Source organism: Janthinobacterium sp. GW823-FHT06H09 (assembly GCF_058794735.1).
Genome location: NZ_JBXAHC010000002.1, coordinates 458748 through 515126 on the forward strand (window position 1 = coordinate 458748; position 56379 = coordinate 515126).

Sequence of the window (56379 nt, forward strand, 5' to 3'; positions counted from 1 at the left end):
TCAGCAAGTGCAAAAACAGTTCCGGCTTGCGTTTCTTGTCGCACACGATCACCGACTGCTTGACGGCTTTCACCGTGCTGTTGCGCGCGCTCACTTCCACCGACACGGGGTCTTTCAGCATGGTTTTCGCCATGGCGCGGATGGCGTCCGAGAACGTGGCAGAGAACAGCAGGGTCTGGCGCTGCTTGGGCATCGTCATCAGCAAAATATCGAGTTCGCGCTCGAAGCCCAGGTCCAGCATGCGGTCCGCCTCGTCCAGCACCAGCGTCTGCACCTGCTCGAACTTGACGGCGCCCTGCGTCTGCAAGTCCAGCAAACGGCCCGGCGTGGCCACCAGCACGTCGAGGCCCTTGCGCAGCTTGCTGATCTGCGGCTCGATGGGCACGCCGCCATAGGCGACAAAGCTGCGCAGCGGCAAGTTGCCGCCATAGCTGCGGAAGCTGGCATAGACTTGCTCGGCCAGCTCGCGCGTGGGCACCAGCACCAGCACGCGCACGCATTGCGGCGCCACCACGCCTTCCAGGGTCAGGCGCTGCAGCAGCGGCACGGCAAAGCCCGCCGTCTTGCCCGTGCCCGTCTGGGCGGCGGCCATCAGGTCGCGCCCGGCCAGCACGGCCGGGATTGCCTGTGCCTGCACGGGCGTGGGCTTGGCATAGCCGAGCTCATCGAGTTTGCGGGCCAGGGGATCGATCAGGCCGAGGGAGGAAAACGTCATGGGGAAAGCAATCTTGGCAAATGAAAAGGCGGCGCGCACGGGCTGGCCGCGCGCGCAATTGCCGAGATTATAGGCCAGCGGGGATGCCGGCCGGGGTTTCACCGTTAAAACAAACGCGTCAAAACTTCATTTCCAGGGTCGCGCGCGCCTGCGGCGAACTCGGCGAAATGCTGTTGCGCACGATCGTGCCGCTGGCATCCGTATAGATGGTGTCGCTTTCGAAGTCTTGCGCCAGCAGGTTAGACACGGCCAGGCGCAGCTGGTTCTTCGCATCGAATTTCCACAACGCATAAATGTCGAGGTCGCGCCGCGGCGACGTGTAGGCGCTCTGGCGCTCGGTGATGCGCACGGGGCCGCCATTGCGGAAGTTGAAGCTGCCGCCCGTGGTCAAGACGCCGTCCGGCGTCTTGTAGTCGAGACCGACATTGCCGCTGACGGGCGTTTGCTGGTCGAGCCGGTTGTTTGGCCCCGGCACCTGCTCCACTTGCGACCAGTTGCGGCTGACGCTGGCGCGCAGGTCGATGGCCGGCACGGGCGCGGCCAGCACGGCGCGCAGCGGGAACTTCGCTTCCAGTTCCAGTGTCTGCGTATTGGCGCGGCCATCGTTGACGGGCGTGGAGACCCAGCGCTCATTGATGAACAACAAACCCTGGCGCGTATAACCATCGATGCGGCGGGCCGAGGCGCGCGCGCTGAGCAAGGCACCTTCGGCCCAGTAGTGCTCGTAGGAAGCGTCGATGCCCAGCGCCAGTTCCGGTTTCAGGTAGGGATTGCCTTCGCGGTCAGGGTCCGTCTGGCTGTTGTTCGTCGAGGTATTGCGGCGCGGAATCAGGCTCGCCGTGGGCTGCGCCTTGTAGGTGCGCGTCAGGGCCAGGCGCACCTGGTCGCCCTTGGTATCGGGCAACTTCCACAGGGTTTGCAGCAGCGGGCTCCACACGCTGGTGCGCTGGTTCACTTCGTCGTAGGTATCGCCCGCGCTGCGCGTATCGATGCCTTCCCAGCGCACGCCCGCATACATGGACCAGCGCGGCGTGATTTCCCATTCATCCTGCACGTACAGGGCCAGGCGCTTGATGGTGGCGTCGAAACCCTCGTCGCTGTTGACGGGCGGACGCACGCCCAGGGCCGCTTCGCGCTGCCGGCGCGTTTCCTCGCGCTCCGTGTAGGCGCCATCCCAGCCCATCGACAGGGCATGGCCGGGCAGCAAGGGCGAGGAATACTTGCCGGTGGAACTGACGCCGTTTTCCGTCGCCTTCACGCCCACCTTGCGCTCGAGCGCCAGGCCGCTGCCGTCGATAAAGCCTTGCTGCAGGCTGTCGGACGTGTTGCGGGCGGCCGAGGCGCCGATCTTCAGCTCCAGTTTGGCGCCGCCGGCCAGCTTGTGCATCCACGTCAGGTCGCTGCGGCCGAAGGCGTTGTGGTTGCTGGAGCTGCCCGTATTCGTGTCGTAATCGGGGCGCACGCCCTGCTCCGTTTCCGCGCGGCTGAAATTGCGGTGATTCGAGCGTCCGCCGTTGAAAAAGAATTGCGCCGTCACGTTGTCGCCGTTGGCCAGCACCCAGTTCAGGCGCGGCGACAGATTGATGCCTTCCGGGCGGCCATCGCCCGTGCCGTTCGTGCGACGCAGCAGGTTTTGCCGGCCGTCGGGCGCGTAGCCCAGTTCCAGGCCGGGATTGTCGTAATGGTAGTCGTAGCGGTACAGCGAACCGGCCAGCGAGTATGAAAAATTGCCGTCGCGGTCGGACAGTTGCAGATTCACGCTGGGCGAAAAGCTCACGTCGCTGCCTTGCACACCCAGCTTGAGTTCGCGCTGCGCCGTCTTCACGGCTCTCTTGAGCACCACATTGATGGTGCCGGCGATCGACTGCGTGCTGTACTCGGCGCTGGCCGCGTGCAGGATCTCGATGCGCTCGATCACGTCGGGCGACAGGGTGTCGAGCGAAAAACCGGCCGGCGCCCGTTCGCCGTTGAGCAATATCTGCGTGTAGCCGCTGCCCAGGCCGCGCATGCGGATTTCGCCGCCCGAGCGCCCGGCCGCGCCGGACACGGTAATGCCGGGCAAGCGTTTGAGCACGTCGGTGACGTTCGTGTCGCCATACTTGAGGATTTCCTCGCTGCCCACGATCATCTTGCTGGCCGTATCGTCGCGGCGCGGATCGTAGCCGCTGCCCTTGACTTCGACGGTTTGCATGGGATTTTCAGCCTTTTCGGCCTTCAACGGCACGGCGGCGGTATCAACGGCCGGCGTTTCGGATTGCTGGGCATGGGCATTCCATGCAAGTAAAACGGCGGAACAAAGGACGGTGAGGCGGAGGCAACGGCGTGGCATCATGACCTGACTGAAAAAAGTTGGCTGAATAAAAATGGCTGAAAGCTAAAAAACAGGCCGCCGTATTGTGCTGTAATTTTTTCTGACTGGCACAGTTTCCTGAAAATATTTCCTATAGCAAATTAAATTCGGCGGCAGGCTGCGATACGCCCCCTTGCATACGGCGCATATCATTGCGCGCCACATCGCCGCTATAATGCGTTTTCACCATTGTTCCCATCACCCCGTCAAAGGCTTCCCATCGTGTCTGACCGTCTTGCCGTCCTGCCTCAATATCTGCTTCCAAAAGGAGCGTTGACCAACTTTGCCGGCCGGATCGCCGGCGCCAAAGGCGGCGCCATGACCACCCGTTTGATCCGCTGGTTCGTCGGCCGTTACAACGTCAACATGGATGAGGCGCTGGACCCGGACATCACGCACTACACGAGCTTCAACGACTTTTTCACGCGCGCGCTGCGCCCCGATGCCCGTCCGCTGGCCAAGGCCGACTACATCTGCCCCGTCGATGGCCGCATCAGCCAGTTCGGCAAGATCGACAAGGACCAGATCTTCCAGGCCAAGGGCCACAACTTCAGCACCACGGCCCTGGTGGGCGGCGACGCGGCCCTGGCGGCCCAGTTCGAACATGGCAGCTTCGCCAACCTGTACCTGAGCCCGCGCGACTACCACCGCATCCACATGCCGTGCGACGGCCGCTTGACGCGCATGATTTATGTGCCCGGTGAATTGTTCTCCGTCAACCCGACGACGGCGCGCGGCATTCCCGGCCTGTTCGCCCGCAACGAGCGCGTCGTCTGCGTGTTCGACACGGCCAACGGCCCCTTCGTCATGACCTTGGTGGGCGCCACCATCGTCGGCAGCATGGCCACCGTCTGGCACGGCGTCGTCAACCCGCCCCGCACGGGCGAGATCCGCGACTGGAGCTATGCGAACGACAATGTCGTGCTGAAACAGGGCGAAGAGCTGGGCCGCTTCCTGCTCGGTTCCACCGTCGTCATGCTGTTCCCGAAAGACACCGTGCAATTCAACGCCAACTGGCAACCGGCCGGCCCCGTGCAACTGGGCGAAGTCATGGGCAACGTGCCCAGCTAAGCCAACAGGATGCGCGCCTACACGGGCGCGTCCGTTTGATACATCTCTTCCATCAGATCGAGAAATGCCCGCGTCTTGGCCGGCATCAAACGCCGGCCGGGAAACACGGCCCAACCCGTGACGAGCGGAAAACTCCACTCCGGCAACACGCGCACCAATTCCCCCGTCGCCACATAGGCCTTGGCAAAGCGGTCCGTGCTGGCCGCGATGCCCACGCCCGTGCAGGCCATGCGCACCAGCAGTTCCGGCGAATTGGCCAGCAAGCGCACGGGCAGATCGCGCTCCCACGTCGTCTTGCCGCGGATCAAAGTCCAATGCACGAGGCCATGCACGGCGCGCGGCAAGCTCAGTAAATCGTGACCGTACAGATCGTCGGGATGCTCGGGCAAGCCGTGCACGCTCGTGTATTGCGGCGAGGCATACAAGGCCAGCGTACTGAAGGCCACGCGGCGCGCGGACAGGCTGGCGTCGTCGGGCAAGTTGCCCATGCGGATGGCCAGGTCGAAGTTCTCTTCCAGCAAATCCACGCGGCGCGCCGACAAGTCCAGTTCCAGCGAAATGGCCGGATAGCGGCGCACGAATTCGGCCAGCACCTGGCGCATCAGCGCGTCGCCGAAGTCGGCCGGCATAGAAATGCGCAGCAAGCCGCTGGGTCCCGCCTGGCGGTGCTGGGCCAGCGCGCCGGCCGCTTCCGTTTCCTCGACCACCTTGCGCGCATGTTCGAGCAGGCTGGCGCCAAATTCCGTCAGCGCCAGCTTGCGCGTGGTGCGCAGCAGCAGCCGCTCACCCAGTTTCGCTTCCAGCTGCGAGATACGGCGCGACAGGGTCGACTTGGGCAAGTCCACGCGCACGGCGGCGCGCGAAAAACTGCCGCACTCGACGACGCGGGCGAACAGCAATAAATCTCCGGGATCGATATCCATAGCTTTGATTGTTCCATGAGTGGATTAATGTTATCCATTTTAACGGCTTCCGGATGGTTTTTGGAATTGCTATAGTTCATCCATCGCAAGACACCTCACAACGGAGAAAACAAGATGAACATCCTGCAAATCAATTCCAGCGCCCGCAGCACCGGCTCCGCCTCGACCCGCCTGGCTGACGCCATCGTTGCCCGCGTACAAGCCGCCAATCCTGGCGCCGCCCTGGTCCGCCGCGACCTGGCTGCCCAACCGCACCCTGTGCTCGACGAGCCGACCCTGCAAGCGCTGTTCACGCCGGCCGACAAGCGCACGCCGGAACAGGCGGCCCGCATCGCCCTCGACGACGCGCTGATTGCGCAAGTACAAGCGGCCGACGTCATCGTCATCGGCGCGCCGATGTACAACTTCGGCATCACCGTGCAACTGAAAAGCTGGTTCGACGCGATTGCCCGCGCCAATGTCACCTTCAAGTACACGGAAAACGGTCCCGTGGGCCTGTTGACCGGCAAGAAAGTCTACGTGGGCCTGTCCCGCGGCGGCTTGCACCGCGACAGCGCCAACGATAGCCAGGTGCCTTACCTGAACACCATGTTCGGCTTCCTGGGCCTGACCGACGTACAGTACGTGTATTCGGAAGGCATGGGCATGGGCCCGGAAGCCGTGGCCAAGGCGCAAGCGCAAGCGGACGCCGAGATCAACGCGATCCTGGTGTAATTCCCAGCAGTGAAAGGGACGGCGCACTGGCGCCGTCCCGGCCTAGAGGAGAGAACAATGAGCGACACCACCACCGTCAACAAGCCACGCGCCGTCGAGCGCGTGATCGCCGGCCAGGCCGTCATGGATGGCGCCGGTGTGAAGATCAACCGCGTGCTGACGCAGCAGCTGCGGCGCCGTCTCGACCCGTTTTTGATGCTCGACAACTTTGCCAGCGACAAGCCGAACGACTATATCGCCGGCTTCCCCGAGCATCCGCACCGGGGTTTCGAGACGGTGTCGTACATGATCACGGGGCGCATGCGCCACAAGGACAGCGCGGGCCACGAAGGCTTGCTGACGTCGGGTGGCGTGCAATGGATGACGGCTGGCAGCGGCGTGATCCATTCGGAAATGCCGGAGCAGGAAGAAGGCGTGATGGAAGGTTTTCAGCTGTGGCTGAACCTGCCCGCGCGCGACAAGATGCGCACGCCGTGGTACCGCGATTTCACGAGCAGCGAAATCCCCCGCTACACGACGGACGCAGGCGTGGCCGTGCAAGTGATCGCCGGCGAGAGCCATGGCGTGACGGGCGCCGTGCAGCGCGAATTGACGGAACCGCTGTACCTCGATATCGACTTGCCAGCTGGCAGCAGCTTCGAGCAGCCCTTGCCGCCAGGCCATAACGCCTTCCTGTACACGTTCCGCGGCGAAGTGCGAGTCGATGGCAAGGCCGTGCCCGCCCTGCGCATGGCCATCTTCGCCAACACACCGGGCAGCGACGGCGTGCGCATCGAGGCACCGGAAGGCGGCCGCGTGATCCTCGTCGCCGGCCAGCCCTTGAACGAGCCGATCGCGCAGTATGGCCCGTTTGTCATGAATACCCAGGCGGAAGTATTCCAGGCCGTACAGGATTTCCGCGAAGGCAAGTTTGGCGAGACGGCCGCGCAGTAAATGATGTATCTCAGCAAAAACCTGCAGTGCCTTTAGGCCTGCAGGTTTTTTTACGTGCCGACTATGTTGTTGCTTTTCAATTACACTGGCGGCAACCTCATTCAACAAAGCATTCCATGCAGCCGACCCACACCGAACACGACGCCACCCATTTGCACGCCCACCTGAAAGGCGACGCCAAGCACACCCACTCTTTCGAGGGGCGCAGCCAGAGCATCCTCGCGTGGGCGCTGGGCCTGACCCTGTCATTTGCCGGCATCGAGGTGGCGGCCGGCTTCCTGTCCAATTCGCTGGCCCTGATTTCCGATGCGGGCCACATGGTCACGGACGCGGCCGCGCTGGGCCTGGCCCTGCTGGCGCAGATCATCGCGCGCCGCCCGCCCTCGCCGCGCCACTCGTTCGGCTTCGGCCGCGCCGAAGCACTGGCCGCCTTCGTCAACGGCCTGGCCATGCTGTGCGTGGTGGGCTGGATCTGCTATGAAGCCGTGCTGCGTTTTTCCGCCCCGCAACCCGTCAAGGGCGGCATGGTCTTCATCGTCGCCTTCATCGGCCTGGCGATCAACGTGGTGGTGGCGTGGGTACTGTCGAAAGACAAGCAAAGCGTGAACACGCGCGCCGCCCTCGTGCACGTGATGGGCGATTTGCTCGGCTCGGTCGCCGCCATCGTCGCGGGCGCCGTAATTTACTTTACGGGCTGGATGCAGATCGACCCGCTGCTGTCCGTGCTGGTATCGCTGCTGATCCTGAAATCGACGTTCGGGGTATTGAAAGAGTCCTACCACTTCCTGATGGAAGGCGTGCCCCTGCACATCGACTACATCGAAGTGGGCACGGACGTCGAGCAAGTGGACGGCGTAATCGCCGTGCACGATCTGCATGTGTGGGACATGTCGCCGGGCCAACCGGCCCTGATCGGCCACGTGGAAATCGAACACCTCGACCATTGGCCGAAGGTCTTGCGCGCGATCAAGAAGATGTTGCTGGCCAAGCATGGCATCGACCATATTACTTTGCAGCCGGAGACGGCGGCAATGGCGGGGTTACATCAGGGTGACAAGACGCATTAATTGAACCCAACGGCAAAGACCGGGGTCAGACCCGCCGGGTCTGACCCCAGCCTCTGCTCTCGGGGTAACTCCAACTAACTGCGCCGCGCTTCCAGGACCCCACTCACATCCTTGATCACATTCAGCGCCTTCAACAGCTGCGCCGTCGAGCTGATCTCGGCCGTAAACGTCATGCGGGCCTGGCCCTTGGCGCTTTGGGTGTTGACGCCGATGACGTTGATCTTTTCGCGCGAAAAGATTTCGGAGATATCGCGCAGCAAGCCCTGGCGGTCGCCTGCCAGAATAAAGATGTCGACCGGATACACGGTGTCGTGGCCGCCCGTGCTGCCCCATTCGGTAAAAATCACGCGCTCGGGCGATTTGGCGCGCATTTCCTCGAAGTTTTTACAGGTGGCGCGGTGGATGGAAACGCCCTTGCCGCGCGTCACAAAACCGACGATGCTGTCCGGCGGCGCCGGCTTGCAGCACTTGGCCAGCACCGTCATCAAGCCTTCCGTACCGACCACCAGCACGCCGGACTTGGCGCCCTGCTCCACGCTGGAAGCGCGGCTTTTACCCACCAGCACGGCGTCTTCCGGCACCACCACTTCACCATTGTCGTGCAGCGCCTGCTCCACGTGGCGCAGGCTGAATTCATCCTTGCCGACAGACAGGAACAGCTCGTCGACCTTGGCAAAGCCCAGCTTTTGCGCCAGCGCCTCGAGGTTGACGGCCGTCTTGCCTTCGCGCTGCAGGGATTTTTCCACCAGCGCGCGGCCGTGGGCCAGGGTTTCCTGCATGTCGATGGCATGGAACCAGGCACGGATCTTCGAGCGCGTGCGCGTGCTGACGGCGTAGCCGGCGCTGAGCCAGTCGCGCGACGGCCCGGCCGTGCCCGGCGCGCCCTTGGCCGTGATGATTTCGCAGGTCTGGCCGTTCTTCAGCTGGGTATTCAGGGGCACCATGATACCGTCGACCTTGGCGCCGCGGCAGCGGTGGCCCACGTCCGTGTGCAGGTGATAGGCAAAGTCGACGGGCGTGGCGCCCACGGGCAATTCCAGCACGCGCGCCTGCGGCGTCATGACGAAGATGCGGTCGTCCAGGGTGGCGGACTTGAGCTTTTCCACCCATTCGCGCTGGATTTCCTCCTGGCCCACGACGGCGTCGGCCACCTCCGTTTTCCAGGCCAGCAACTGGCGCAGCCAGGCGATCTTTTCATCGTACTTCTGGCCGGCAAAGTTCGAGCCGCCCTCTTCCTTGTAGCGCCAGTGCGCAGCCACGCCGTATTCGGCAAAGCTGTGCATTTCATTCGTGCGGATTTGCACTTCCAGCGGCCGGCCATCCTCGGCCGTCACCACCGTGTGCAGCGACTGGTAACCGTTCGGTTTCGGGCGCGAAATGTAATCGTCGAATTCTTTCGGGATGGGGGTCCAGATATTGTGGACCACGCCCAGCACCGTGTAGCAAGTTTTCACGTCGGCAACGATGACGCGGAAGGCGCGCACATCGTACAGGGCCGTGAAGTCGAGCTCCTTGCCGCGCATCTTGTTCCAGATGCTGTAAATGTGTTTTGGGCGGCCAAACACTTCCGCCTGGATACCGGCCGAAGCCAGTTCCGTCTGCAGGCGCAGAATCGCCGAGGACACGAAGCCCTCGCGCATCATGCGCTTTTCTTCCAGCATCTTGGCGATGCGTTTATACGCTTCCGGTTCGATGAAGCGGAACGACAAATCTTCCAGTTCCCACTTCAGTTGCCAGATGCCGAGGCGGTTGGCCAGCGGCGCGTACAAATCCAGCGTTTCCTTGCCGTACTCGCGCGTCATTTCATTGAACAGCTTTAAGTCGGCAAAGTAACGCAAGGTCGTCACGCAGGCGGCCAGACGCACCAGCACGACACGCATGTCGGACGCCATCGCCAGCAACATCTTGCGCAAGGTTTCCACCTGGGCCACGGCTTGCTGCGCCGCATTCTTGCCGCGCCCGGCAGCGCCGCCGTGCTGCGCCTGGGTCAGCGCACGCAAACGGATCAGCTGGCGCACGCCTGTCGCCAGGTCGCACACCTGCTTGCCGAAGCGCGGCTCGATGTCGGCCGCAGTGTCGGGTTCCAGCAAGGTCAGCTCGAACATCAGGCCGGCGATGCGTGTTTCCGCATCGCTGCGCAGGAACGCCAGCGTCGTGGCCACGCCGATGGCGAAGTCCAGCGCGGAGCGGCCGGCAAAGGTCTGCTTGTCGCCATACGCTGCGGTGGCATACGCGAGCGCGTCCAGCACGCGCGCGCAGTCCGGCGCACTCAAGCCCTCTACCAGTTGTTCCGAGGTGGCGCTATTCGGGGCCGAGATGGAAACCATGTGATACCTTATAAACTTAACAACTCAATAACTTAGCGCTCTGCAGCGATGATGACGATTTCTACCAAGCAAGCCGGATTGGCCAGTTTCGCTTCCACGGTGGCGCGCGGCGGCGTGTGGCCGGAAGCGACCCAGTCGTCCCACACTTCATTCATGCCGTCGAAATCCTTCATGTCGGCAATGTAGATCTGGCACGACAGGATGCACGTCTTGTCGCTGCCCGCTTCCATCAGCAAACGGTCGACGTGGCCGAGCACTTCACGCGTCTGGCCGACGATGCCTTGCGTGGTGTCTTCCGCGATCTGTCCCGCCAGGTAGATGGTGTTGTTGTGTATCGCTACTTCAGAAAGGCGTTTGCCTACGTGCAGTCGTGTAATTTCCATGCTTCTTCTTTCGGTTGTTTCAAAATCTGTACAGCGGTATTGCTTGTTGCCTTCTTACTTGCCCAGCAAAAACTTGCGCGCGATGGCAATCTGGTCGTCGTGGACGAAAGTGGGCGCATGGCCCACGCCGGCGATTTCCACCAGTTCCGCTTTCGGGCCGCGGCCCAGCATGATCTGCGCCGTCGCGTGCGACAGCAGATCGGATTCCGAGCCGCGCACCAGCAAGGTGGGGCAGCGCACGGCATCGTACGCGGCCCACAGCATGGCTTCGTCGCTGGCCGCCGATTCCGGCGTGGCCGAGCGGAACGGCATGGCCAGTCCCATATCATAGTGACGGCGCCAATGGCCATCCTTGTCCTGCCGCAACACATCGACTGCCAGTTTATGCCATTCCGCATCCGTGTGCGGGCCGAAGCTGGCGGACACGTCGCGCACAAATTTGGCGCCCTGCTCGAAGGTATCGAAACGCAAGTCCTGGCCGATGTAGTCGCCGATGCGCTGCAAGGCTTCCGGCGCCAGGGTCGGGCCGATATCGTTCAATACCAGCTTGCTGATCGGGCTGTGCGGCAACGAGGCCAGGCCCAGGCCGATCAAGCCGCCCATCGAGGTGCCGAACCAGTCCACCGTCTGGCGCTCGCCATTGGCCAGCACGCGCGCCAGCAGGGTCACCATGTCGCTCACATACTGGGGCACGCGGTAGAACTGGGGATTGGCCAGCCAGCCCGAGCGCCCGCGTCCCACCACGTCGGGGCAGATCACGCGGTAATCGCTGGCCATGGCGCGCGCCAGGTTGTCGAAGTCGTCCGCCACGCGCGTCACGCCATGGGCGCAGACGAGCACGTTCGGATTGTCGGGCGCGCCCCACTCCTTGTACGACATGGTGTGCAGGCCTGCGGGGGAGATGCACTGGACGGATTTGATGCTCGCTTCGATCATTCGATTTCCTTATTCGATATAAAAAGAGCACCGCTTTCTGCCTGCCAAGGGATGTCCCGCGCGCGACGCTACGGCAGTGTAGCGCAGCGCGGGCAATGCTCCAAGCGCGCGGCTGAAATGCTGCGCCGCAGCATAGCACTGGCACATTCGCCATGGCGCAATACCCGATATAGCGAAACTGCATATCTGCGGTTATCCACAATTGAGCACGCCTGCCAATGGGCGGATGATTCGCAGCATCAACCCGCAAGAGGAGACCACTCGTGAAAAAACCATTCTATAAAATCCTGTACGTGCAGGTGCTGTTCGCCATCGTGGCTGGCGTGCTGCTGGGGGTGTTCTACCCTTCGAACGCCGTCGACATGAAACCGCTGGGCGACGGCTTTATCAAACTGATCAAGATGATCATCGCCCCCGTGATCTTCTGTACCGTGGTCTCCGGCATCGCCGGCATGCAGGACGTCAAGAAAATCGGCCGCGTGGGCGGCAAGGCGCTGCTGTACTTCGAAGTGGTCTCCACCTTCGCGCTGGCCATCGGCTTGCTGGTTGCTAACATCCTGAAACCGGGCGCCGGCTTCAACGCCGATCCGGCCCACCTCGATGCCAAGTCGATCGCGCAATACACGCACGCCGAAGGCATGAGCACCGTCGACTTCCTGATGAATATTATCCCGAAGACCTTCGTCGATGCCTTCGCCAAGGGCGACATCCTGCAAGTGCTGTTGATCGCCATCCTGTTCGGCTTCTCGCTGTCCCTGCTGGGCGAGCGTGGCCGTCCCGTCACCAAGCTGATCGACGAACTGTCGCATGCCATCTTCGGCATGGTCAACATCATCATGAAAGTCGCACCGATCGGCGCGTTCGGCGCGATGGCCTTTACCATCGGCAAATACGGCCTGGCTTCGCTGATCCCGCTGGCTAAACTGATGGGTTCGTTCTACCTGACCTGCTTCCTGTTCGTCTTCGTCGTGCTGGGCCTGATCGCCAAGTACACGGGCTTCTCCATCGGCCGCTTCTTGTTGTACATCAAGGAAGAATTGCTGATCGTGCTCGGTACCAGCTCGTCGGAATCGGCGCTGCCGGCCCTGATGAAGAAACTCGAGCGCCTGGGCTGCTCCAAGCCAGTCGTCGGCCTGGTCGTGCCGACCGGCTACTCGTTCAACCTGGACGGCACTAATATCTACATGACCATGGCCGCCCTGTTTGTTGCACAGGCAACCAACACGGAACTGACGATCTGGCAAGAGCTCACCATCCTGGGCGTGGCGATGCTGACGTCGAAAGGCGCGTCCGGCATCACGGGCGCCGGCTTCATCACCCTGGCCGCCACCCTGGCCGTGGTGCCGACGATTCCCGTGGCCGGCATGGCGCTGATCCTGGGTATCGACCGCTTCATGAGCGAATGCCGCGCGCTGACCAACTTTGTCGGTAACGGCGTGGCCACCATCGTCGTGTCGAAATGGGAAAAGGAACTGGACATGGACAAGCTGCACAGCGAGCTGGCCCATCCCACCCACCCGACCGAGGACGCCTACGTTGCACCGACCGTCAATATCGTCAAGTAAACCCGCCAAGCAAGCAGTACTCTCCATTGAAAAGCCCCGCAGAGCGATCTGCGGGGCTTTTTGCATGCGCGAGGGGTTTTTTATTGCATCATCAACATATGGTAAATCATGCATCAATATTTCATCAGATGATCAATGAATGAAAAACCATTACAGTGCCGTCTATTGTTCGCCGCCAGGCTCCCGCATAATGACATTGCGTTAATGCAAGCCAGACACCGAACCATCCACCTTTGAATGGAGTACGCCATGTCCCTCTCGCCCGCCCTCTACGCCACCTGGTCCCCACGCTTGCTGGGCTTGCTGCGCATCATCCTCGGCCTCCTTTTCCTGCAACATGGCACGGCAAAACTGTTCGGTGCGCCGCACGTGGCCATGTTCGACGGCTTGCAACTGTTTTCCCTGATGGGCGCGGCCGGCGTCATCGAGCTGGTAGGCGGCAGCTTGCTGCTGCTCGGCCTGTTCACGCGCCCCGTCGCCTTCATCCTGTCGGGCCAGATGGCAGCCGCCTATTTCATCGCGCATGCGCCTGCCGGCTTTTTACCGATCCTGAACGGCGGCGAAATGGCCGTGATGTACTGCTTCACCTTCCTGTACTTCGCAGTTGCAGGCGCTGGCGCTTACAGCCTGGACGGTTTGCGCGGCAAGGCTGGCGCCGCATAAACGACCGGGCTAGCGCGAGCACTCCAACGGATAGGGCCGTTGCTCGATCACACTCTGCATGCGCAACGGCGCACTGCCGGCAACGGTCCTCACTTGCAGGGCCGGGGCCTGCATGGCGCCGTCGGGCAATACCCTGTCCTCGCAATGGCTGAACAAATTGGCCGGCCGGTCGCCGATCGACCAATGCGCCAGGCCCAGCGGATCGCCAGCTAGCTGCAACGGCGGGAGCGCATAATCTTGCGCCAGGCCCGTCATCATCCACGCCAGCGACAGGTCGGACAACGACCGTGAATCGGCGTAACCACCACCGATATCGGCATGCGATCCGGGAAACCAGAGTTCGCTGACGCTCGTGTAGTCCGCATTAATGGGCGGACACAGCAAGATGGGATGGAAGCGGCTGCGCTTTTCATCGCGCGACACGGCGTGCAGGATGCGGCGGATCGGCGGATAGGAATCGGACTTGTAGCGGTCGCCGTCCCTGCCGTCGCTCATTTCCTTGCACACACCGAAGTCCTTGAACAGGGAACCGGGCACGGTATCCCACAGGCCGAGAAATTGGATTTCCACCGGCACCACGGCAACCTTGAAACGTTCGCGCAGTTCTTTACCGGCGATCGGCTCCTGTCCCGGCCGCCACCCCTTCCACGCATCCACATAGGCTTCATCGTTCTTGCGCTTGACCACTTCGAGGATGGCGTTATCGCGCCGAAGCCGTTGTTCGATATCGTCTTCCGACCTGGCCGGCACGCCCGCATAGGCGATCAGGCCAGCCAGTGCGCGGGCCTGGTGGGCGCCACGGCTGAAGCCCAAAATGTAGAGCTTGTCACCGGGGCGAAACGCCTGCGCGACGAAGTCATAGCCGCGCAGGATACGCGGCTCCATGCCAAGGCCGAGACTGGCGCCCAGCACGGGACTTTCGACGCTGCCCACGCCTTCGATATAGATGGCGCTGGTCTGCGCCTCGTCGGCATGGAGCACCGCATCAAAGACCCGGCGCACATTGGTCCCGGAGGCGCTGTCATTGCGCGTCCCATCCAGAAAGACAAAGATGTTTTTTGCCAGGGCGGGATCGCCCGTAAATACTTTCTCCGTCACCACCGGGTTGACGTGCTCGCCGCCGGCGGCAGCACAGGCGGACAGCAACGCCGCCAAGCCCGCTGCCAACACACTCCCTGCCATGCGCCTCAGTAGTGGCGATGCGTACCAGTTTGCCTTCATGACTGCTCCTTGTCGTGACTTCGTCTGCCCTGCACCGCTCCAGCATAGGCACACTCCAGGGACAGCCTTAGACATGGCGCAGACGTAGTGCGTGCGCGGCGAAAAAAAAGCGGACATCGCTGTCCGCTTTTTTTATGCATGCAACGATCCGTTTATACGGCGGAAACGTCCAGTTCCGCGCCCGTGGCCGCCTGCACCTGCTCCTTGGTCACGCCCGGCGCCAGTTCCACCAGCTTCAAGCCGTTTTCCGTCACGTCGATGACGCCCAGGTCGCTGATGATGACGTCGACCACGCCCACGCCCGTCAGCGGCAGGTCGCACTGCTTGAGCAACTTGTGCGACGTCGTGCCATCCTTGGCCGTGGCCACGTGCTCCATCAGCACGACGACGCGCTTGACGCCGGCGACGAGGTCCATCGCGCCGCCCATGCCCTTGACCATCTTGCCTGGAATCATCCAGTTCGCCAGGTCGCCCTTTTCCGATACTTGCATGGCGCCCAGGATGGCCAGGTTGATCTTGCCGCCGCGAATCATGCCGAATGAATCGGCCGAGCTGAAGTAAGCGGCGCCGGGCAAGGCCGTCACCGTCTGCTTGCCAGCGTTGATCAGGTCGGCATCAACCTCATCTTCGGTGGGAAACGGGCCGATGCCCAGCAAGCCGTTTTCCGACTGCAAAAACACTTCGATATTGTCCGGCACATAGTTGGCCACCAGGGTCGGCAAGCCGATGCCCAGATTCACATAAAAGCCATCCTGCAATTCTTTTGCCGCGCGCGCGGCCATTTCATCTCTTGTCCAAGCCATGATCATCTCCCAATCTTGTATTTAGTCGGCGCGCACGGTGCGCTGCTCGATGCGTTTTTCCGGGTTCGCGTTGACCACGATGCGGTGCACGAAGATGCTCGGCGTGTGGACCTGGTCCGGGTCGATCTCGCCCACTTCGACCAGTTTTTCCACTTCGACGATGGTGATCTTGCCCGCCATGGCCACGTTCGGGTTGAAGTTGCGCGCCGTCTTGCGGTAGATCAGGTTGCCCGCACGGTCGGCCATGTAGGCTTTGACCAGGGCCACGTCGGCCACGAGGCTGCGTTCCATCACGTATTGTTCGCCGTCGAATTCGCGCAGTTCCTTGCCGTCGGCAACGATGGTGCCCACGCCCGTCTTGGTGAAGAAGGCGGGGATGCCGGCGCCACCGGCGCGCAGTTTCTCGGCCAGGGTGCCTTGCGGCGTGAATTCCAGCTCCAGTTCGCCGGCCAGGTACTGGCGCGCGAATTCCTTGTTTTCACCCACGTAGGAGGCGATCATTTTCTTGATCTGGCGCGTGGTCAGCAACTGGCCCAGGCCAAAGCCGTCCACGCCCGCGTTGTTGGAAATGGCGGTCAGGCCCGTCACGCCCGAATCGCGCAAGGCGCCGATCAGGGCTTCGGGAATGCCGCACAGGCCGAAGCCGCCGACGGCGATGGTCTGGCCATCTTGGACGATACCGGCCAGCGCCGAGGCGGCGTCAGGATAAACTTTATTCATGGGTGTCCCTCTATCTTTTGTTAAGCTTTGGTCTTGAGTCCATGACTCAGGCAGCGTCTCAGCATAAAATACGCGAGTGGAAAGTACAATACCGTAGAACTACCGGCGCCGTGCCGGCAATCCCCCTGTGAGAGTGATACGCATCAGATGAACGCCGCGTCAGCCATCGATTATGAAAGCATCTTCCTGCACGCGCCCGTGGGCATGTGCATGTCGGAAAACCGCATCATGCGCAGCTGCAACGAAGCGCTGGCGGCCATGTTCGGCTATGCGCGCGCCCAACTCGACGACCAGTCCTTCGAAGTACTCTACCCCACGCACGACGAATTCCTGCGCACCGGTGACCGCATCATCCCCATCATGAACGCCAGGGGCCGCTATTCGGACGAGCGCATCATGCGCCGCAGCAATGGAGAATTGTTCTGGTGCCACGTGACGGGCCACGCCATGCTGCCGAACCAACCGCTGGGAGCGGGCATCTGGACGTTCGAGGATGTCAGCGAGAAACGCCCCGTAACGGCGGAGCTGACCCCGCGCGAGCGCGAAATCGCCGCCCTGCTGGTGGAAGGCAAGACCAGCAAGGTCATCGCCCGCCAGATCGACCTCAGCCCCCGCACGGTGGAAATGCACCGCGCCAAGCTGATGCGCAAATTTGCCGCCTCGACGTCGTCGGAGCTGGTGCACAAGCTGGTGGGCTTGCAGCTGCAGCGCTGAGACGGACGTTTACGGCGTGCCGGCCTGCTCCCGCATTACTTTTTCGTACTTGATGATTTTCAGTACCCTGGAGTTGGCGAAATACTGGATGCAATTGAGCGGCGAATAGAAAATATCGGTCTTCCATTCGCCCGCGATCAATTCCTTGCCTGTCGGGTCGTCCGCAGGCTGGAAAATCGTATCGGCCAGAATGCGATGGACACCCGACACATTCGGTCCCGACTCATGCCACGTCGAACTGTGCATGACCACGAAATCGCCGGGATTGAGGATAGGCGTGACCTTGGCGAACTGGATGTTGAAACTGTCAGGGTTGATTTCGCCGGCATCGCCGAGATAACCGAGTTTATGCGAGCCGACATAAAAACTCATCGCACCGTTATCCTCGTCCACACGGCTCAATGCGGTAAAAATGCTGCATTTGTTCAAGTTACCCAGGTGGTAACAGCTATCCTGGTGCAGGAATACCTTGTTCGGACTGAATGCATCCTTGATGACGAAGCGGTGATTGTATAGCGCCACGTCGGGACCGAATATGCGCGACAGCGTTGCGGCATACACCGGCGCGCGGTACATTTCCAGCAGTTTCTGCGGCAATTCCTCGGTCAGCGAAACGGGATTGGCCTGGCTGACATTGCGGCCGGCACGTAGCTTGGCATCATAAAAAATATCCCACTCATGCTGCCATTGCGCCAGCAGATCCGGTGCAATCGCATTACGCACGACAAAAACGCCTGTCTCCCGGAAAACCTCCGGCAGGAACTGCTCCCCGCTGATGCCCTGCAAGACGTCTTGGGTCTGCTCATTGACTACAGCCAGTGTCATCGCCACTCCTAGATAAAGCGGAACGTCAGTTCATTGTCTTGCGTGTTTTTGAACTTATTGCACTTCGCCAGCACGTTATATTTGATAGGAAACAGCTCGCGGTCAGGCGTTTCCAGAATATCAATTTCAATGATGTCGAAATCGCGCAGCAAGGCGCTCCAGCCATGCTCGGTAATACGCCAGCAGTCCGGAATTGGACCATGGATGCGCCAGTTCAAGGGGGCGGAAATGAGCAGATAGCCTTCATGCTTGAGGATGCGGCGGATTTCCTTGACGGTGTCGAAGGGGTTGAGCGTATGTTCGATCACTTCCAGGCAGACGACGCAATCGTACGCGCTGTCGGCGATCGCCGAATTGACCTTGGTGATGTCGCCCACCAGCGTGGGGCTGTAAGTGTCGACGATGTCAAAGGTGTCGACGCTGAAATTACTGAAGTTTTCGCGCACGGTGGAGCGGTCCTGCGGCCCCACTTCCAGCAGCTTGCCCGTCTCACCGGCAAGCTTGGCGGCCGTTCTTGCCACAAAAGCGTTCAAGTGATCGCGTGCCAGCTGAAACGTGTCATTGTCAAACTTCGAAGGAGTTGCCATCGTAAAAATTCTCGTATAGTGGTTATGCCCGGACGCTATGCCGCAAGCAAAAACATCATAGCCGCTAATTTTCCCTGTGGCAACAATACCTTCCCTCTGCCGCTTACATGCTGGCCATGCCGCCATCGGCGGAGATAATCGCGCCATTGATGAAGTGCGAATCCTCGCCCGCCAGCAACAGCAGCAGGCCGTCGAGGTCCTCCGGCTTGCCCGGCCGTTTATTCGGCAGCATTTCGATCAGTTTCTTGCCCTGCTCGGTAGCGAAATAATCTTCATTGATCTCGGTGGAAATGTAGCCGGGGCAGATGGCGTTGGTGTTGATGCCATATTTACCCCATTCGACAGCCATGGCGCGCGTCATGTGCACCATGCCCGCCTTGCTCATGCAGTACACGCCGATCTGCGGCAGCACCTGCAAGCCGGCCATCGAGGCGATATTGATGATGCGGTGCTGTTTCTTCGGGTCGCCCTTGGCGCGCGCGATCATGCGCTTGGCCGTCTGCTGGGCCACGAAGAACGAACCGCGCAGATTGGTGTCCATCACGAACGAGTAATCTTCGGGCGTGACGTCGACCAGACGTTGCGTGGTGGAGACACCTGAATTGTTGACGAGGATATCGATGGGACCCGCTTCCGTTTCCGCATGGGCGATGGCCGACTTGATGCTGGCAAAGTCGGTCACGTCGAGCGACACCACGTGCGCGGCGCCGCCGTCCGCTTCGATCTCGGCGCGCAATTCCTTCAGGCGTTCGGTGCGGCGCGACGCCAGCACGACCTGCGCGCCCGCCTGGGCCAGCACTTTCGCAAAGCGCGCGCCGAGGCCACTCGATGCGCCGGTAATCAGGGCAATCTTGCCCTCGAAATTGACTTCTATGCCCACGAGCTACTCCTGTTTTATTTTAAACAACATTTTACGCCATGCCCATGGCAATCGGGCAAATTCCCCCGCCGCGCACTCGAGCAAAAGTAAACGCCATCATTACACAAAATGGCCGGATTTAGATTGCGGCGAGGGGCAATGTCACGCAAAATGGCGCCAAAGTTGCAATCCTCGTCAAAAACAAGCACACTCGTGCTTAAATTTCCCCGATGATGCTTTATTCCCTATCCTTGCTACCTAATTGAGTGACTATAAATCGAGACCATGACACAGCCTAATAACTTAGTTGAACAGTACGGACCGCGCGAAACCATGGAGTATGACGTGGTGATCGTCGGCGGTGGCCCCGCAGGCTTGGCCGCGGCGATCCGCCTGAAGCAGCTGGCCGCTGATAAGAGCCAGGAAGTGTCCGTCTGCGTGCTGGAAAAAGGCGGCGAACTGGGCGCGCATATCCTGTCGGGCGCCATCATGGACCCGAAAGCGCTGACGGAATTGATTCCGAACTGGAAAGAACTGGGCGCGCCCCTGAACACCGAAGTAACGGAAGACCGCATCCTGTTCCTGACCGAAACGAAAGCCTATAAAACGCCAGGCTTCGCCGTGCCGGCCTGCTTTGAAAACCACGGCAACTACATCGTCTCCTTGGGCAATGTGGTGCGCTGGATGGGCCAGCAGGCGGAAAACCTGGGCGTGGAAATCTTCCCCGGCTTCCCTGCCGCGGAAATCCTCTACAACGACGACGGCTCCGTGAAAGGCGTGGCGACCGGCAACATGGGCGTCAAGCGCGACGGCGAGCCGGGTCCCGACTTCCAGCTGGGCATGGAACTGCACGCCAAGTACACGCTGTTCGCCGAAGGCGCGCGCGGCCACCTGGGCAAGCAATTGATGGCCAAGTATGACTTGAACGCCGGCAAGGACCCGCAATCGTACGGCATCGGCATCAAGGAATTGTGGGAAATTGACCCGGCCCAGCACAAGCCGGGCCTGGTGATCCACTCGAGCGGCTGGCCGCTGGACACGAAAACCTATGGCGGTTCCTTCCTGTACCACCTGGAAAACAACCAGGTGATGGTCGGCTACGTGGTGGGCCTGAACTACGAAAACCCCTACCTGTCGCCGTACGAGGAATTCCAGCGCTATAAAACGCATCCGGAAATCCGCAAGTTCTTCGAAGGCGGCAAGCGCATCTCGTACGGCGCGCGGGCGATTGCGGCCGGCGGCCTGCAATCGCTGCCGAAGCTGGTGTTTGCCGGCGGCGCGCTGATCGGCTGCGATGCGGGCTTTTTGAACATGAGCCGCATCAAGGGCAGCCACGCGGCCATCAAGAGCGGCATGCTGGCGGCGGACGCGGCCTTCGGCGCGCTGGGCGAACAGCGCCAGCACGACGAACTGACGAGCTACCCTGTCGCGTTCGAGAAATCCTGGCTGCATGAAGAACTGCACGTGGCGCGCAACGTCAAGCCATGGCTGTCGAAAGGTTTGTACCTGGGCAGCCTGATGACGGGCATCGACCAGCTGATCTTCCGCGGCAAGGCGCCGTGGACCCTGCACCACTCGCATGGCGACCACGAATGCCTGAAACCGGCGGCCCAGTCGAAACCGATCGTGTATCCGAAACCCGATGGCAAGCTGACCTTCGACAAGATGTCGTCCGTGTTCATCTCGAACACGAACCACGCGGAAGACCAGCCCATCCACCTGACGTTGAAGAACGCCAGCGTGCCCGTCGATGTCAACCTGGCCACGTATGCGGGTCCGGAAGCGCGTTACTGTCCCGCCGGCGTGTACGAATTCGTGAAAAACGACGACGGCGCCGAACGCCTGCAGATCAATGCGCAAAACTGCGTGCACTGCAAGACCTGCGACATCAAGGACCCGACGCAGAACATCGTGTGGGTGACACCGGAAGGCGGCGGCGGCCCGAACTATCCGAATATGTAATTGTCATCGCGTCATCGCATCATCGCGTCATCACGCGTAGCTGGACAACAGCGCGGCACCCTCGGGTGGCCGCGCTTTTTTTATCTGGCGATGTCACTGCAGCGTCAGACAGCACAGCCCAGGCAAGATTCCGGCATCCCCCACTTGCCGATGCCGGAATCTTTTACTTTTATTGCAAGCTTTCTTGCCGCTGTGGCCTGCCAGGAACACCAAAATTTGTTCAATGATGCACTAGGGCAAAATTCCTTGGGGAAATTTTCTATTCGCCACTCCCAGCAGTTACAATTGCCGCTGGTACACTTTTCTTCCCTCTCATGAACGCTGACGCCACCCTGGAAACGCAACTCGACACCCAACTGGCGCTGGCGCTGAAGGCGCATCAGGCTGGCCACCTGGAAGAGGCGGAAGACCTGTATGTCGCCATCCTGCAAGCCCAGCCCTACCATGCCATCGCCAACCACAATATGGGTTTGCTGGCCGGCCAGGTAGGCCAGTTCCGGGCAGGACTGCCGTATCTGCGCAAGGCGCTGTCGGTCAATCCCGATGAAGGCCAGTTCTGGCTATCGCTTGCCGACGGCTTGCTCAAGGCGGGCGAACGGGACGAAGCGCTCGACATCATCGATACGGCCATCGGCCGCGGCCTCGATAACGACCAGGCGCAAACCTTGCGCGCACGTATCGCCGCGGCGATTGCTGCCGCGCCCACGGCCGACGAATGCCAGCACGTGGTGGAGCTGTACCAGGCGGCACGGTATGTGGAAATGGAAACGGCCACCCGGGCGCTGATTGCGCGCTACCCCACCTCCGATTTTGCCTGGAGCGTACTCGGCACCGTCCTGCAGGCGCAGGGCAAGGATGCCCTCGACGCGCTGCAAACCACTGTCCAGCTCACCCCGTATGACGCCGAAGCCCATTGCAATCTGGCCAATGCGTGGCAGGCACGCGGGGAACATGCGCAAGCGGTCCAGTCCTACCAGCAGGCGTTGCAGTTCAATCCGGCATTCGCCGAAGCGCACAGCAACCTGGGCGGCGCCCTGCTGGCGCTCGGCGCCCTGGCGGAAGCGGAAGACGCCTACCTGCAGGCCATTGCCCTGCGGCCCGACTATGGCATGGCGCACTTTAACCTGGGCAATACGCGCAAGGCGCGTGGCGACCTCGACGGTGCCGTCGGCGCCTACAATGCCGCCCTGGCAAGCATGCCCGGCGACGCCGAAGTGCTCTGCAACCTGGGCAATGCCCTGCAGGCGCTGGAGCGCAATGAGGAAGCGGCCGACAGCTATCGCCGCGCGCTGGCGCTCGAGCCCCGGCTGGTGATGGCGCACAGCAACCTCGGCGCCGCGCTACAGAATCTGGAGCAGTACGCGCAGTCGGAAGCGAGCTACCGCACGGCCTTGTCGCTGGCGCCGCGCCATGCGGACCTGTGGAATGGCCTGGGCAACAGCCTGCAGTCGCAGCAGCGGCTCGACGCCGCCGCCGATGCCTATCGTCAGGCGCTGGCAGTGCAGCCCGACTATTCCCAGGCCCACTCCAACCTGGGCGGCGTGCTGGTGAGTCTGGGCGAATTCGATGCGGCGATCGCCAGCTATCGCCGGGCCCTGGAGCTCCAGCCGGACAGCGCCGACGCGCACACCCAACTGGGCCTGGGCCTGCAATCGGTCGGCGAACTCGACGAAGCGCTGGCCCTGCACCAGCGTGCGGTACAGCTGGCGCCAGACAAGCTGCAGGCGCACACCTGCCTCGGACATTGCCTCAAGCAAATGCGCCGCTTTGAGGAAGCGCAAGTCGCTTACCGGCAAGCGCTCGCCCTGGCGCCCGATGTCGCCAACCTGCACAATGACCTGGCCATCGCCGTGCAGGACGCCGGCGATTATCGCGAGGCGATCCGCATCTACCAGCACGCGCTGGAACTGGACCCGCGCTCATCGCTGATCCATTGCAACCTGAGCGTGGCGTTCGAGGATAGCGGCCAGTCGGAACAGGCGCTCGAGTATCTGCAGCGCGCACGCGACATCGCGCCCGACTCCAGCCGCGTTCACTTTACGATGGGCAATTGCCTGCGCTCGCTGAAGCGCTACGACGAAGCGCTGGCCAGCTATGCGCGCTCGCTGGAAATCCAGGACGACTTCATCGGTTCCCACTTGAATACCTGCGCGACCTACAGCGAGATGGGCCGCACCGACGACGCCGTCCAGGCATGCCGCACGGCTCTGGCCAGGTATCCGCAGTACGATGAGGTCTACAGCAACATGCTGTTCGGCCTGTCGCACATGCATGCCGACGACCCTGCCGCCATGGTGGCCGAGCATTTCGGCTTCGGCGAGCGCTACGAAACGCCGCTGCGCGCCGCGTGGCAGCCGCATGCAAACGAGCGCGACCCGCAGCGCCAGTTGAAGATCGGCCTGGTCTCGGGCGACTTCTGCAACCATGCCGTGGCGCATTTCATTACGCCCCTGCTCGAGGAACTGGTGGCGATGCCGCAGTTTTCGCTGTATGCGTACTACAACAATAGCCGCGTCGACAATGTCACCATGCGTATCGCGCAACTGCTGCCCAACTGGCTGCCGGTGACCCACCTGAGCCAGGAAAAGCTGGCCGAGCGCATCCGCGCCGACGGCATCGACATCCTGATCGACCTGTCCGGGCATACGGCCAAGAATTGCCTGCTGGCCTTTGCCCGCAAGCCGGCGCCCATACAGATGAGCTGGATCGGCTATCCGCTGACCACGGGCCTGCAGGCCATGGATTACTACCTGAGCGACCGTCATTTCTCGCCGCCGGAGACATTCGCCAGCCATTTCACGGAAAAACTGATCTTCCTGCCGACCATCGCCCCATTCCTGCCATCCGAAAATGCGGACGGCATCCTGCCGGCGCCCGTGCTGAAGAACAAATACCTGACTTTCGGCAGCTTCAACCGCCCTAACAAGCTCAACCGCCAAACCATCGCGCGCTGGGCCAGGGTCTTGCGCGCCATCCCGGACGCCAGGATGCTGCTGGCCGCCATGCCGGCGCCCGGTCCCCACCCCGGGCTGACGGCGTGGTTCGCCGAAGAAGGCATCAGCGCCGACCGCCTGATCTTCGAACCGCGCGCCAACATGGCCAACTTCCTGGCCATGCATCACCGCGTCGACATGTGCCTCGATACGGCGCCGTACGGTGGCGGCACCACCACCTTCCACGGCTTGTGGATGGGCGTGCCCACCCTCACCGTTGCCGGACCGACCGTACCGAGCCGCGCCGGCACCTCGATTCTGCGCCACGTGCAGCTGGAGGAATTCATCGCCCGCGATGACGAGGAATTTGTCAGCAAGGCCCTGTACATGGCGGCCAACCCCATGCTGCTGGGCGCCTACCGCTTCAGCACCCGGCACCGCCTGGCGCAAACGGCGCTGGGCCAGCCGAAGTTGATTGCGGAAGGCCTGGCCAACAGCCTGCGCCTGGCCTGGCAGCGCTGGTGCGAGGACTTACCGCCAGTCAGCTTCGACGCGCCGCTCGACAGTCAGTTGCCCGGGGAGATAGCGGCATGAGCGACGCCAAACCCATCTACGTCACCCAGCCGCTGCTGCCGGACCTGCAGGATTTCCTGCCATACCTGGAAAGCATCTGGGAAAACAAGATCCTCACCAATGGCGGCCCCTTCCACCAGCAGCTGGAAAAAGCGCTGTGCGACTACCTGGGCGTGCGGCATATCTGCCTGTTTACCAATGGAACGCTGGCATTGATGACGGCCTTGCAAGCCTTGCGCGTGAAGGGCGAAGTCATCACGACGCCGTATTCCTTCGTTGCCACGGCCCATTCGCTGCTGTGGAATGACATCAAGCCCGTCTTCGCCGACATCGATGCGCGCACGCTGAACCTCGATCCGGCGCGCATCGAGGCAGCCATCACGGCGCAGACCACGGCCATCATGCCCGTGCACTGCTACGGCCAGCCCTGCGATGTCGACGCCATCCAGAAGATTGCCGACAATTACGATCTGAAGGTCATCTATGACGCCGCGCATGCGTTCGGCGTGCGCCACGGGGGCACCAGCGTCCTCAATTACGGCGACCTGTCCGTGATCAGCTTTCATGCGACGAAGATCTTCAACACCTTCGAAGGCGGCGCCATCGTCTGCCCGGACGCCAAGACCAAGCAGCGCATCGACCATCTGAAAAATTTCGGCTTTGTCGACGAAGTCACCGTCGTCGCCGCCGGCATCAATGGCAAGATGAGCGAAATCAATGCCGCCTTCGGCCTGCTGCAGCTGAAGGGCATCGACCAGGCGCGGCAACAGCGGCGCAGCATCGACGCCCACTACCGCGAACGTCTGGCAGGCGTCGCGGGCATCACCTGCCTGGAAGCGGCCGACGCCGAAGCGGCCAATCACGCCTACTTTCCCATCCTCGTCGGACCCGGGTATCCGCTGGCGCGTGACGCGCTGTTCCAGCGGCTGCGCGATCACGAAATCTACGCGCGGCGCTATTTCTACCCGCTCATCAGCGATTTCCCCATGTACCGCGGCATGCCGTCCGCCGCGCATGCCAATCTGCCGGTCGCGCGCCAGGCCGCATCCCAGGTGATCTGCCTGCCGATCTACCCGGCCCTCGAGCTGTCGAGCGTGGACGCGATCACCGCCCTGATCGCCGGGGCGGCCTGAGCGCCCCGCCCTTCCCTATTGACCCAGACCGAACGGCCACCGCATGCCCCACTACGCCCACCTTACCGCGATCGCCTACCACCTGCCGCAGGCGATCCTGACGAATGCCGCGCTGGAACAGGAGTTCATCGACTGGCCGGCGCAAAAAATCCTCGACAAGACGGGCATTGCGCAACGGCATATCGCCGCCGAACATGAAACGGCCAGCGACCTGGCCTTCCATGCCGCGGAAAAGCTGTTCGCCACGCATGACGTCGCGCGTGGCGACATCGATTTCCTGATCCTGTGCACGCAGGCGCCCGACTACCTGCTGCCCAGCAGCGCCTGCGTGCTGCAGCAGCGGCTTGGCTTGCCGACCTCCTGCGGCGCGCTCGACATCAACCTCGGCTGTTCCGGCTACGTCTACGCGCTGGCCATGGCCAAGGGCCTGATCGAGAGCGGCATCCGCAAGAAAGTGCTGCTGCTGACGGCAGACACCTATTCCAAGTACATCAACGCGCGCGACCGCAGCGTACGCACGCTGTTCGGCGACGGCGCCGCCGCCAGCGTGATCGCCGGCGGCGCGCCCGAACTGGCGCTGGGGCCTTTCGTCCTGGGCACGGATGGCAGCGGCGCGAACAACCTGATCGTGCCGGCCGGCGGCATGCGCACGGCCCGCAGCGCGGCCACCGCCATGCCCGTCGAAGACGCGTCCGGCAACTGGCGCAGCCAGGACGACCTGTTCATGGATGGCGCGCAGATCGTCCAGTTCACCTTGGGCGCCGTGCCGCGTACAATGCAGGAGCTGCTGGACACGGCCGGCAAGACCCTCGATGACATCGATCATGTGATCTTCCATCAGGCAAACAAATTCATGCTTGACGCCTTGCGCCGCAAAATACGCATTCCGGAAGACAAATTTGTGATTGAAATCGATACTGTCGGCAATACCGTCTCCTCGACCATTCCCATCGCCATTGCCCGCGCGCGCGCCTCGGGACGCATCATGCCGGGCGACACGGCCCTGCTGCTGGGCTTTGGCGTCGGCTATTCCTGGGCCGGCACGCTGGCGCGCCTGTAGGCGCCCGCGCATCTGCGTACTGAACTTCTTTGAAAGGAAACACAATGCAAGAATTTTTCAACGGCATGGCCGACATCCTGGAAATCGACGCCGACAAAGTCGTGCCGTCCCTGAAACTGGGCGATTACGCCTGGGATTCGCTGGCCATCATTTCCACCATCGCCCTGGCCGATGAGCTGTTCGATCAGATGCTCGAAGGCCAGGCCCTGGCCAATTGCGAGACCCTGGCCGACGTGCTGGCATTGATCGCCGTCAAGGTCTGACCATGTCCAGCCAGCGCCTGGAATCGGGACTGCCCTTCAGCACCGCCCATCTGGCCATGCGCGGCGTGGTGTGCGCGCTGCCGCGCACACAAGTCCACAATGCCGACCTGGCCGAGCGCTTCGGCGCCGAGGCGGTGGCCGACGTGAGCAAGATGATCGGCGTGCAGTCGCGCCGCCGCGCCGCCGATGGCCAGACGACGGCCGACCTGTGCCAGGCGGCGGCACAAACCCTGCTCGACGACCTGGGCTGGGAGCGCGACAGCATCGACGCCCTGATCTTCATCTCGCAAACCCCCGATTACGTGCTGCCGGCTACCGCCTGCGCCCTGCATGGACGCCTGGGCCTGCACAAGGCTTGCGCCGCCTTCGACATCAACCTCGGCTGCTCGGCCTACGCGTACGGCCTGTGGCTGGCGGCGAAGATGCTCGACGGCCAGGCCATGTGCCGCATCCTGCTGCTGGTGGGCGACACCATCAGCAAGACCGTCGATGAGACCGACCGCGCCACCGCGCTGCTGTTTGGCGACGCCGGCACGGCCACGGCGCTGGAATTCGATGCGGCGGCGGCGCCCGCCCATTTCATCGTCGGCAGCGACGGCGGCGGCGAACGGCACCTGATGATGGCTGCCAGCGCCTGCCGCCCCTACGCCGGCGACGATGCGCGCCTGGCGCAGCGCGATCCCGCCAAGCTGTACATGGACGGCGGCGAAATCTTCAATTTCACGCTGAAGAGCATTCCGCCGCTGGTGGCGGACCTGCTGCGCCTGGCAAACCGCACGAGCGACGAAATCGATGCCTTCCTGTTTCACCAGGCAAATACCTTCATGCTCAAGCACATTATCAAAAAAGCCAAATTGCCAGCCGGGCGCGCACCGATCAACATGGACCGCTATGGCAACACCTCCAGCGCCTCCATCCCCCTGCTGATCGCCGACAGCCTGGGAGCGGCGGCACAGGGCCAGACCATCGCCATGTTCGGCTTTGGCGTCGGCTATTCCTGGTCGGCGGCCGTGCTGGGCCTGCAATCGCTGACCGTCAACCGCCTTATCGAAGTCTGAACCATGATCTTTCAACCCGACATGCTGGCCGGCCAGCGCATCCTCGTCACCGGTGCCTCGTCCGGCATCGGCCGCGACACGGCCCTGCTGCTGGCACGCTGCGGCGCGCAACTGCTGATCAGCGGACGCGACCGGGCTCGCCTGGAGCAAACCCTGCAGGCCCTCGACGGCAGCGGCCACCGGGCCGAAGTGCTCGAACTCGACGGCGGCGACCACATCGTCGACTTCCTCAGGCAAGCCACGCTTGACGCGCCCCTGAGCGGCATCTTCCATGCGGCCGGCATCGAGTTATTGCGCCCGGTCAAATTATCCAAGGCGCAACAGTTTGACGACGTCTTCGCCTCCAGCGTCAAGACGGCGCTGGCGCTGGCGCGCGGCGCCGCCCTGCGCGGCGTGCTCAGCGATGGCGCGGCCCTGCTCTTCATGTCATCCGTGGCGGGCCAGAGCGGCCAGTCCGGCATGAGCGTGTATTCGGCGGCCAAGGCCGCCATTGACGGCCTGGTGCGCGCCCTGGCCGTGGAACTGGCGCCGCGCGGCATGCGCGTCAACAGCATTGCCGCCGGCGCCGTCGAAACGGAAATGCACGCGCGCCTGAGCCGTGGCTTGCCTGACGATGCCATGCGCGCCTACGCGGAGCGCCATCCGCTCGGCTTCGGCCGCAGCAGCGACATCGCGCAGACGGCGGCCTTTTTGCTGTCGCCGGCGGCGCGCTGGGTCAGCGGCGCCACCTGGGCCGTCGACGGCGGCTACCTGGCCCGTTAGGAGTATTCATGCAAACCATCCTCATCGTCGGCGCCGGACGCTTCGCCCGAGAATTGCTGTGCTGGCTGGAAGACAGCCTCGACCCGGCCACGGCCCGCATCGGCGGCCTGCTCGACGACACGCTGCCGCCCGCGCCCATGCTCGACGCCGACTACCCGTACCCCGTGCTGGGCAGCATCAGCGACTACCGGCCGGCGGCCGGCGAGGCGCTGCTGCTGGCCATCGGCGCACCGAAAGCCCGGCTGGAAGTGGCGCTGGCGCTGGCCGAGCGCGGCGCCCGTTTCCATACGCTGATCCATCCCAGCGCCGTGGTCGCGCGCACGGCCCGCATCGGCCAGGGCGCCGTCGTCTGCCCGTTCGCCCTCGTCTCGGCGGGCAGCGAACTGGGCGACTATGTCACCATCAACAGCTACGCCAGCGTCGGCCATGACGCGGTGCTGGAACGGGGCTGCACGCTCAGCTCGCACGTCGACATCACGGGCGGCGTGCATCTGGGCCAGGCCGTCATGGTCGGCTCGGGCGCATCCATCCTGCCACGCGTGAGCGTCGGCGCCGGCGCCACGGTCGGCGCCGGCGCCGTCGTCATGCGCCGCGTGGCCGCCGGCGCCACCGTTTACACGCCACCGGCAAAGACATTATGAGCACCATCTCCGAGACGCGGCAGCTGCGCGACCAGTTCTGGCACTTGCTGTGCCACCGCAGCGAATTGCCGGCCAGCGGCGACTATCTGAAACTCGACTGGCTGGGCGAGGAAGTGGTCGTCTACAACGACCAGGGCGAGCTGATCGCCTTCGACAATCTGTGTCCGCACCGCGGCACGCGCTTCTTCACCGAAAAACGCGGCAATGCGCCGCTGGCCTGCCCCTACCATGGCTGGGCCTACCGGGCCGGCGCCATGCACATCCCCTGCCGCGAACGCTACGCGCCGGCCGAGCTGGACAATGCCCGCCTGCAGGTGCTGCAGCTGGACTGGTGCGCCGATTTCCTGTTCGCCTCGCCACAGCCGCGCATGCCGCTCGAAGCGCAGCTGGGCGAGACCCAGGCCACCTTGGAAAACATTTCCTTCAACGTCGCTGGCCTGGGCGATTTCAACGCCTATGACTATGAGTGCGACTGGCGCATCGCGCTGGAAAATGCGCTCGAGCCGCTGCACGTGCCGTTCGTGCACCCGGAATCGCTGGCGCAACTGCAACTGGACGACGGCGAAAACCGTTTCACGGACTGGACGTCGACATGGGAAGCGGGCCTGGGCAACGCCGGCATGGCCAGGAAACTGCGCTCCGTCAAACGCCTGTTCCAGCTCGACAGCCAGTTCGAGGGCTACCAGAGCCTGTACCTGTTCCCGTTTACCATGCTCTCGTCGACGTTTTCATATTCGTATTCGCTGCAGCATTTCTTTCCGTCAACGCAAGCGCAGCGCACGCATTTCTCCAGCCGTCTGCTCATGGCCGCAACCAAGCCCGCCGCCAGCGCCACGCTGCAGGGCTTTTTCGACTCGAGCGCGCAGATGAATCGCCAGGTATTCGAGGAAGACCATGCCATCTGCAAGCGCATAGCCGTGCAGGCGGCCGACAGCGCGCGCTTCAAGATCCTTTCCAGCGACGAGGCAAAGATCGCGCATTTCCGGGCCTGCCTCGCGGCGGCAAGCCAGTCTTAGGGGGCTGGCGGCGACCTCGCAGGCCGATGTGAAACTTTTTTAAAAAGAATTTTAAAAAATTTCCACAAAGCATTTAATAAGCTTATGCGGATGGTCGTCTTGTACTTGGGAGAGCACAAAGAACCGTTGCTCCGGACTGAACCCACCAAACCAGGAGTTACACCATGCTGAGCCTTCACACTAACAACGCTGCACTGTCCGCACAAAATTCGATCACCCGCACCCAAAACCAACTGTCGACCTCGATGACGCGCCTGAGCACCGGCTTCCGCATCAACTCGGCAATGGATGACGCAGCAGGCTTGCAAATCGCAACCCGCCTGAAAGCACAAACCAGCGGCATGACCGTTGCAATGTCGAACACCCAGAACAGCACCTCGATGCTGCAAACGGCTGAAGGCGCGTTTGACGAAGTCACCAACATGCTGATCCGCATGAAGGATCTGGCAACCCAGGCAGCCGATGCTTCGTCGGGTGCCAAAGACAAGACCGCCATGCAGTCGGAATTCGATGCACTGGGCCTGGAACTGTCGAACGTGATGAAAAACACCACCTTCGGCGGCAACAAGCTGCTGGTAGGCGGCACGCTGGCCTCGTCGATGACGTTCCAGATCGGCGCAAGCCAAACCGAAACGATGGCATTTGACGTTTCGGCCAAAATGACCAGCCTGACGGCATCGCTGGGTTCGGCTACCGCCAACTACGCTTCGGCTGCGACCGGCACCGAGCTGACCAGCTCCGCCAACGCCACCATCGCCCTGCTGGAAACGGCAATCGGCGACGTCGGCACCGTTCGCTCGGCACTGGGTGCTGCTGCAAACCGTCTGGACCACGTCAACACCAACTTGTCCAACATCGCCACCAACACCAAAGCCGCTACCGGCCGCATCATGGACGTCGACTTCGCTACCGAAAGCTCGAACATGACGTCGTCGCAAATGCTGCTGCAAGCTGGCACCGCAATGTTGAAACAAAGCAACAGCATGTCCTCGATGGTCATGTCCCTGCTGCAATAATATGTCCCTGCCTGGCCGTTCGCGGCCAGTCGCTGAAAACCAGGCCTTGGCCTGGTTTTTTTTCGTCCCCGGTATCTCGCCTTTGCACGCAAGAGTAACTATTTGCTGGCAATCTTTAACGATGCGGCACGCATGGTCGCCTGTTTGATGGGCAAGCCCGCCCAACAGCCGTCATCCACAGGAATCGCCGAGTGCTCAGTCTCCATACGAATATCGCAGCACTGGCCGCACAAAATGCCGCCGCACGCGCGCAATCGCTGCTGTCGACCTCGATGACGCGGCTCTCCACCGGCTTTCGCATCAATTCGGCCATGGATGACGCCGCCGGCCTGCAAATCGCGACCCGGCTGCGGGCACAGGCGAGCGGCATGGCCGTCGCCATGCGCAACACGCAAAACAGCACCTCGATGCTGCAGACGGCCGAAGGCGCGTTCGACGAAGTGAACACCATGCTGATCCGCATGAAAGACCTGGCCACCCAGGCCGCCGATGCATCGTCGGGCGCCAAGGACAAGGTCGCCATGCAGGCCGAATACGACGCCCTGGGCCTGGAACTGGCCAACGTCATGAAAAACACCAGCTATGGCGGCAACAAACTGCTGGCCGGCGGCACGCTGGCGTCGTCGATGACCTTCCAGATCGGCGCCAGCCAGAGCGAAACGATGGTGTTCGACATCTCGGGCAAGATGGCCGGCGTGCTGGCCTCGCTCGGCGCGGCCAGCGCCAACTTCGGCGCGCCCGCCACCGGCAACGAATTGACGGGCAGCGCGAATGCCAGCATCGCCCTGCTGGAAGCGGCCATCGACGATGTGGGCGGCGTGCGCTCGGCCCTGGGCGCCGCCGGCAACCGCCTGGACCACGTGCACACCAACCTGTCGAACATGGTCACCAACACCAAGGCTGCCATCGGCCGCATCATGGATGTCGACTACGCGGCCGAAAGCGCGAACATGACGTCGGCGCAAATGTTGCTGCAAGCGAGCACGGCAATGCTCAAGCAAAGCCAGAGCATGCACAAAATGATACTCTCCCTGTTGCAGCCATGACGGCAGGCTTTTTGATGGAACCAGATCTGGACATAGTGGCATGGCGATAGACCGCATTTCATCGGGCAATCCGGTGCCCCTGATTACCCAGCGCTTCGACGTCAGCCCCGCGACGCCGATGGTGCCGGGCGTGGTGCAGCCGCTGGTGCCGATCGGCCCCTACATGGCGCCCGCGCCCGACGCCGGCACCCTGCCCGCCCAGCTGCAGCAGCAGGGCCAGGACAGCCTGGCGTCCCTCATCAAGCCCAATGCCGACGGCACGGGCGGCGCCTTGCCGCGCGACAGCAGCGCCATGCAGGTCAATCAGCTGTTCTTCACGCGCCAGCTCGTCTGGCAGCCGCCCGACGCGGCGCAGCTGGCCGCCTCGTGGCGCGTGATGGTCAGGACCTATGGCGAACAATATGCGGCCCTGCAGGAACAGGCGCGCGGCCAGCACGTGCCGGGTAACCTCTTCATGGCCGAGCAGCAACCGGCCCTGCTGCGCGAAGGCGCCCGTCCGCCACTGACGGTCGACAGCGAAGCGTGGCGCTTTGCCGTGTATGGCTGGGGCGGCCAGCGCCTGCTGCTGCGCGTGCTGGCCAGCGACGTAGACGACGAGGCAACGCCGAGGCGGCGCGGCAAGGTAGCGCTGCGCGTCGAGCTGATCATCATCGGCATCGGCCGGGTCGTGATCCAGATGGAGCCGTCCGGCGACGGCGTGCTGCTGGAACTGGCCGCCGACGAGGAAGCCGCGCTGCGCCATCTGCGCCTGGCCCTGCCCGAGATCGCCGACGCCGTGCGGCGCGCGGGCCTGCGCCTGGTGCGCTGCCGCCTGAACCGCCAGCTGCATGCACAGCGCGTGCATGGCAACTACCCGATGCAGGCGGGCGCCGCCTCGCTGTCGCTGCCCCTGTTCCGCGCCATGGCCGAAGTGGCCCTGCTGCTGACGCAGCCGGAAGCGGAAGCGGCGGCCGATCCCGATGCGCCCGCGGCTGCCGCGGCCGAAGCCGAAGAGGAGGCCATCTTTGTCTCGAAGGAAGTGGCGGCGCCGCTCGGCTACGACTATGGCGACGAGGAAGACGCGGCGCAGGGCGGCACCGTGCTGCTGCTGGCCGACGGCCAGGAGCACGACCTGCTGCCGCCGATCGACGAGCAGGATTGATACAGCACAAAAAAACGGCGCCCGCGGCGCCGTTTTTCTTTCAATTCACCGTACTAGCCCACCGTGCCGATGATGCTCACTTCGCGGTTTTCCGGAATTTCATTGTATGACAGCACATGCAGGCCCGGCGCGAACAGGCGCGCGTAGCGGGCCAGCAGCGGACGGATCTGCGGCAGCACCAGCAGCAGCGGCGGCGTGGCCTGCTGCTTCATCTGCTCGCGCGCCACCGGCATGTTCACTTGCAGCTGCGACAGCAGATGCGGGTCGATCGGATAGTTATCGAGCGTCACCTTGCCCGACTGGCGCGCCTGGTTCAAGGAACCGAGCAGCATGTTTTCCAGTTCGCCACCCAGATTAAACGCCTGCATTTCCATCTTCTGGCCGAACAGGCCGCTGACGATCTGGCGCCGCAGCGCGCAACGCACCTCGGCCGCCAGCAGGATCGGGTCCTTGGTCGTTTCCGAACTGTCGAGCAAGGTGGTGGCGATGGGCACGATATCCTTCAGGGACACATTTTCCGCCAACAAGACACGGAACACGCGCAGCATCTGCGTGTGCGTGAGCGCCTTGTCGAGCGCACCGGCCAGCTTCGGCGACAGGGCCGTCAGGCGCTCCATCAGGTTCGACACGTCTTCGTGGCGGAACAGTTCCGGCAGGTATTCGCGCACCATTTTCGACAAGTGCGTGGCGATCACGCTGGGCGCCTCGATGACCTGGTAGCCGAGGCCCAGCGCATGCGCCTTTTCGCTCGGCTCGATCCACGTGACGGGCATGCCGTAGGCCGGTTCGATGCCGGGAATGCCGTCCAGCTGGCCATACACGTTCGGCGACGGGATCGCCATCAGCCGGTCGGCCTGCACTTCCGCCTGCGCCACCACGGTGCCCGACAGCACGATCGCGTACTGCGACGGTTTCAGGGCCAGATCGTCGCGCACGCCGATATTCGGCAGCAGCAAGCCCATCGCTTCGGACAGACTCTGGCGCACGCCCTTGACGCGCTTGGTCAACGGTTCGCCTTGCGTTTTATCCACCATGCCGACCAGCTTGTAGCCGAGCATCACCATCAGCGGCTGCACGGCGGGCAGTTGCTGCCACTCCAGTTCGGCAGGCTTGTCGTCGCGCAAGGCCGCCTCGATGGCCGCCATGCCGGCCGCGTCGGGCCCCTTCACGCGCTTGGTCAGGCGCCAGGCAACAAAGGCCAGCACGGCGGCAAAGGTCATGAACATGAACCACGGCATGCCAGGAATTAGGGCCAGCGCCACCATCATGCCGGCCGCGCTGTAGATCACCGTTGGCGAGGTCAGCACCTGGCCCGCCACTTGCTGCTCGAAATCGCCCGAATCGCTGATGCGGGTCACCAGGATGGCGGCCGCGGCCGACAGCAGCAGCGCCGGAATCTGCGCCACCAGGCCATCGCCGATGGTCAGCAGTGCGTACTGGCGGAAAGCGTCGCCGAACGACAGGTCGTGCATCAGCGAGCCGATGGCCACGCCGCCGACCATGTTGATGATCAAAATCAAGATACTGGCGACGGCATCGCCGCGCACGAACTTCGACGCGCCATCCATGGCGCCATAGAAGTCGGCTTCGGCGGCCACGTCCTTGCGGCGGATCTGGGCTTTTTCCTGATTGATCAGGCCGGCGTTCAGGTCAGCGTCGATCGCCATCTGCTTGCCCGGCAAGGCATCGAGGGTAAAGCGCGCGGACACTTCCGAGATGCGCTCGGCGCCCTTGGTGACGACGGCGAAGTTGATGATCATCAAAATCACGAAGACCACGATACCGACGACGAAGTTACCGCCGATGACCACGTTACCGAAGGCCTCGATCACCTTACCGGCCGCATCCGCGCCCGTATGGCCGTGCAGCAGCACCACGCGCGTGGACGCCACGTTCAGGGTCAGCCTGAGCATGGTGGTGGCCAGGATCACCGTCGGGAAGACGGAGAAGTCGAGCGGCCGCTTGGCCGATACGCTGACGAGGATGACGATCAGTGCCAGCACGATATTGAAAGTGAACAAGATATCGAGCAGCACGGGCGGCAGCGGCAAGATGATCATCGCCAGGATCACCAGCAGGAACAGCGGCGTGGCGAACTTGTGGCGGCGCATTTCGGCAACCAACCGGTTCAGGAAATTCATGAAGGTACTACCTCGCTCAAATGAGATGGCACGACCACCTCGGTGGGAAATGGGGGCTGGGCGGCGCGCTGCCCAGTACGGAATGCTTTCAGCTGCAGGATGTAGTTGAGCACCTGCGACACGGCCTGGTACAGCTGCACGGGAATCTGCTGCTGCACCTGGCTGGTGTTGTAGATGGCGCGCGCCAGCGGCGGCAACTCCAGCGTTTCGACGTTGTGTTCCTTCGCCACTTGCCGGATATACAGCGCCATCTCGTCGACGCCCTTGGCAACGACGAACGGCGCCTCGGCGCGGTCCTGGTCATACTTGAGCGCGACGGCGTAATGCTCGGGATTGACGATCACCACATCGGCGTCGGGCACGGTCTTGCGCACGCTGCGCCGGCCGATCTGCTGCTGCAGCTGGCGGATGCGCTGGCGCACTTCGGGCCGCCCTTCGCTGCTTTTATGTTCTTCCTTGACATCCTGCTTGCTCATGCGCTGGTTGCGGGCAAAGAAAAACGCCTGCGCCGGCACGTCGATGATGGCAAACAGCACGAAGACGGAAATGAGCGCCATCAGGCCGTCGAGCATCAGCGCCGAGCCGTCGAGCATGGCTTGCTGCAGGGGCCGGTGTTGCAAGTCCACGTACTGCGTCAGGCTGGAGCGGCTCACGTGCACGAGCACCATGCCCAGCACGGCGGCCTTGGCGATCGACAAACCGAATTCAAAGCCATGCTTGGGCGACACCAGGCGGCCCAGGTTCTTGGCCGGGCTCAGGCGCTCCATCTTCGGCATCCAGTTCTTCGTGCTGATGACCCAGCCGCCAGGGACCAATGAGCCGAGCACAACAAACAAGGGCACGCAGAACAGCGGCACGATCATCTTGATCAGCAAACCCACGGACGTGGTAAACGCCATCGACATGGCATTGTCCAGCGCGCCCTTGCTGTCGAGCGGCATGAAGGCCATGGCGAACAGCTCGCGAAAGCTCACCAGATAGCCGGGCAGCAGGTAAATGAAGACCTTCATGCTGATCAGAATGCCCAGCGCCGTCGACAGGTCGCGCGAACGCACCACCTGCCCTTCCTGGCGCGATTTCTTCAGCTTCTGTGCTGACGCCTTTTCTGTCTTGTCGCCCGTGCTGCTATCCGCCATGCGTCACACCTTTCCGCACGTGCCCTACAAGCGTAGCGAGCAAGTTCAATGCCGGGTTGAGTAGCGCAGCTGTACGGAGGTACAGCGAGCAACGGATGCCCGGAAGTGGACTGCGCAGCAGCTTGTTGGCACGTGCGCTATCCATGGGCCACCCGCATCTGTTCGGCGATCATGTCGAGCACGCGGTTCGTCATGGCGATGTAGTGCTCCGGGATAAAGCGCACGATCTGTCCCAGCATCAGCAGGCCGAACATGGTGATCATGGAAAAGCCCAGCGAAAACAGGTTCAGCGACGGCGCCACGCGGTTCAGGAAGCCAAAGCCCAGTTGCACCACCATGGTGGAAAAGACGATGGGCAAGGCCAGCAGCATGGCGGCGGCGAAAATCCACGCCACGTTATACGCCACCGTCTGCAGCAGCAGCGGCCCGTAGCCCTGCCCCACGGGCCAGGCCTTGAAACTGGCGCCGATCACGCCCGTCAGCACGAGGTGGCCGTCGATGGCGAAAAACACGATCATGCACATGATGGTGAGCATCCCCGTGATCACGTCCGACGAGGTGCCGTTGAGCGGATCGTTCATGACGGCCATGGAAAAACCCACCTGGCTCGACACGAGGTAACCGAGCACCGACATGACGGACATGGCGAAGTGGAAAGCCAGGCCCAGGACGAAGCCGATGATGGCCTGCTCCAGGGTGGCGACGAGGGCGTGCAGGGAAAACGGATCGATCTTCAACAAGTCCTGCGACACGCCCGAGGCCTGCATGACGGGCAGCATCAGGATCGCCAGCACCAGCGACAGCAGCACCCGCACGGGGACGGGCACCATGGCGTCGCCGATGACGGGCGAAGCGCTGAGCATGGCCAGGATGCGGCAGAACGGCCACCACACGGCCAGCAGAAACGGCAGCACCTGATTGAAAATCTGATCCATGGCGCGCGGCGCTATCCGACCAGGGTGGCGGCGCGCTGAAAAATGGACACGCAATAATCCATCAGGTAACCGGCCATCCAGCGTCCGGCCAGGATCAGGGCCAGCAGGGTGACCAGCAGGCGCGGCAGGAAACTCATGGTCTGTTCATTGATCGAGGTGGCCGCCTGCACCAGCGCGACCAGCAAGCCCATGAGCAAACCCGGCACGACCAGAATCACCACCAGCAGCATGACGACATGCAGCGCTTCGATGATCAGGTCGACGGCGACTTCAGGGGTAAACATCGGTCAATAGCCCTGTATGCTGGTAACTAAGGTGTTGACGGTCAGCGTCCAGCCGTCGACCAGCACGAACAGCAGCAGCTTGAACGGCAGCGAGATGACGAGCGGCGAGAGCATCATCATGCCCATGGCCATCAGCACGGACGCCACCACTAGGTCGATGATGAGGAAGGGAATGAACAGCATGCAGCCGATCTGGAACGCTGTCTTGAGTTCGGACAACACGAACGCGGCCAGCTTGACCGTGAAACTGTGGTCTTGCGGGCGCATGGTCGACGGTTCGCCGGCCAGGTGCGCGATCTGCGCCAGCGCGGCCTTGCTCGTCTGCGCCAGCATGAAGCGCGAAATCGGCACTTCGGCGATCTTCAGGGCTTCCTGCATGCCGATCTGGTCGCGGTCGTAAGGCACGAACGCGTCCTTCCATATCTGGTCGCCGATGGGACGCATGACCAGCAAGGTGAGAATCAGGGCGATGCCGGTGACGATACGGTTGGGCAAGCCCTGCTGCAGGCCCAGGGCCTGGCGCAGCAGGGACAGCACGATGACGAAGCGGGTAAAGCTGGTCATCATCATGACCATCACGGGCAGCAGCCCGAGCAGGGTCATGACGACGAGGATCTGCATCTTCACCGACAAGTCGGTCTTCGCGCCCGGCACCACGCCGGCGAGCAGGTCCTGCGCACCGGCGGCGCTGCAGCACAGCATCAGAACAGGGACAGCCAGCGCGGCAGCCAGCGCGCCGCGGCGCCGGCTCAAGCCGGGTACCGCCAGCTTCATGCTGTCATCAGGTCGAGATTGAGGCCGTCGAGGTCGATGACTTTCAGGCCATAGTTCTCGCCGGCCACCACCACTTCGGCACGGCCGATCGGCGTGCCATTGACCTTGATCACCAGCGGTTCGCCGGCCAGCATGTCGAGTTCGATCACGCTTTCCGGGCCGATGGCCATCAACTCTTCCAGCGAAATGCGGGCCGAGCCCACTTCCAGGGTCAGGGTGACGGGAATCTTGCGCATCATCTGCGGAATGTCGCGGCGCGCGCGGGTGCTGGCCACGTCGGCAACGTCGCCCTGGTCGATGATCATGTCATCGCCCAGGTCTTCCAGCAGGGTTTCGCTCTGGTTGGTATCGGTCATATTCATATTATTCGACATCTTCAAATGAGGTTAAACAGAGCTTGCCCTTGTGTTCGGAAACAGCCGCTGTAAATAAACGGGAGTCGTCCAGCATGACGTCAGTACGGCTCAGACTGACGGGAATCACGTCGCCCACGCGCAGGTCGAACAAGGCGCCCAGCTGCATCTGCTTGCTGACGAGCCGGCCTTCCAGGGTCACTTGCAGGCGCGACGCGAGCGGGCGCACGCTGCCGCGCAAGGCTTTCTTCGCTTGCGCGCGTTCGGGCAACAGGCCGCGCAACACATCGGCCATCAGGCGCTTGTCCAGCGAGAACCAGAACTGGCCGCTCTGCCCCGCTTCGACGTCGCTGAGCGACACGGTGACGATCCAGCTGCCGCGCGCCGGGTGCACGCCGGACTGCACGGCCACCTCGGCACTGGTGTCGATGTCGCTGCTCTTGCCCAGGGTTTGCAGATTCTTGTGGATGCGCGTGAACAAACTGTTCACCAACTGTTGTCCCAGCACCACAGCGAGGCGCTCTTCCGTGGCCGTCACGCGCACTTGCGCCGGATCGGGCAGCGCGCCCTTGGCGCCGGCACTACCGTAGCGATAGTTCAGCACGCTCAAGAGGATCTGCCGTTCGAGCGCAAAGCCCGGCTGACCGGCCGGCGTGGAAAAACTCAGCCAGCGATTCGCGCTGTCCTCGTTCTCCACGCGCGACAAGGTCACGGCATCGATCTGGAAATTGCCCCAGTAGCGCCGGCTCATCGGCTGGCGCAGGGCCACGGCCAGGTCGTCGCGCAGCTGGGCGCCGAATACATGCAGCAAATGGACAGGACGTCCAAGCAGACAGGAATCGAGGACTTGATGGCGCGCAGTTTGATCTGTCTTGGTAATGATTGTCATGTAGTGGTCATGTCGGTATTGCGGTGGCAGAACAAATTATACGGATCGCCCGAAATTAAATACAGCATCATCTTGGCCTTGCCAACCGGCCGGCCGGCGAGCAAACGATTGCGCATCGTATCGCATGCTGGATGACTACGGTGCTGAACAATACATGAAAAAGCAAAATATTGCCATGTATCAATATTCCTTGAGGCAATCCTCTCTTTACTTTATAGTTGCCTCGAGGTAAGCTTATAGCGAGAAAAAAGTGATTTGCAGTGCGCCATTCCGCTTACCTGATTCCGGTTTTTATGGCAGTTTCCAGCCCCTCTTATTGCCACCAGAAGAAACTTTTATCAGATAATTATTAGTTATCATGGCCATGTAAATCATTCGGCGCGGTTCTGCCGGGTTTGTTGAATCTGCTTGAGCGGATGGTGTGGCAACTGATAAAACTGATGGGCCCTGTCAATTGGGCCGGGCAAGATGGCATTGGATGTAATGCCTGCCGGAATGGCAACACCAGTAATTTCTGATTGATACGTCACCGCATATTGAAAGTAGAGGGCAAGATGAGCAACGAACTCGCAGGTCTGATCAAGGCCGATCTGGCAGCACTGAGCAATGACGCGCGCGCCCTGGGCGCCAGCATCGCGCCGGCCGCCCAGTTCGGCGCACCGGAACAATCCGGCTTCTCGTTTGCGCAAAGCATGAAAGACGCCATCGGCAAGGTCAACGGCGACGACCGCATGGCTGCACAAAAAATGAGCGACGTCGACAGCGGCAAGAGCGACGACATGGTCGGCGCCATGCTGGCCAGCCAGGAAGCGAGCCTTTCCTTTTCCATGTTGATGCAAGTGCGCAACAAGGTCATGGGCGCGGTCGACGAACTCATCAAACTGCCTCTGTAATCTTCACGTCCTGATCCACGCCCAGCCTCCCAGCGAAAGTTACCCCAAGTGATTACCACCATGAAGTCCGCATTTGCGCGCTGGCGCCCTGGCGCCCAGCCCGCCATCCCGCCCGCCCTGCTGAAAAACCTGGTTCCCATCGTCGTGCTGGCCATCGGCATCACCGCCATGGTGACCATGTATGCCTGGCGCGACCAGGCCAACTACAAGCCGGTGTTTGGCGCGCGCGAAAAAGTGGCCGTGACGGACATGATGGCCACCCTGGACGCCGAACACATCCCCTACCGTTTGCATCCGGACAGCGGCCAGGTGCTGGTGCCCGACGCCATGCTGGGCAAGGTACGCATGCTGCTCGCCTCGAAGGGCGTGACGGCGCAGTTGCCGGCCGGCCTGGAACTGATGGACAAGAATGACCCGCTGGGCGTATCGCAATTCGTGCAGGACGTGCGCTTCCGCCGCGGCCTGGAAGGCGAGCTGGCGCAAAGCATCATGACGATGGACGCGATCGCTTCGGCGCGCGTCCATCTGTCGATTGCCAAGTCGACGTCGTTCGTCGCCAGCGACGGCGACAAATCGTCGGCTTCCATCGTCGTGGCGCTGAAACCGGGCCGCACCCTGGCGCCGGAACAGATCGCCGCCGTCATCAACATGGTGGCCGGCAGCGTCGCCAGCCTGGCGCCCACGCGCGTGAGCCTGGTCGACCAGGGCGGCAACCTGCTGTCCTCGCACGTCGACCTGACGGACGGTTTCGATGCGTCGGCCGCCGGCAATGAAGGCGCGAAACGCTTTCAGGATGAAATCCGCCGCAACGTCACGGGCTTGCTCGGTCCCGTCATCGGCGAAGACAACTTCAAGCTCAGCGTGACGGCCGCCGTGAACAACGACCGCGTGGACGAAACGCTGGAAAAATACGGCGAAGCGCCGAAAGTGACGAGCGAAGCGATGCGCGAAGAGCAGGAACGCAACCGCACCGTGGCCGGCATTCCCGGCAGCCTGTCGAACCGTCCGCCAGCGGCCGCCGTGCCGGCACCGGCCGACGCCGCCGGCGCCGCGCCCGCCGATGGCGCGCCGAAGCCGTCCGACGACGGCACGGCCCGCAAGAACGCCACCACGCGCCAGTACGCGTATGACCGCAGCATCACGCAGATCAAGCGCAGCCGTGGCCGCCTGGAAAAACTCAGCGTCGCCGTCGTCCTCAACAGCGCCGCCGCACCGAACCCGAAAACGGGCTGGACACCAGCCGAACTGGGCAATATCGAAAAAATGCTCAACAGCGGCCTGGGCATCAACGCCCAGCGCGGCGACAGCCTGAGCCTGACGGCGCTGCCCTTCCCTGCCAAGCCGCCCGTGGCGCAGTGGTGGGAAGAGCGCGACACCGTCGTCGATTTCAGCAGCTGGCTGCTGTACGCCCTGGGCGCCGTGCTCGGCTACTTCCTGATCCTGCGTCCGCTGCTGCGCCTGCTGACCACGCGCCTGGCGCCGCCGGCACTGAAACAGCTCGATCCGGCCCTGGCGCTGGGCGGCAGCAACGCCGCCGCCGGCGCCAATGGCGTGACCGCCGCCGGCGCGCCGGCCTTGGGCGTGAATGGCAGCCCGCTGGCGCTCGAGGGCGAAGCCGCCGCCGGCAACGCCATGCCGGTCGTGCCGCTGCTGGAAAATTATGACTTGCCGCCACCAGGCTCGGCGGTCGACGTGATGGTCGACCACCTGAAAGTGCTGGCGGAAAAAGAACCCGAGCGTGTCGCCGAAGTCGTCAAACAATGGATGCAGAAAAATGGCCGAACTCAACAACAGTAATCCCTCCGACGGCGCCGAATACGAAAGCGCCAGCCTGAACCCAGTGGAACAGGCCGCCATCGTGCTGCTGAGCATAGGCGAAGAACAGGCCGCCAATGTGCTGCGCTGCCTGTCGCGCGAAGAATTGCTGGAAGTCACGCAAGTGATGTCGCGCATGAGCGGCATCAAGGTCGAATCCGTGAAAACGGCCATGCAGACCTTCTTCGACGACTACCGCCAGCAAAGCGGCGTGCACGGCGCCTCGCGCAGCTACCTGAAGCGCTCGCTGGACATGGCGCTGGGCAGCGATATCGCAAATAGCGTGCTCAACAACATTTACGGCGACGCCATCCGCCCCAAAATGGCGCGCCTGCAATGGGCCTCGCCAAAATGGCTGGCCGAATACATCGTCAACGAGCACGTGCAGATGCAAGCCGTGTTCCTGGCCTTCCTGCCGCCCGCGCTGGCCGGCCAGATCCTCGACGCCCTGCCCGCCGAAGGCCGCGACCTGGTCTTGCTGAACCTGGCGCGCCTGGACGAGATCGACCGCGACCTGCTGGTCGAGCTCGACGAACTGGTGGGCCGCTGCCTGGGCGCGCTCGACACGCAAAGCACCAGCGTCGAAGGCATCCGCCAGGCGGCCGAGATTCTCAACCGCATGCCGGGCAACCGCGCCGCGCTGGTCGAACTGCTGCGCGCGCACGACCCGGACGTCGTATCGGAAATCGAACTGAGCATGTACGACTTCCTGATCCTGGCCACGCAGAGCGATGTCACGCTCACGCGCATCCTGGAAGACGTGCCGATGGAACAGTGGGCGATTGCACTGAAGGGCGCGGAACCGTCGATCCGCGACGCCGTGCTGAAAACCATGCCGCGCCGCCAGGCGCAGAGTTTCGAAGACATGATGCGCCGCTCCGGCCCCGTGCCCCTGTCGCGCATCGAACAGACGCGTCAGGAAATCATGGCCACCGTCAAAGGCCTCGCCGATGCGGGCGAGATCGAAGTGCAACTGTTTGCCGAAGCGGTGATCGAATGAAACACTTCCGCTCGTATCGTTTCCCGCCGCTGTCGCAATTCATCGCCGCCGGCCAGCGTGCCTCCAACGAGGACACGGATGGCCAGTGGCAGGCGTCCGTCTCGGAAGGTTTCGAGCAGGGCCAGCGCGACGGCTACGAAGTGGGCCTGGTGCAAGGCCAGCAGGATGGCTACGACGCCGGGCGCAGCGACGGCATGGCGCAGGGCCGCGAAGAAGGCCGCAATGAAACGCTGGTGGCGCTGGACCGCCTGGCGCGCCCCGTCGATGCCATCCTGCGCGACCTGAAGAAAGTGCGCGCCGATTATCGCGAAGCGCAGCGCAAGGAAGTGGTCGACCTGGTGGCCAAGGTGGCGCGCCAGGTGATCCGCGCGGAACTGGCGCTGCAGCCGGTGCAATTGCTGGCCCTGGTCGACGAGACCCTGGCCTCAATGCCGCCCACGCGCGAGGAAATCGACGTCTTCCTCAATCCGGAAGAACTCAAACGCATCAGCGAACTCGATCCGAAGCGCGCCAAGCGCTGGAACCTGATCGCCGACGCCCGCCTCGACGCGGGCGAATGCCGCATCAAGGCCGGCGACAATGAAGTCGACGCGGGCTGCCATCAGCGCCTGTCGGCCTGCATGGAGCAGGTCAGCAGCCACCTGGCGCTGGCCGCCGAACACGCAGACCACGGCGCGCCTGCATGATTGCCGACACGCTGCGCAGCTTCGAGATCGGCGACATCCCGGTCGCGACACCCACCGGCCGCCTGGTCGGCGCCTCCGGCCTGCTGCTGGAAAGCGCCGGCTGCCGCCTGCACACGGGCCAGCGTTGTCAAATTGAAACAGTCAATGGCGAATGGCTCGATGCGCAAGTCGTCGGCTTCCGCGAAAAACTGTCGTATTTAATGCCGTTCAAGAAGGCGACGGGCCTGACCACGGGCGCCAGGGTCCTGCCCCTGCCCGACAAGGCCAGCCTGCAGATCGGCCCGTCGTGGCTGGGCCGCATGGTCAATGGCCTGGGCGAGCCGATCGACGACCTGGGCCGCCTCGGCGGCGAACACATCCTGGAAGTGACGCCGCCGAAAATCAATCCCCTGAAGAAACAACCGGTGGTCGAGCCGCTGGACGTGGGCGTGCGGGCGATTAACAGCATGCTGACCCTGGGCAAGGGCCAGCGCGTGGGCCTGATGGCCGGCTCCGGCGTGGGCAAGAGCGTGCTGCTGGGCCTGATCACGCGCCAGACGGTGGCCGATGTCGTCGTCGTCGGCCTGATCGGCGAGCGGGGCCGCGAGGTACGCGAATTCGTCGAAAAGTCGCTGGGCGCCGAAGGCTTGAAAAAAGCCGTGCTGGTGATCGCGCCAGCCGACGAATCGCCCTTGATGCGCATCATGGCAACCGAACTGTGCCATTCAATCGCCGCCCATTACCGCGACCAGGGCAAGCACGTGCTGCTGCTGGTCGATTCGCTCACGCGCTATGCGATGGCCTTGCGCGAAGTGGCGCTGGCCTTGGGCGAACCGCCGGCCACGCGCGGCTACCCGCCGTCCGTGTTTTCGAACCTGCCGCAACTGGTGGAAAGCGCCGGCAACGGCGCCCACCCTGACGGCAGCATGAGCGCCATCTACACGGTGCTGGCCGAAGGCGACGACCAGCAGGACCCCGTGGTCGATACGGCGCGCGCGATTCTCGACGGCCACATCGTACTCACGCGCGAACTGGCCGAGCGGGGCCACTACCCCGCCATCGATATCGCCGCCTCGATCAGCCGCTGCATGGCGCAGGTGATCACGCCCTCCCACATGCAGGCGGCGCGCGCGCTGAAAGCGTCGATGGCGCGCCATGCGCGCGTGCGCGACCTGATCCCGCTGGGCGCCTACGTGCCGGGCGCCGACCCGATCACCGACCGCGCCGTGCAGCTGCACGCGCCCATCGAAGCCTTTCTGTGCCAGGGCACCAAGGAAGAGGCGCCGATGGGGCCGTGCATCGAACAACTTGAACAGATCATGGCCTAGGAGCATACGTGAGCGACGCGCATACCATCCGCAACCTGACCACCCTGGTCGGCCTGCGCAGCACCGAAGTGGAACGCCTGCAAGGCGAAATGGCGGCGCAGACGGCCGTGCGCGAGCGCTACCAGAAAAACCTGGAGCGCCTGACGGGTCTGTACACGGATAGCGGCCCCAGCGGCGCCCTGCCCCTGGCCCTGTCCGTCAATTGCGGCAACTTCAAGCAAGCCGTCATGCAGATGGCCGACCAGCACCGTACCGACCTGCATTTGCACGAGGCCAACATGGCCGTCTCGCAACGCGCGCTCAATACGGCCTGGGCCAAGCGCGAAGTATTGGACCAGGTGCTGACGCAAAAACAAAAACATGTTGCAAATGAGCAACAACGTGTCGATGCCAAGCGGCAAGACGAGCTGGCGACGCAATTCTGGTTCCGCGGACAGGTAAAATGAGGTTGGTGTAAGTTTCTTTCAGGAAAACTTCACAAAACGGGAATGGGGGTCGCCTTGTACCGGTATATCCCTTTATTCAGGAGTCTGGCATGGCAAACGTAATTACTGCACCGCAATACGATCCGCTCGTCACTGCAAAAAACCTGGCTACCAAGTCGGTCGCGGCGCAGCAGGACAAATTGACTAAGCAAACCGCACTGGCCAACACCACGGCCGCGGCGCTGAACAACCTGAAGCTGGCCATGAGCGCCTTCCAAAGTACGATGACGACCATGAGCAGCAGCAGCAAGTCGCTGCTGAGCCAGTCCGCCACCTTCAGCAATACCGCCTATGGCAGCGGCACGGCCGATGCCACGGCAGTTGCCGGCAGCTATTCCTTTTTCGTACAGCAACTGGCCACAGCCAGCCAGACTTCGTACAGCGGCCTCGCCAGCAGCCCCGCCGCCGGCAGCGGCACGCTGGCCGTGCGGATCGGCGATCCGCTGGCCCCCGTCACCGCAGACAACAGCTTTGACATCGACCTGAGTGCCGCCGACAAGGATGCCGACGGCAACCTGACGCCGCAGGAAATCGCCGCCGCCATCAATGGCAATAGCAAGAACAATTCGCGCGTGACGGCTTCCATCGTCACCATCGGCAACCAGGCGCAGCTGGTATTGACATCGAACCTGACGGGCAAGGAAAACGCCGTCACGCTGGACGCGTCGAGCGTGACGAATACCGCGCTGACCAAGGCCCTGGTGACGGACGCGGCCACCAACATCAAGGAAGTCGTCAAGGCGCAGGACGCCATCGTCTGGCTGGGCGCAAAGGACACCGGCACGCAAATCACGCAGGCGTCGAATACCTTTACCAACGTGACGGGCGTGAAAATGACCTTCACCAAGGCCATGAACACGGGCGACGCGCCCGTGACGGTCACGGTGGCAACCGACAGCGGCGGCACGGCAACCAATGTGCAGGCATTCGTCGATGCCTACAACAAGCTGAAAAGCGTGCTGGACGGCCTGGCCAGTTCCGGCGACCCGGACAAGAACGTCGCGGCCGGCATCTTTGCCCACGATTCCGGCCTGAACGCCCTGCGCAGCAATTTGAACAATCTGCTGCGCCAAAGCGTCGGCGGCGTCTCGCTGGTCTCCTACGGCGTGACCGCCAACCGCGACGGCACGCTGAGCCTGAATACGGCCAAGCTGACCGCCAAGCTGGCATCGAACCCTGGCGACCTGGACAAGTTGTTTGGCAACAACAGCCTGTCGGCCCCATCGGGCGTGTTAGGCGGCCTGGACAAGGCGTTGGGCCAATGGAGCAATATCACCAAGGGCCAACTGGTGCAGCGTCTCGATGCGAATACCAGCTTGCAGAAGTCGCTGAGCAAAAGCACCGACCTGCTGACGAGCCAGTACAACACGGCCTACAAGCGTTTCCTGGATCAATATACGCGCCTGCAAGTCATGCAGGAACAGATGTACAAGACGGTCGACATGTTCGACGCCATGTTTGGCAACGACAAATCCTAAGGCGAGCGTGCCTGCCGCGCCGCCGCAAGTTTAGACAGTGAGAAATAAGACATGTTAAACAATGAAGCTTACGGCAACTACCATGCCGTCAACCTGGATGCCCAGACCGCCCGCGCCACGCCGGTCGAGCTGGTACTGGTGCTGACGGACGGCCTGCTGGAAGAACTGGCGCGCGCGCGCGGGCATATCGTAGGCAAGCGCTACGAGCAAAAGGCCATCAGCCTGGATAAATGCACGCAGATCATCAACGGTCTGTCGAGCTCGCTCGATTTCGACAATGGCGGCGAAGTGGTCGTCAACCTGGCCCGCCTGTACGACTATTGCGTGGCGCGCCTGTACACGGCCGGCATCAAGCTCGACCCGACCCTGATCGACGAAGTGACGACCCTGATGACCACCATCAAGCGCGGCTGGGTGGGCGTCCAGGCCAACAATGCCTAGGCGCGGCATCCTGCAACAGCTGAACCGGCAATTGAGCGCCGCCATCGCGCAAGCGGATTGGGAAGCAATGGGAAAACTGTCCGCCAGCCTGGCGAAAAACATCCCCCTGCTGGCCGAACGGGGCGCATGGAGTGCGCTGGAACAAACAGAATTGTTGCAATTGCGCAAAAATCACGCGCAAGCGGTTAAAATTTGCTCTGAGGAAAAAGAACGCCTGGGTCAACACCTGGGTGCATTACAGGCAAATAAGGAAGGTTGGGTCGCCTACGCCGCGCTCGGCGAATACGACTCGGACGGGAATCAAGCATGATCATGAACTTCAACACGGCGCCGGCCGCTCCGGCACCGGCGCCCCCTGCGGCAGCTGCACCAGCACCGGCGGCAGCGCCGTCACAGGCCGCCGCCTTGCCCGGCACACCAGGCTATGCCGCTACTGGCGCCGTGCCCTCCGCCCTGCCCCTGTTTGCGCAGGTGCTTGACGTGACGGGCGTGGAAACGGCCGACGCCGACACGCCCGCTCCCGCGAAGGAGAGCGACAGCGACAACCAGGCCGACAGCAGCCTGCCGGCCATGGCCGCCCCCGTTATCGGCTTGCCGGTGACCATGCTGCCGCCAACGGACGCGGCCGCAGCCGAGGCGCGTGCCGCCGCCCACGCGCAAGTACAGACACAAGCGCAGACACAGGTGCAGGCGAATGCGGCGCAAGCCAATCCGGCACTCAACATCAGCCTGCATCCGTCGGCGGTCACCCTAAACGCACCGGCAACGGCGCCAGCGCCAGGCCGCGACACGCGCGAGCCGCTGGCCGCCGCCAACCCGGCGACGGCCGCCAAGGGCGGCGCGCCGGCACAGCCGTTCGAATCGCTGCTGCAGCAAAGCGCTCCGGCAACCGCCGTCGCCGCGCCTGCCGTTGCCGCGCGCGAAGGCGAACGTGGCGCCGCGACGCCGGCACCGGCCACGCCCAACCTGGGCCTGACGGGCGCGGTCGGCAATACGGCCACAGCGGCCCCGGCCGGCGACACCATCAAGCTCAACGGCCCAGCCCAGCAATGGCAGGAACCGCTGCGCGAAGCGCTGGGCGAGCGCCTGCAGACGCAGATCGGCCGCAACAGCGAACACGCGACGATCCGCCTCGAGCCGCCCATGCTGGGACGCATTGAAATTTCCATCCGCCATACGGCCGGCGCGCTGCAGGTGAACGTCACGGCGTCGAATTCGGAAGTGTTGCGCCAGTTGCAAGGCATCGGCGAGAACATGCGCAGCGACCTGGCGCAGCGCCAGTACACCGACGTGGCCGTCAATATCAGCGCCACCCCGCGCAGCCCCGCTGCCCAGGCGTTCGCCGAAGGCGATGCGCGCGGCCAGCGTCAGCCGGGCCGCCAGCAGGACGACGCCGAGCCGGGACGCGCCCTGTCCGACGGCAGCACCGCCGCTACCACATACGCCAGCCACGAGCGAGAGACCGCCTGATGAATATGAAAATGAAACTGATAGCCGGCTTTGTCGGCGTGGCCGTGCTGGCCGCCGGCGCCGCTGGCGGCGCCATCTGGTATTTGGCCAAGCCGGTCGCCGGCCATGCCGATGTCGCCGAAGCGAAAGCCCCGCCACCGCCCGCTACGGGCAAGAAGGCGCGCAAGTTCCTCACGCTGGACAAAGTCATCGTGATGTTGCGCCGCGGCCCCGGCGAAGGCGAAACGCATTACCTGTCGGCCGACCTGGTGATCGCCACCACCGAGGAAAAGGAAAAGCTGACCAAGGATCACTTGCCGCTGATGCGCTCGATCGCCGTCAGCACCCTGTCGAGTTTTCCGCTGGACAAGGCGCAGACCATGACCGTGGAACAATATGCCGAGCAGATCAACAAAGCCTTCAATGTCAGCTACGAGCGTGAACAGATGGAAAAACCGTTCACCGAAGTCATGGTCGGCAAGCTGATCATTGAATAAGCCAACACGCCAGCCGACCTAGTGGGAGATCCCTTGGCCTATGTAGAGCAATACCAGGAAGCGTATGGCGCCGGCGAATATGCCGCCGCCAGCGCTTGCGCGGCCGTGCTCAGCGTTGCTGAAGAGCAACAACATCTGGTGGCGTACTCCCCTTTGGTGAAACGCATCGTGCGCCAGCTCAATTCGCAGGTGTCGGGCGCCATCGACCGCGACGACATGGAACAGATCGGCCTGATGGGCCTGCTCGAAGCCTTGCGCCGCTACGGCGTGCCGGACCAGTCTTTCGGCAGCTATGCCAGCCTGCGCATCCGTGGCGCCATCCTCGATGAACTGCGACGCCAGGACTGGCGCCCGCGCGCCGTGCGCCAGGAAAGCCACCGTCTGCGCGACAGCGTGCGCGCCCTGACCCGCCGCCTCGGACGCGAGCCGCTGGACGCGGAAATCATGGCCGCGCTGAAGCTGACGCCCGAAGCTTTCCAGGAATACCAGTTGGCGGAAAACGCCGAGCTGATCGCCAGTTTCGATGAAGTGCTGCAGGAAAGCCTGGGGCAGGCCGACAGCGCACCGAGTCCGGAAGAGCAATTGATGGTGCGGCGCAGCCTGGAGCAGGCGTTGCGCGCGCTCGATGAACGCGAGCAGCGCGTGATCCAGATGTATTACGAATTCGAACTGAGCTACAAGGAAATAGCCGCCGTACTGGACCTGAGCGACGCCCGCGTCTGCCAGCTCAACAAGACGGCGCTGGGCAAGATGAAAGCCATGCTGCAAGACGCATAAGTTTCAGCACTATCCATCAAATTGACGCAGCACAATGACGCAGAAAGGCAGTTGACATGGTAATTATCGGTATCTTAATCGTGATGGGGTGTGTATTCGGAGGCTTCGCCCTGATGGGCGGCACCGTCCACGCGATCTGGCAACCGGTCGAGTTGATCATCATCATCGGCGCCGCCGTCGGCGCCCTGGTGCTGGGCAACCCGAAGCATGTACTCGGTGAAATGCTGCACCAGATGCGCAAGATCGTCACGCACAAGAAGCAAGGCTCGGAATTCCAGCGCCAGTTGCTGCTGCTGATGTATGAACTGCTGCAAACGGCCGCCGGCGGCCTGAAGGCGCTGGACGCCCACGTCGAGGCGCCGCGCGAAAGCGCCCTGTTCCAGCGCTATCCGCTGGTGCTGGAAGAGCCGAAGCTGCTGGCCTTTATCGTCGACAACTTCCGTTTGATGGCGATGGGCAAGATCAACGCGCATGAACTCGAAGGCGTGCTGGAGCAGGAACTCGAAGCCATCCACGACGAATTGCTGCAGCCGTCGAAGTCCCTGCACAAGATCGCCGAAGCCATGCCCGGCTTCGGTATTCTGGCCGCCGTGCTCGGCATCGTGATGGCCATGAATTCCGTGGCCGACGGCGCGGACGCGGCGGAAATTTCGGAAAAAGTGGGCGCTGCCATGGTCGGTACCTTCATCGGCATCTTCTTTTGCTACGGCGTGCTCGATCCGATGTGCAACATGATGAAACAGCTGGTGGGCGAGGAAGGCTCGACCATGGAATGCGTGAAGGTCGTGCTGGTCACGCACGTGGCGGGCAAACCGCCGCTGCTGGCCATCGATGCGGGCCGCCGCCTGGTGCAGCTGAACATCAAACCGAGCTTCGCCCAGCTGGAAAGCTGGATCAATGCGCTGGAAGATGGCGGCGCCGAACAAGAGCAAGGCCAAGGCCGGGGAGGCCGCCGTGCTAAAGCCGCATGAGAAACATGAACAGGCCATCATCAAGCGTGCCGGCCGCAAGCATGACGACGATGGCCATGGCGGCGCCTGGAAAGTAGCGTTCGCCGACTTTTGCCTGGCCCTGCTGTCGCTGTTCCTCGTGCTGTGGCTGATGGCCGCGCGCGAGCAGCAGGCGATGAAGGAAATCATGATGGACGCGTCGGCAGGCAGCCGCCAGGGCGAAGGCCAGGGCGTCATGCCGGAACAGAAAGGCGGCCCGCGCGGCAGCCTGATCGAGCGCTTCCCCATGCCCCGCAAGGGCACCGGCGACACGCGCACGGAAGGCAAGCAAACGCAGGACGGCAAGGCTGGCGCGGCGCCGCAAAACCAGACCAAGGTCAGCTACCAGTCGCCGGAAGATTTGCTGTCCCTGTCGCGCGCGCTCGACAAGCTCAGCGACGAGGCGGGACTGAAGAGCAACCTGCAATCGGTGATCACGCCATACGGCTTGCGCGTCATGCTGCACGATACGGACAAGCAAGGCATGTTCGTGCGCGGCAGCGCCGTGCCGACCGACCGTTTCCGCAAGCTGCTGCGCCAGATGGGGCCCGTGTTTGCGCAAATGGAGAACCAGATGCTGATCGTCGGCCATACGGACTCGATGCAATACGCCAATACCGGCTATGAAGGCTTCTCGAACTGGACCCTGTCGGCCAACCGCGCCATGTCGGCGCGCGCGCAATTGCTGATCGGCAGCATGAGTCCGGACAGCGTGCTGCAAGTGGTCGGCATGGCCGACCGCGCGCCGCTGGACGTGAAAAATGCCAGCGCCGGCATCAACCGCCGCATCGAACTGTTAATATTGACGCGTGGCCAGGCCGACAGCATCGCCGCCATGTTCGGCATGGCCGGACAAAAGCCGCAAGGCGACGAGCTGCAGGTGGGTGAACCGGACTCCGGCACCCTGCAGCGCCTGCGCGAAAAACTGGGCCTGCCCGCAAAGAAAGATCGGGAAGAGCATGCAAATTAAGGGCAAGGGACAACGTATGAAAATCTCCTCCGGCAACACCGGTGCTGCCGTGCGCAGCAGCGCCGTCGCGCCGGCCGAGGCGATCGCCGAAAACGCGGGCGCCGCCGGCGCCATGGGCGGCTCGTCGGCCGGGGCGGAACTGCAATCGGCCGTGCTGCAGCCGGCCATGGCCGCCCTGCGCGCCATGCCCGAGATCGACCATGAAAGAGTGGCCATGCTGCGCGATGCGCTGGCCAAGGGCGAGTTGCCGTTCGATCCATCGAAACTGGCGGGCCTGATCCAGCGTTTCCACGGCGGCGAATCGTGACCGCGCCGCGCAAGGGCATCACGCGCCAGGAAGCCGTGCGCCGCGTGCTGCAAGGCATGACGGACGACCGCGCCGGCTATGCCGCGCTGCAAACCTTATTGGAAGAGCAATTTCAGGCCACCTTGCACCACCAGAGCACCCGGCTGACGGCGCTGGCCGACCAGGTCGTCGCCGCCGTCGAGCCACTCGACGCACGCCGCCGCCAGCGTGTCAGTCTCGTCACCGCCCTGCTGGGCCCGCAAGGCGACATGCCCCAATTGTTTGCGCTGTTGCAAGAAGACGCGCGTGCCACCGCCCAGCGCGACTGGGCCGCGCTCGAGCAGATGGTGCTCGAATGCAAGCGCCTGAATGCCCGCAACAGCGATTTATTAACAGAGCAGTACAGCATCATGCAGCGCGTGCTGCATGGCGAGGAAGATACGTATGCGCCAGGCTGATTTCCTGACCACCCGCGCCACGGCGGCGACGCCATCGACGGCGGCGACCCATGCCGTGCAGAGCAATATGCGCGCCACCGAATCCACGGCCTCCAGCGGCGGCTTTGGCAGCGTGTTCCGGCAAGTACAGGGCGAAGTGGCCCGCTTCATCGAACAGGGCGGCGGCAACGCCACCAACCTGAGCCCGCAAGGACGCGCCTACCTGGAGCAAAGCCAGCCCGTCAATGTGCTGGGCGCCATCAGCCAGGGCGGCGAGATCGGCGAAACGCAGCAGCAATTCCTCGCCTCGATCAAGCCATGGACGGAAGAAACGGGCGCGCGCCTGGGCGTGGCGCCGGAAATCGTCGCCGCCCACGCGGCGCTGGAATCGGGCTGGGGCCAGCGTCCGCTGCGCCAGGACACGGGCGCGGACACCAATAATCTGTTCGGCATCAAGGCCGGCGGCAAATGGCAGGGCGACGTGGCCAGCAACCTGACGACCGAATACGAGGCCGGCAGCGGCACGGCGCTGAAGAAAACCGAGCGCTTCCGCAGCTACCCGGACCAGGCCAGCGCCTTCCGCGACTATGCGCAAGTATTGCTCGACAATCCACGCTACCGCGCCGCCCTCAACACGGGCGCCGACGCGGGCGCCTTCGCGCAGGGTTTGGCGCGCGGCGGCTATGCCACCGACCCCAACTATGCCGCCAAGCTGACGCAGCTGGCGACACGTCTGCAGCGCACGGCCGCCGCCGAGTAAGTTCCCTTTAACGGCCGGGAAGTTCGGCCGGCTCCACCACGCCCGCATCGACCACCCTGGCGCGTATCACCGTGCCGCTGGTGGCGTTGCGCACGCGGATCAGTTCGCCAAGCGCGCCCGGATCCATCGCTTCGCCGGCCATGCTCACTTCCACCTGCTCCTTGCGCGCCACGATGTTGACCGCACTGCCCCGCTTGATCAGCACGGGCGAGGCCAGCTGTCCCTGGCGCAGCACTTCGCCGGCACGCAAACTGCGCCGGCTCGACAGGCCAATCGCGCCAGGCAAGGCAGAAATACTGTCCGGCACCATCGTCACGTCGCGCCGCGCCAGCACCACGTCACCCGATTGCAACGGCGTATTGGCCGTGACGGGGGCGCTGGTGACGGCCACTTGCGCCGTGATGCTGCCGCGCGCCAGCATTTCGTAACGCCATCCGTTGCTTCCAGGACACACTGCGACAAAGCGCATGCGCTGCGCCGAGCGGCTGTCCGCCGTTTCCAGCGCAACGGGCGCGGCGCACGCCGGCATGGGGCGCGTGCTTTTCACGACGGTCACCTGAAACTGGGGTTCCAGCAGTCCCGCCGTGGCCGCCTGCTGTGTCAATTGCTCGCGAGCTAGCTGTTCCACACGTGAAAATATATTGTCGGCTGGCAATTCTGCGCGACCTGCACTACTATATAGGCTGGTCAGTAAAAATAGGCTTGGCAGCAGTATGTGACGACATTGCGCCTTGTTCCACATCACGGAATAGTTCTCAAAGTAAATCATTGCTAACCTTAATCAAAGATACTGAAGCGGCATGACCTTACCATGCGTCAACATGACTTGGCTGGGATTTTACCTCTGCACCACTTATTTTCTGGACCAAACCGCAAAAAGCACGATCGAATTCAACACAAAGGATGACCATGGGGATTAATTTCAAGGATGCGCTGGGCGTGCATGCCGATGCACTCGCACTGCGTGCCGACCGTACACGCGTGCTGGCGGCCAACATCGCCAATGAAAACACGCCCGGCTTCCAGGCCATGGACATGGATTTCGGCAGCGCCCTGCAACAATTGCAGGATAACGAGGCCGGCCTGCTGTCGACCGATGACGATGCCAGTGCCCTGTACCGCGTACCCTACCACCCCAGCCGCGACGGCAATACCGTCGAAATCGGCGTCGAGCAGGCGGCGTTCTCGCAGAATGCCACCGACTTCCAGACCAGCCTCACTTTCGTCAACATGAAACTGAAGGGTCTGTCCAAGGCCATTTCCGGACAATAAGGATCAGCATGAGCTTCCAGGATATTTCCAAGATCGCCGGTTCGGCGATGGCGGCGCAGACCGTGCGCCTCAATACCATCGCCAGCAACCTGGCCAATGCCGATTCCGTTGCCGGTTCCGAAGGCGAAACCTATCGCGCGCGCAAACCCGTGTTTGCGGCCGTGATGGATGGCCCGGGCGCCAGCGGCGCCGGCGGACGCGTTCAGGTGCTCGACGTGGTGCAAAGCGATGAGCCGCTGCGCAAGGTGTATGAACCGGGCCACCCGATGGCCAATGCCGACGGCATGGTGTTCTACCCCAACGTCAACCAGGTAGCCGAGATGACCGACATGATGTCGGCCTCGC

Annotated in this window: 58 protein-coding genes (2 of these 58 running past the window's edge); 38 read left to right on the forward strand and 20 right to left on the reverse strand. The window is 62.8% G+C overall.

Annotated features, from left to right (window positions below; all coding sequences use genetic code 11):
* Both AC1Q6X_RS04395 and AC1Q6X_RS04400 read right to left on the reverse strand, forming a co-directional pair.
* On the reverse strand, positions 1-715 hold the 5' portion of the coding sequence (locus tag AC1Q6X_RS04395) for a DEAD/DEAH box helicase (protein WP_070221583.1). It extends 524 nt beyond the left edge of the window; the window shows 715 of its 1239 coding nt (coding positions 1-715); the start codon lies at positions 713-715; the stop codon falls past the left edge of the window.
* 118 nt (positions 716-833) lie between these two features.
* Positions 834-2906 carry a TonB-dependent receptor plug domain-containing protein gene (locus tag AC1Q6X_RS04400; RefSeq protein ID WP_492495353.1) on the reverse strand — a complete coding sequence of 691 codons (2073 nt, stop codon included), beginning with the start codon at positions 2904-2906 and terminating at the stop codon, positions 834-836.
* Positions 2907-3287: 381 nt separating this feature from the next.
* Here AC1Q6X_RS04400 and asd point away from each other — a divergent pair, with 381 nt between their 5' ends.
* Positions 3288-4136 carry an archaetidylserine decarboxylase gene (asd, locus tag AC1Q6X_RS04405; protein ID WP_070221551.1) on the forward strand — a complete coding sequence of 283 codons (849 nt, stop codon included), beginning with the start codon at positions 3288-3290 and terminating at the stop codon, positions 4134-4136.
* Positions 4137-4153: 17 nt separating this feature from the next.
* Here the strand turns inward: asd and AC1Q6X_RS04410 are convergent, their stop codons facing one another.
* Positions 4154-5059 carry a LysR family transcriptional regulator gene (locus AC1Q6X_RS04410; protein WP_070311834.1) on the reverse strand — a complete coding sequence of 302 codons (906 nt, stop codon included), beginning with the start codon at positions 5057-5059 and terminating at the stop codon, positions 4154-4156.
* 114 nt (positions 5060-5173) lie between these two features.
* On the opposite strand from AC1Q6X_RS04410, the gene AC1Q6X_RS04415 reads away from it, so the two are divergent.
* The 3 genes from AC1Q6X_RS04415 (at position 5174) to AC1Q6X_RS04425 (ending at position 7773) form a co-directional block, all read left to right on the forward strand.
* Positions 5174-5773, forward strand: a complete 600-nt coding sequence (locus AC1Q6X_RS04415; protein WP_070287943.1) for an FMN-dependent NADH-azoreductase — start codon at positions 5174-5176, stop codon at positions 5771-5773.
* 57 nt (positions 5774-5830) lie between these two features.
* On the forward strand, positions 5831-6706 hold the full coding sequence (locus AC1Q6X_RS04420) for a pirin family protein (RefSeq protein WP_492495356.1): 876 nt from the start codon (positions 5831-5833) through the stop codon (positions 6704-6706).
* A gap of 116 nt (positions 6707-6822) precedes the next feature.
* Entirely contained in the window at positions 6823-7773 is a 951-nt protein-coding gene (locus AC1Q6X_RS04425; protein WP_070221555.1) for a cation diffusion facilitator family transporter, read from the forward strand.
* Between the two features lie 74 nt (positions 7774-7847).
* Here the strand turns inward: AC1Q6X_RS04425 and AC1Q6X_RS04430 are convergent, their stop codons facing one another.
* From AC1Q6X_RS04430 to AC1Q6X_RS04440, 3 genes are read right to left on the reverse strand one after another with little or no spacing between them, the layout of a single operon-like run.
* Positions 7848-10100: a RelA/SpoT family protein gene (locus AC1Q6X_RS04430; RefSeq protein WP_070221556.1), complete on the reverse strand. Its 2253-nt coding sequence runs from the start codon at positions 10098-10100 to the stop codon at positions 7848-7850.
* A gap of 32 nt (positions 10101-10132) precedes the next feature.
* Entirely contained in the window at positions 10133-10483 is a 351-nt protein-coding gene (locus AC1Q6X_RS04435) for a RidA family protein (RefSeq protein WP_070221557.1), read from the reverse strand.
* 54 nt (positions 10484-10537) lie between these two features.
* A complete protein-coding gene (locus AC1Q6X_RS04440) occupies positions 10538-11419 on the reverse strand; it encodes an alpha/beta fold hydrolase (RefSeq protein ID WP_121669202.1) in 882 nt (293 codons plus the stop codon).
* 263 nt (positions 11420-11682) lie between these two features.
* Between AC1Q6X_RS04440 and AC1Q6X_RS04445 the strand changes: the two genes are divergently transcribed.
* Both AC1Q6X_RS04445 and AC1Q6X_RS04450 read left to right on the forward strand, forming a co-directional pair.
* Complete coding sequence (locus AC1Q6X_RS04445; protein ID WP_492495359.1) at positions 11683-12984, forward strand: dicarboxylate/amino acid:cation symporter; 1302 nt, start codon at positions 11683-11685, stop codon at positions 12982-12984.
* Positions 12985-13233: 249 nt separating this feature from the next.
* A complete protein-coding gene (locus AC1Q6X_RS04450; protein ID WP_492495361.1) occupies positions 13234-13647 on the forward strand; it encodes a DoxX family protein in 414 nt (137 codons plus the stop codon).
* A 9-nt stretch (positions 13648-13656) separates the two neighbouring features.
* On the opposite strand, the gene AC1Q6X_RS04455 is transcribed toward AC1Q6X_RS04450, so the two are convergent.
* The 3 genes from AC1Q6X_RS04455 to AC1Q6X_RS04465 form a co-directional block, all read right to left on the reverse strand.
* Positions 13657-14868 carry a phospholipase effector Tle1 domain-containing protein gene (locus AC1Q6X_RS04455; RefSeq protein WP_492495363.1) on the reverse strand — a complete coding sequence of 404 codons (1212 nt, stop codon included), beginning with the start codon at positions 14866-14868 and terminating at the stop codon, positions 13657-13659.
* 152 nt (positions 14869-15020) lie between these two features.
* The gene (locus AC1Q6X_RS04460; RefSeq protein ID WP_070221586.1) at positions 15021-15671 is read right to left on the reverse strand and encodes a CoA transferase subunit B; all 651 of its coding nucleotides are present in this window, start codon (positions 15669-15671) and stop codon (positions 15021-15023) included.
* A 21-nt stretch (positions 15672-15692) separates the two neighbouring features.
* Positions 15693-16391 carry a CoA transferase subunit A gene (locus tag AC1Q6X_RS04465; protein WP_070289089.1) on the reverse strand — a complete coding sequence of 233 codons (699 nt, stop codon included), beginning with the start codon at positions 16389-16391 and terminating at the stop codon, positions 15693-15695.
* A 147-nt stretch (positions 16392-16538) separates the two neighbouring features.
* Here AC1Q6X_RS04465 and AC1Q6X_RS04470 point away from each other — a divergent pair, with 147 nt between their 5' ends.
* Complete coding sequence (locus AC1Q6X_RS04470; protein ID WP_070221561.1) at positions 16539-17105, forward strand: LuxR C-terminal-related transcriptional regulator; 567 nt, start codon at positions 16539-16541, stop codon at positions 17103-17105.
* A gap of 9 nt (positions 17106-17114) precedes the next feature.
* Here AC1Q6X_RS04470 and AC1Q6X_RS04475 read toward each other — a convergent pair whose 3' ends face one another.
* From AC1Q6X_RS04475 to AC1Q6X_RS04485, 3 genes are all read right to left on the reverse strand, one after another.
* On the reverse strand, positions 17115-17930 hold the full coding sequence (locus AC1Q6X_RS04475) for a phytanoyl-CoA dioxygenase family protein (RefSeq protein ID WP_492495366.1): 816 nt from the start codon (positions 17928-17930) through the stop codon (positions 17115-17117).
* Positions 17931-17938: 8 nt separating this feature from the next.
* A complete protein-coding gene (locus AC1Q6X_RS04480; protein WP_492495368.1) occupies positions 17939-18463 on the reverse strand; it encodes a class I SAM-dependent methyltransferase in 525 nt (174 codons plus the stop codon).
* 157 nt (positions 18464-18620) lie between these two features.
* Positions 18621-19397 (reverse strand): SDR family oxidoreductase, encoded by a 777-nt coding sequence (locus tag AC1Q6X_RS04485; protein ID WP_070221564.1) that lies wholly within the window; start codon positions 19395-19397, stop codon positions 18621-18623.
* Positions 19398-19661: 264 nt separating this feature from the next.
* Here AC1Q6X_RS04485 and AC1Q6X_RS04490 point away from each other — a divergent pair, with 264 nt between their 5' ends.
* The 12 genes from AC1Q6X_RS04490 (at position 19662) to AC1Q6X_RS04545 (ending at position 33980) form a co-directional block, all read left to right on the forward strand.
* A complete protein-coding gene (locus AC1Q6X_RS04490) occupies positions 19662-21338 on the forward strand; it encodes an electron transfer flavoprotein-ubiquinone oxidoreductase (RefSeq protein ID WP_175445164.1) in 1677 nt (558 codons plus the stop codon).
* A gap of 314 nt (positions 21339-21652) precedes the next feature.
* On the forward strand, positions 21653-24865 hold the full coding sequence (locus AC1Q6X_RS04495; protein ID WP_492495370.1) for a tetratricopeptide repeat protein: 3213 nt from the start codon (positions 21653-21655) through the stop codon (positions 24863-24865).
* On the forward strand, positions 24862-25977 hold the full coding sequence (locus AC1Q6X_RS04500; protein ID WP_070310082.1) for a DegT/DnrJ/EryC1/StrS family aminotransferase: 1116 nt from the start codon (positions 24862-24864) through the stop codon (positions 25975-25977). Before AC1Q6X_RS04495 ends, AC1Q6X_RS04500 begins: the two co-directional genes overlap by 4 nt.
* Positions 25978-26020: 43 nt before the next feature.
* The gene (locus AC1Q6X_RS04505) at positions 26021-27037 is read left to right on the forward strand and encodes a ketoacyl-ACP synthase III (protein ID WP_070221568.1); all 1017 of its coding nucleotides are present in this window, start codon (positions 26021-26023) and stop codon (positions 27035-27037) included.
* Positions 27038-27081: 44 nt separating this feature from the next.
* Positions 27082-27300, forward strand: a complete 219-nt coding sequence (locus AC1Q6X_RS04510; protein ID WP_070221569.1) for a phosphopantetheine-binding protein — start codon at positions 27082-27084, stop codon at positions 27298-27300.
* A 2-nt stretch (positions 27301-27302) separates the two neighbouring features.
* Complete coding sequence (locus AC1Q6X_RS04515) at positions 27303-28358, forward strand: ketoacyl-ACP synthase III (protein ID WP_070300386.1); 1056 nt, start codon at positions 27303-27305, stop codon at positions 28356-28358.
* Between the two features lie 3 nt (positions 28359-28361).
* Positions 28362-29120 carry an SDR family NAD(P)-dependent oxidoreductase gene (locus AC1Q6X_RS04520; RefSeq protein ID WP_492495373.1) on the forward strand — a complete coding sequence of 253 codons (759 nt, stop codon included), beginning with the start codon at positions 28362-28364 and terminating at the stop codon, positions 29118-29120.
* An 8-nt stretch (positions 29121-29128) separates the two neighbouring features.
* Positions 29129-29761: a NeuD/PglB/VioB family sugar acetyltransferase gene (locus AC1Q6X_RS04525; protein WP_492495375.1), complete on the forward strand. Its 633-nt coding sequence runs from the start codon at positions 29129-29131 to the stop codon at positions 29759-29761.
* Positions 29758-30777 (forward strand): aromatic ring-hydroxylating oxygenase subunit alpha, encoded by a 1020-nt coding sequence (locus AC1Q6X_RS04530; RefSeq protein ID WP_070289081.1) that lies wholly within the window; start codon positions 29758-29760, stop codon positions 30775-30777. Before AC1Q6X_RS04525 ends, AC1Q6X_RS04530 begins: the two co-directional genes overlap by 4 nt.
* 164 nt (positions 30778-30941) lie before the next feature.
* On the forward strand, positions 30942-31793 hold the full coding sequence (locus AC1Q6X_RS04535) for a flagellin N-terminal helical domain-containing protein (RefSeq protein WP_070220045.1): 852 nt from the start codon (positions 30942-30944) through the stop codon (positions 31791-31793).
* Positions 31794-31984: 191 nt separating this feature from the next.
* Positions 31985-32839 carry a flagellin N-terminal helical domain-containing protein gene (locus AC1Q6X_RS04540; RefSeq protein ID WP_070220043.1) on the forward strand — a complete coding sequence of 285 codons (855 nt, stop codon included), beginning with the start codon at positions 31985-31987 and terminating at the stop codon, positions 32837-32839.
* Positions 32840-32879: 40 nt separating this feature from the next.
* Complete coding sequence (locus tag AC1Q6X_RS04545) at positions 32880-33980, forward strand: hypothetical protein (protein ID WP_492495378.1); 1101 nt, start codon at positions 32880-32882, stop codon at positions 33978-33980.
* Positions 33981-34033: 53 nt separating this feature from the next.
* Here the strand turns inward: AC1Q6X_RS04545 and AC1Q6X_RS04550 are convergent, their stop codons facing one another.
* From AC1Q6X_RS04550 to AC1Q6X_RS04580, 7 genes are all read right to left on the reverse strand, one after another.
* Positions 34034-36121 (reverse strand): flagellar biosynthesis protein FlhA, encoded by a 2088-nt coding sequence (locus tag AC1Q6X_RS04550; protein ID WP_070220038.1) that lies wholly within the window; start codon positions 36119-36121, stop codon positions 34034-34036.
* The gene (locus AC1Q6X_RS04555; protein WP_070220036.1) at positions 36118-37257 is read right to left on the reverse strand and encodes an EscU/YscU/HrcU family type III secretion system export apparatus switch protein; all 1140 of its coding nucleotides are present in this window, start codon (positions 37255-37257) and stop codon (positions 36118-36120) included. Before AC1Q6X_RS04555 ends, AC1Q6X_RS04550 begins: the two co-directional genes overlap by 4 nt.
* Positions 37258-37394: 137 nt before the next feature.
* Positions 37395-38192 (reverse strand): flagellar biosynthetic protein FliR, encoded by a 798-nt coding sequence (locus tag AC1Q6X_RS04560; RefSeq protein ID WP_070220034.1) that lies wholly within the window; start codon positions 38190-38192, stop codon positions 37395-37397.
* 11 nt (positions 38193-38203) lie between these two features.
* Positions 38204-38476, reverse strand: coding sequence for a flagellar biosynthetic protein FliQ (locus tag AC1Q6X_RS04565; protein WP_034757874.1), 273 nt, complete (start codon positions 38474-38476; stop codon positions 38204-38206).
* A 3-nt stretch (positions 38477-38479) separates the two neighbouring features.
* A complete protein-coding gene (gene fliP / locus AC1Q6X_RS04570) occupies positions 38480-39250 on the reverse strand; it encodes a flagellar type III secretion system pore protein FliP (RefSeq protein WP_070289077.1) in 771 nt (256 codons plus the stop codon).
* A complete protein-coding gene (locus AC1Q6X_RS04575; protein WP_070220030.1) occupies positions 39247-39612 on the reverse strand; it encodes a FliM/FliN family flagellar motor switch protein in 366 nt (121 codons plus the stop codon). The genes fliP and AC1Q6X_RS04575 overlap by 4 nt, the downstream gene beginning before the upstream one ends.
* Position 39613: 1 nt before the next feature.
* A complete protein-coding gene (locus AC1Q6X_RS04580) occupies positions 39614-40492 on the reverse strand; it encodes a FliM/FliN family flagellar motor switch protein (RefSeq protein WP_070289076.1) in 879 nt (292 codons plus the stop codon).
* 554 nt (positions 40493-41046) lie between these two features.
* Here AC1Q6X_RS04580 and fliE point away from each other — a divergent pair.
* The 17 genes from fliE (at position 41047) to AC1Q6X_RS04665 (ending at position 54762) form a co-directional block, all read left to right on the forward strand.
* Positions 41047-41385: a flagellar hook-basal body complex protein FliE gene (fliE, locus tag AC1Q6X_RS04585; RefSeq protein ID WP_034787870.1), complete on the forward strand. Its 339-nt coding sequence runs from the start codon at positions 41047-41049 to the stop codon at positions 41383-41385.
* A gap of 60 nt (positions 41386-41445) precedes the next feature.
* The gene (gene fliF / locus AC1Q6X_RS04590; protein WP_121669191.1) at positions 41446-43182 is read left to right on the forward strand and encodes a flagellar basal-body MS-ring/collar protein FliF; all 1737 of its coding nucleotides are present in this window, start codon (positions 41446-41448) and stop codon (positions 43180-43182) included.
* The gene (locus AC1Q6X_RS04595; RefSeq protein WP_070289073.1) at positions 43160-44200 is read left to right on the forward strand and encodes a flagellar motor switch protein FliG; all 1041 of its coding nucleotides are present in this window, start codon (positions 43160-43162) and stop codon (positions 44198-44200) included. The genes fliF and AC1Q6X_RS04595 overlap by 23 nt, the downstream gene beginning before the upstream one ends.
* Complete coding sequence (gene fliH / locus AC1Q6X_RS04600; RefSeq protein ID WP_070219799.1) at positions 44197-44886, forward strand: flagellar assembly protein FliH; 690 nt, start codon at positions 44197-44199, stop codon at positions 44884-44886. Before AC1Q6X_RS04595 ends, fliH begins: the two co-directional genes overlap by 4 nt.
* Entirely contained in the window at positions 44883-46193 is a 1311-nt protein-coding gene (gene fliI, locus AC1Q6X_RS04605; protein ID WP_492495384.1) for a flagellar protein export ATPase FliI, read from the forward strand. Before fliH ends, fliI begins: the two co-directional genes overlap by 4 nt.
* A gap of 8 nt (positions 46194-46201) precedes the next feature.
* Positions 46202-46639, forward strand: a complete 438-nt coding sequence (locus tag AC1Q6X_RS04610; protein WP_070289072.1) for a flagellar export protein FliJ — start codon at positions 46202-46204, stop codon at positions 46637-46639.
* Positions 46640-46728: 89 nt separating this feature from the next.
* Positions 46729-48156: a flagellar filament capping protein FliD gene (gene fliD, locus AC1Q6X_RS04615; protein WP_070219793.1), complete on the forward strand. Its 1428-nt coding sequence runs from the start codon at positions 46729-46731 to the stop codon at positions 48154-48156.
* A gap of 51 nt (positions 48157-48207) precedes the next feature.
* Positions 48208-48597, forward strand: a complete 390-nt coding sequence (gene fliS / locus AC1Q6X_RS04620) for a flagellar export chaperone FliS (RefSeq protein ID WP_070219791.1) — start codon at positions 48208-48210, stop codon at positions 48595-48597.
* A gap of 31 nt (positions 48598-48628) precedes the next feature.
* The gene (locus AC1Q6X_RS04625; RefSeq protein WP_227742152.1) at positions 48629-48907 is read left to right on the forward strand and encodes a hypothetical protein; all 279 of its coding nucleotides are present in this window, start codon (positions 48629-48631) and stop codon (positions 48905-48907) included.
* Positions 48904-50067 (forward strand): flagellar hook-length control protein FliK, encoded by a 1164-nt coding sequence (locus tag AC1Q6X_RS04630; RefSeq protein WP_492495387.1) that lies wholly within the window; start codon positions 48904-48906, stop codon positions 50065-50067. The genes AC1Q6X_RS04625 and AC1Q6X_RS04630 overlap by 4 nt, the downstream gene beginning before the upstream one ends.
* 11 nt (positions 50068-50078) lie before the next feature.
* Positions 50079-50543, forward strand: a complete 465-nt coding sequence (locus AC1Q6X_RS04635; protein ID WP_306798497.1) for a flagellar basal body-associated FliL family protein — start codon at positions 50079-50081, stop codon at positions 50541-50543.
* Positions 50544-50576: 33 nt separating this feature from the next.
* Positions 50577-51320, forward strand: coding sequence for a FliA/WhiG family RNA polymerase sigma factor (locus tag AC1Q6X_RS04640; protein WP_046684903.1), 744 nt, complete (start codon positions 50577-50579; stop codon positions 51318-51320).
* Between the two features lie 56 nt (positions 51321-51376).
* Positions 51377-52291 (forward strand): flagellar motor stator protein MotA, encoded by a 915-nt coding sequence (motA, locus tag AC1Q6X_RS04645; protein WP_034757817.1) that lies wholly within the window; start codon positions 51377-51379, stop codon positions 52289-52291.
* Entirely contained in the window at positions 52218-53279 is a 1062-nt protein-coding gene (locus AC1Q6X_RS04650; RefSeq protein ID WP_070219910.1) for a flagellar motor protein MotB, read from the forward strand. Before motA ends, AC1Q6X_RS04650 begins: the two co-directional genes overlap by 74 nt.
* A gap of 16 nt (positions 53280-53295) precedes the next feature.
* Positions 53296-53586, forward strand: coding sequence for a flagellar biosynthesis anti-sigma factor FlgM (flgM, locus tag AC1Q6X_RS04655; RefSeq protein ID WP_034757812.1), 291 nt, complete (start codon positions 53296-53298; stop codon positions 53584-53586).
* Positions 53583-54023 (forward strand): flagellar export chaperone FlgN, encoded by a 441-nt coding sequence (gene flgN / locus AC1Q6X_RS04660; RefSeq protein ID WP_083287147.1) that lies wholly within the window; start codon positions 53583-53585, stop codon positions 54021-54023. Before flgM ends, flgN begins: the two co-directional genes overlap by 4 nt.
* The gene (locus AC1Q6X_RS04665) at positions 54010-54762 is read left to right on the forward strand and encodes a glycoside hydrolase family 73 protein (protein WP_492495390.1); all 753 of its coding nucleotides are present in this window, start codon (positions 54010-54012) and stop codon (positions 54760-54762) included. The genes flgN and AC1Q6X_RS04665 overlap by 14 nt, the downstream gene beginning before the upstream one ends.
* A gap of 7 nt (positions 54763-54769) precedes the next feature.
* On the opposite strand, the gene flgA is transcribed toward AC1Q6X_RS04665, so the two are convergent.
* Complete coding sequence (gene flgA, locus AC1Q6X_RS04670; RefSeq protein ID WP_227742151.1) at positions 54770-55390, reverse strand: flagellar basal body P-ring formation chaperone FlgA; 621 nt, start codon at positions 55388-55390, stop codon at positions 54770-54772.
* A gap of 281 nt (positions 55391-55671) precedes the next feature.
* Between flgA and flgB the strand changes: the two genes are divergently transcribed.
* Together flgB and flgC are read left to right on the forward strand one after the other, a co-directional pair.
* A complete protein-coding gene (flgB, locus tag AC1Q6X_RS04675; RefSeq protein WP_034758109.1) occupies positions 55672-56034 on the forward strand; it encodes a flagellar basal body rod protein FlgB in 363 nt (120 codons plus the stop codon).
* An 8-nt stretch (positions 56035-56042) separates the two neighbouring features.
* Positions 56043-56379, forward strand: the 5' portion of a protein-coding gene (flgC, locus tag AC1Q6X_RS04680) for a flagellar basal body rod protein FlgC (RefSeq protein ID WP_034757795.1). The gene runs 80 nt beyond the window's last position; 337 of the gene's 417 nt are visible here — the first part of the coding sequence; it begins with the start codon at positions 56043-56045; its stop codon lies off the right edge, out of view.

Bases quoted from the DNA above. Each gene is read 5' to 3' on its own strand.
- AC1Q6X_RS04400 (WP_492495353.1), bottom strand. From the start codon at position 2,906: ATGCAAACCGTCGAAGTCAAGGGCAGCGGCTACGATCCGCGCCGCGAC.
- AC1Q6X_RS04410 (WP_070311834.1), bottom strand. From the start codon at position 5,059: ATGGATATCGATCCCGGAGATTTATTGCTGTTCGCCCGCGTCGTCGAG.
- AC1Q6X_RS04415 (WP_070287943.1), top strand. From the start codon at position 5,174: ATGAACATCCTGCAAATCAATTCCAGCGCCCGCAGCACCGGCTCCGCC.
- AC1Q6X_RS04420 (WP_492495356.1), top strand. From the start codon at position 5,831: ATGAGCGACACCACCACCGTCAACAAGCCACGCGCCGTCGAGCGCGTG.
- AC1Q6X_RS04425 (WP_070221555.1), top strand. From the start codon at position 6,823: ATGCAGCCGACCCACACCGAACACGACGCCACCCATTTGCACGCCCAC.
- AC1Q6X_RS04430 (WP_070221556.1), bottom strand. From the start codon at position 10,100: ATGGTTTCCATCTCGGCCCCGAATAGCGCCACCTCGGAACAACTGGTA.
- AC1Q6X_RS04435 (WP_070221557.1), bottom strand. From the start codon at position 10,483: ATGGAAATTACACGACTGCACGTAGGCAAACGCCTTTCTGAAGTAGCG.
- AC1Q6X_RS04440 (WP_121669202.1), bottom strand. From the start codon at position 11,419: ATGATCGAAGCGAGCATCAAATCCGTCCAGTGCATCTCCCCCGCAGGC.
- AC1Q6X_RS04450 (WP_492495361.1), top strand. From the start codon at position 13,234: ATGTCCCTCTCGCCCGCCCTCTACGCCACCTGGTCCCCACGCTTGCTG.
- AC1Q6X_RS04455 (WP_492495363.1), bottom strand. From the start codon at position 14,868: ATGAAGGCAAACTGGTACGCATCGCCACTACTGAGGCGCATGGCAGGG.
- AC1Q6X_RS04460 (WP_070221586.1), bottom strand. From the start codon at position 15,671: ATGGCTTGGACAAGAGATGAAATGGCCGCGCGCGCGGCAAAAGAATTG.
- AC1Q6X_RS04465 (WP_070289089.1), bottom strand. From the start codon at position 16,391: ATGAATAAAGTTTATCCTGACGCCGCCTCGGCGCTGGCCGGTATCGTC.
- AC1Q6X_RS04470 (WP_070221561.1), top strand. From the start codon at position 16,539: ATGAACGCCGCGTCAGCCATCGATTATGAAAGCATCTTCCTGCACGCG.
- AC1Q6X_RS04475 (WP_492495366.1), bottom strand. From the start codon at position 17,930: ATGACACTGGCTGTAGTCAATGAGCAGACCCAAGACGTCTTGCAGGGC.
- AC1Q6X_RS04490 (WP_175445164.1), top strand. From the start codon at position 19,662: ATGACACAGCCTAATAACTTAGTTGAACAGTACGGACCGCGCGAAACC.
- AC1Q6X_RS04495 (WP_492495370.1), top strand. From the start codon at position 21,653: ATGAACGCTGACGCCACCCTGGAAACGCAACTCGACACCCAACTGGCG.
- AC1Q6X_RS04500 (WP_070310082.1), top strand. From the start codon at position 24,862: ATGAGCGACGCCAAACCCATCTACGTCACCCAGCCGCTGCTGCCGGAC.
- AC1Q6X_RS04505 (WP_070221568.1), top strand. From the start codon at position 26,021: ATGCCCCACTACGCCCACCTTACCGCGATCGCCTACCACCTGCCGCAG.
- AC1Q6X_RS04510 (WP_070221569.1), top strand. From the start codon at position 27,082: ATGCAAGAATTTTTCAACGGCATGGCCGACATCCTGGAAATCGACGCC.
- AC1Q6X_RS04515 (WP_070300386.1), top strand. From the start codon at position 27,303: ATGTCCAGCCAGCGCCTGGAATCGGGACTGCCCTTCAGCACCGCCCAT.
- AC1Q6X_RS04520 (WP_492495373.1), top strand. From the start codon at position 28,362: ATGATCTTTCAACCCGACATGCTGGCCGGCCAGCGCATCCTCGTCACC.
- AC1Q6X_RS04525 (WP_492495375.1), top strand. From the start codon at position 29,129: ATGCAAACCATCCTCATCGTCGGCGCCGGACGCTTCGCCCGAGAATTG.
- AC1Q6X_RS04530 (WP_070289081.1), top strand. From the start codon at position 29,758: ATGAGCACCATCTCCGAGACGCGGCAGCTGCGCGACCAGTTCTGGCAC.
- AC1Q6X_RS04535 (WP_070220045.1), top strand. From the start codon at position 30,942: ATGCTGAGCCTTCACACTAACAACGCTGCACTGTCCGCACAAAATTCG.
- AC1Q6X_RS04545 (WP_492495378.1), top strand. From the start codon at position 32,880: ATGGCGATAGACCGCATTTCATCGGGCAATCCGGTGCCCCTGATTACC.
- AC1Q6X_RS04550 (WP_070220038.1), bottom strand. From the start codon at position 36,121: ATGAATTTCCTGAACCGGTTGGTTGCCGAAATGCGCCGCCACAAGTTC.
- AC1Q6X_RS04555 (WP_070220036.1), bottom strand. From the start codon at position 37,257: ATGGCGGATAGCAGCACGGGCGACAAGACAGAAAAGGCGTCAGCACAG.
- AC1Q6X_RS04560 (WP_070220034.1), bottom strand. From the start codon at position 38,192: ATGGATCAGATTTTCAATCAGGTGCTGCCGTTTCTGCTGGCCGTGTGG.
- AC1Q6X_RS04565 (WP_034757874.1), bottom strand. From the start codon at position 38,476: ATGTTTACCCCTGAAGTCGCCGTCGACCTGATCATCGAAGCGCTGCAT.
- fliP (WP_070289077.1), bottom strand. From the start codon at position 39,250: ATGAAGCTGGCGGTACCCGGCTTGAGCCGGCGCCGCGGCGCGCTGGCT.
- AC1Q6X_RS04575 (WP_070220030.1), bottom strand. From the start codon at position 39,612: ATGAATATGACCGATACCAACCAGAGCGAAACCCTGCTGGAAGACCTG.
- AC1Q6X_RS04580 (WP_070289076.1), bottom strand. From the start codon at position 40,492: ATGACAATCATTACCAAGACAGATCAAACTGCGCGCCATCAAGTCCTC.
- fliE (WP_034787870.1), top strand. From the start codon at position 41,047: ATGAGCAACGAACTCGCAGGTCTGATCAAGGCCGATCTGGCAGCACTG.
- fliF (WP_121669191.1), top strand. From the start codon at position 41,446: ATGAAGTCCGCATTTGCGCGCTGGCGCCCTGGCGCCCAGCCCGCCATC.
- AC1Q6X_RS04595 (WP_070289073.1), top strand. From the start codon at position 43,160: ATGGCCGAACTCAACAACAGTAATCCCTCCGACGGCGCCGAATACGAA.
- fliH (WP_070219799.1), top strand. From the start codon at position 44,197: ATGAAACACTTCCGCTCGTATCGTTTCCCGCCGCTGTCGCAATTCATC.
- fliI (WP_492495384.1), top strand. From the start codon at position 44,883: ATGATTGCCGACACGCTGCGCAGCTTCGAGATCGGCGACATCCCGGTC.
- fliD (WP_070219793.1), top strand. From the start codon at position 46,729: ATGGCAAACGTAATTACTGCACCGCAATACGATCCGCTCGTCACTGCA.
- fliS (WP_070219791.1), top strand. From the start codon at position 48,208: ATGTTAAACAATGAAGCTTACGGCAACTACCATGCCGTCAACCTGGAT.
- AC1Q6X_RS04630 (WP_492495387.1), top strand. From the start codon at position 48,904: ATGATCATGAACTTCAACACGGCGCCGGCCGCTCCGGCACCGGCGCCC.
- AC1Q6X_RS04635 (WP_306798497.1), top strand. From the start codon at position 50,079: ATGAAACTGATAGCCGGCTTTGTCGGCGTGGCCGTGCTGGCCGCCGGC.
- motA (WP_034757817.1), top strand. From the start codon at position 51,377: ATGGTAATTATCGGTATCTTAATCGTGATGGGGTGTGTATTCGGAGGC.
- AC1Q6X_RS04650 (WP_070219910.1), top strand. From the start codon at position 52,218: ATGCGCTGGAAGATGGCGGCGCCGAACAAGAGCAAGGCCAAGGCCGGG.
- flgM (WP_034757812.1), top strand. From the start codon at position 53,296: ATGAAAATCTCCTCCGGCAACACCGGTGCTGCCGTGCGCAGCAGCGCC.
- AC1Q6X_RS04665 (WP_492495390.1), top strand. From the start codon at position 54,010: ATGCGCCAGGCTGATTTCCTGACCACCCGCGCCACGGCGGCGACGCCA.
- flgB (WP_034758109.1), top strand. From the start codon at position 55,672: ATGGGGATTAATTTCAAGGATGCGCTGGGCGTGCATGCCGATGCACTC.